This is a genomic window from Streptomyces sp. YKOK-I1 (assembly GCF_054660435.1).
The window spans coordinates 4755080-4809895 of the sequence record NZ_BAAGDR010000001.1; the positions used below are offsets into that span (position 1 = coordinate 4755080).

56 protein-coding genes and 1 pseudogene (2 of these 57 only partly in view) are annotated in these 54816 nt (G+C 71.6%); 30 read left to right on the top strand and 27 right to left on the bottom strand.

The window, feature by feature from the left end; translation table 11 throughout:
• On the top strand, positions 1 to 4 hold the 3' portion of the coding sequence (gene serC / locus ACYQ8Q_RS20790; RefSeq protein ID WP_460066943.1) for a phosphoserine transaminase. Its footprint begins 1115 nt before the window's first position; 4 of the gene's 1119 nt are visible here — the last part of the coding sequence; its start codon lies off the left edge, out of view; the stop codon is at positions 2 to 4.
• Positions 5 to 76: 72 nt separating this feature from the next.
• Here serC and gcvH read toward each other — a convergent pair whose 3' ends face one another.
• The gene (gcvH, locus tag ACYQ8Q_RS20795) at positions 77 to 460 is read right to left on the bottom strand and encodes a glycine cleavage system protein GcvH (RefSeq protein WP_460066944.1); all 384 of its coding nucleotides are present in this window, start codon (positions 458 to 460) and stop codon (positions 77 to 79) included.
• Between the two features lie 107 nt (positions 461 to 567).
• Positions 568 to 2169, bottom strand: a complete 1602-nt coding sequence (locus tag ACYQ8Q_RS20800; protein ID WP_460066945.1) for an alpha/beta hydrolase — start codon at positions 2167 to 2169, stop codon at positions 568 to 570.
• 488 nt (positions 2170 to 2657) lie between these two features.
• On the opposite strand from ACYQ8Q_RS20800, the gene ACYQ8Q_RS20805 reads away from it, so the two are divergent.
• Positions 2658 to 3788: an FAD-dependent oxidoreductase gene (locus tag ACYQ8Q_RS20805; RefSeq protein ID WP_460066947.1), complete on the top strand. Its 1131-nt coding sequence runs from the start codon at positions 2658 to 2660 to the stop codon at positions 3786 to 3788.
• Between the two features lie 161 nt (positions 3789 to 3949).
• On the opposite strand, the gene ACYQ8Q_RS20810 is transcribed toward ACYQ8Q_RS20805, so the two are convergent.
• The 3 genes from ACYQ8Q_RS20810 to ACYQ8Q_RS20820 form a co-directional block, all read right to left on the bottom strand.
• Complete coding sequence (locus tag ACYQ8Q_RS20810) at positions 3950 to 5476, bottom strand: cellulase family glycosylhydrolase (protein ID WP_460066949.1); 1527 nt, start codon at positions 5474 to 5476, stop codon at positions 3950 to 3952.
• A 144-nt stretch (positions 5477 to 5620) separates the two neighbouring features.
• Positions 5621 to 6178 (bottom strand): hypothetical protein, encoded by a 558-nt coding sequence (locus tag ACYQ8Q_RS20815; RefSeq protein WP_460066950.1) that lies wholly within the window; start codon positions 6176 to 6178, stop codon positions 5621 to 5623.
• Positions 6179 to 6318: 140 nt separating this feature from the next.
• Positions 6319 to 7320 (bottom strand): TolB-like translocation protein, encoded by a 1002-nt coding sequence (locus tag ACYQ8Q_RS20820; RefSeq protein ID WP_460066951.1) that lies wholly within the window; start codon positions 7318 to 7320, stop codon positions 6319 to 6321.
• Positions 7321 to 7409: 89 nt separating this feature from the next.
• On the opposite strand from ACYQ8Q_RS20820, the gene ACYQ8Q_RS20825 reads away from it, so the two are divergent.
• From ACYQ8Q_RS20825 to ACYQ8Q_RS20835, 3 genes are all read left to right on the top strand, one after another.
• Positions 7410 to 8084 carry a GDSL-type esterase/lipase family protein gene (locus ACYQ8Q_RS20825; RefSeq protein ID WP_460066952.1) on the top strand — a complete coding sequence of 225 codons (675 nt, stop codon included), beginning with the start codon at positions 7410 to 7412 and terminating at the stop codon, positions 8082 to 8084.
• Between the two features lie 98 nt (positions 8085 to 8182).
• Positions 8183 to 8770, top strand: coding sequence for a Uma2 family endonuclease (locus tag ACYQ8Q_RS20830; protein ID WP_460066953.1), 588 nt, complete (start codon positions 8183 to 8185; stop codon positions 8768 to 8770).
• 49 nt (positions 8771 to 8819) lie between these two features.
• Positions 8820 to 9809, top strand: a complete 990-nt coding sequence (locus ACYQ8Q_RS20835; RefSeq protein ID WP_460073426.1) for an aldo/keto reductase — start codon at positions 8820 to 8822, stop codon at positions 9807 to 9809.
• A 186-nt stretch (positions 9810 to 9995) separates the two neighbouring features.
• On the opposite strand, the gene thpR is transcribed toward ACYQ8Q_RS20835, so the two are convergent.
• Positions 9996 to 10568, bottom strand: a complete 573-nt coding sequence (gene thpR / locus ACYQ8Q_RS20840; protein WP_460066955.1) for an RNA 2',3'-cyclic phosphodiesterase — start codon at positions 10566 to 10568, stop codon at positions 9996 to 9998.
• A 26-nt stretch (positions 10569 to 10594) separates the two neighbouring features.
• Between thpR and ACYQ8Q_RS20845 the strand changes: the two genes are divergently transcribed.
• The gene (locus ACYQ8Q_RS20845) at positions 10595 to 11113 is read left to right on the top strand and encodes a GNAT family N-acetyltransferase (RefSeq protein WP_460066956.1); all 519 of its coding nucleotides are present in this window, start codon (positions 10595 to 10597) and stop codon (positions 11111 to 11113) included.
• A gap of 21 nt (positions 11114 to 11134) precedes the next feature.
• On the opposite strand, the gene ACYQ8Q_RS20850 is transcribed toward ACYQ8Q_RS20845, so the two are convergent.
• Positions 11135 to 12496, bottom strand: coding sequence for an MFS transporter (locus ACYQ8Q_RS20850; RefSeq protein ID WP_460066957.1), 1362 nt, complete (start codon positions 12494 to 12496; stop codon positions 11135 to 11137).
• Positions 12497 to 12523: 27 nt separating this feature from the next.
• Positions 12524 to 12961: a MarR family winged helix-turn-helix transcriptional regulator gene (locus ACYQ8Q_RS20855; RefSeq protein ID WP_133912015.1), complete on the bottom strand. Its 438-nt coding sequence runs from the start codon at positions 12959 to 12961 to the stop codon at positions 12524 to 12526.
• Positions 12962 to 13112: 151 nt separating this feature from the next.
• Here ACYQ8Q_RS20855 and ACYQ8Q_RS20860 point away from each other — a divergent pair, with 151 nt between their 5' ends.
• Positions 13113 to 13295, top strand: a complete 183-nt coding sequence (locus tag ACYQ8Q_RS20860) for a ribbon-helix-helix protein, CopG family (protein WP_133912014.1) — start codon at positions 13113 to 13115, stop codon at positions 13293 to 13295.
• A 23-nt stretch (positions 13296 to 13318) separates the two neighbouring features.
• Here ACYQ8Q_RS20860 and ACYQ8Q_RS20865 read toward each other — a convergent pair whose 3' ends face one another.
• Positions 13319 to 14770, bottom strand: a complete 1452-nt coding sequence (locus tag ACYQ8Q_RS20865; RefSeq protein WP_460066959.1) for an NCS2 family permease — start codon at positions 14768 to 14770, stop codon at positions 13319 to 13321.
• A gap of 117 nt (positions 14771 to 14887) precedes the next feature.
• Here ACYQ8Q_RS20865 and ACYQ8Q_RS20870 point away from each other — a divergent pair, with 117 nt between their 5' ends.
• On the top strand, positions 14888 to 15196 hold the full coding sequence (locus ACYQ8Q_RS20870; protein ID WP_460066962.1) for a DUF2530 domain-containing protein: 309 nt from the start codon (positions 14888 to 14890) through the stop codon (positions 15194 to 15196).
• 94 nt (positions 15197 to 15290) lie between these two features.
• Complete coding sequence (locus ACYQ8Q_RS20875; RefSeq protein ID WP_460066965.1) at positions 15291 to 17657, top strand: cation-translocating P-type ATPase; 2367 nt, start codon at positions 15291 to 15293, stop codon at positions 17655 to 17657.
• A gap of 69 nt (positions 17658 to 17726) precedes the next feature.
• On the opposite strand, the gene ACYQ8Q_RS20880 is transcribed toward ACYQ8Q_RS20875, so the two are convergent.
• From ACYQ8Q_RS20880 to ACYQ8Q_RS20900, 5 genes are all read right to left on the bottom strand, one after another.
• The gene (locus ACYQ8Q_RS20880) at positions 17727 to 18524 is read right to left on the bottom strand and encodes a hypothetical protein (RefSeq protein ID WP_460066967.1); all 798 of its coding nucleotides are present in this window, start codon (positions 18522 to 18524) and stop codon (positions 17727 to 17729) included.
• Positions 18525 to 18666: 142 nt separating this feature from the next.
• Positions 18667 to 19479 carry a hypothetical protein gene (locus ACYQ8Q_RS20885; RefSeq protein ID WP_460066968.1) on the bottom strand — a complete coding sequence of 271 codons (813 nt, stop codon included), beginning with the start codon at positions 19477 to 19479 and terminating at the stop codon, positions 18667 to 18669.
• 44 nt (positions 19480 to 19523) lie between these two features.
• On the bottom strand, positions 19524 to 20462 hold the full coding sequence (locus tag ACYQ8Q_RS20890; protein WP_460066970.1) for a hypothetical protein: 939 nt from the start codon (positions 20460 to 20462) through the stop codon (positions 19524 to 19526).
• Between the two features lie 212 nt (positions 20463 to 20674).
• Positions 20675 to 23800 carry a sacsin N-terminal ATP-binding-like domain-containing protein gene (locus tag ACYQ8Q_RS20895; RefSeq protein ID WP_460066972.1) on the bottom strand — a complete coding sequence of 1042 codons (3126 nt, stop codon included), beginning with the start codon at positions 23798 to 23800 and terminating at the stop codon, positions 20675 to 20677.
• A 337-nt stretch (positions 23801 to 24137) separates the two neighbouring features.
• On the bottom strand, positions 24138 to 25067 hold the full coding sequence (locus ACYQ8Q_RS20900; RefSeq protein WP_460066974.1) for a DUF3027 domain-containing protein: 930 nt from the start codon (positions 25065 to 25067) through the stop codon (positions 24138 to 24140).
• Positions 25068 to 25381: 314 nt separating this feature from the next.
• On the opposite strand from ACYQ8Q_RS20900, the gene ACYQ8Q_RS20905 reads away from it, so the two are divergent.
• The 4 genes from ACYQ8Q_RS20905 to ACYQ8Q_RS20920 all read left to right on the top strand — a co-directional run bounded on the left by ACYQ8Q_RS20905 (position 25382) and on the right by ACYQ8Q_RS20920 (position 28935).
• Complete coding sequence (locus ACYQ8Q_RS20905) at positions 25382 to 26824, top strand: MFS transporter (RefSeq protein ID WP_460066976.1); 1443 nt, start codon at positions 25382 to 25384, stop codon at positions 26822 to 26824.
• A 62-nt stretch (positions 26825 to 26886) separates the two neighbouring features.
• Entirely contained in the window at positions 26887 to 27372 is a 486-nt protein-coding gene (locus ACYQ8Q_RS20910; RefSeq protein WP_460066978.1) for a DUF2771 domain-containing protein, read from the top strand.
• Positions 27342 to 28094: a futalosine hydrolase gene (locus tag ACYQ8Q_RS20915; RefSeq protein WP_460066980.1), complete on the top strand. Its 753-nt coding sequence runs from the start codon at positions 27342 to 27344 to the stop codon at positions 28092 to 28094. Before ACYQ8Q_RS20910 ends, ACYQ8Q_RS20915 begins: the two co-directional genes overlap by 31 nt.
• Complete coding sequence (locus ACYQ8Q_RS20920) at positions 28081 to 28935, top strand: 1,4-dihydroxy-6-naphthoate synthase (protein WP_460066982.1); 855 nt, start codon at positions 28081 to 28083, stop codon at positions 28933 to 28935. Before ACYQ8Q_RS20915 ends, ACYQ8Q_RS20920 begins: the two co-directional genes overlap by 14 nt.
• A 4-nt stretch (positions 28936 to 28939) precedes the next feature.
• On the opposite strand, the gene ACYQ8Q_RS20925 is transcribed toward ACYQ8Q_RS20920, so the two are convergent.
• Positions 28940 to 29323, bottom strand: a complete 384-nt coding sequence (locus ACYQ8Q_RS20925) for a cold-shock protein (protein ID WP_340378024.1) — start codon at positions 29321 to 29323, stop codon at positions 28940 to 28942.
• A gap of 179 nt (positions 29324 to 29502) precedes the next feature.
• Here ACYQ8Q_RS20925 and ACYQ8Q_RS20930 point away from each other — a divergent pair, with 179 nt between their 5' ends.
• Complete coding sequence (locus ACYQ8Q_RS20930) at positions 29503 to 29760, top strand: hypothetical protein (RefSeq protein WP_460066983.1); 258 nt, start codon at positions 29503 to 29505, stop codon at positions 29758 to 29760.
• Positions 29761 to 29773: 13 nt separating this feature from the next.
• On the opposite strand, the gene ACYQ8Q_RS20935 is transcribed toward ACYQ8Q_RS20930, so the two are convergent.
• A complete protein-coding gene (locus ACYQ8Q_RS20935; RefSeq protein ID WP_460066986.1) occupies positions 29774 to 30397 on the bottom strand; it encodes an HAD family hydrolase in 624 nt (207 codons plus the stop codon).
• Between the two features lie 39 nt (positions 30398 to 30436).
• Entirely contained in the window at positions 30437 to 31348 is a 912-nt protein-coding gene (locus tag ACYQ8Q_RS20940) for a hypothetical protein (protein WP_460066988.1), read from the bottom strand.
• 85 nt (positions 31349 to 31433) lie between these two features.
• On the opposite strand from ACYQ8Q_RS20940, the gene ACYQ8Q_RS20945 reads away from it, so the two are divergent.
• The 4 genes from ACYQ8Q_RS20945 to ACYQ8Q_RS20960 all read left to right on the top strand — a co-directional run bounded on the left by ACYQ8Q_RS20945 (position 31434) and on the right by ACYQ8Q_RS20960 (position 37035).
• Positions 31434 to 33989 carry a helicase-associated domain-containing protein gene (locus tag ACYQ8Q_RS20945; protein ID WP_460066990.1) on the top strand — a complete coding sequence of 852 codons (2556 nt, stop codon included), beginning with the start codon at positions 31434 to 31436 and terminating at the stop codon, positions 33987 to 33989.
• Between the two features lie 194 nt (positions 33990 to 34183).
• Positions 34184 to 35377, top strand: coding sequence for an NAD(P)/FAD-dependent oxidoreductase (locus tag ACYQ8Q_RS20950; protein WP_460066992.1), 1194 nt, complete (start codon positions 34184 to 34186; stop codon positions 35375 to 35377).
• Positions 35374 to 36291 (top strand): RNA polymerase sigma-70 factor, encoded by a 918-nt coding sequence (locus ACYQ8Q_RS20955; RefSeq protein ID WP_460066993.1) that lies wholly within the window; start codon positions 35374 to 35376, stop codon positions 36289 to 36291. Before ACYQ8Q_RS20950 ends, ACYQ8Q_RS20955 begins: the two co-directional genes overlap by 4 nt.
• A 162-nt stretch (positions 36292 to 36453) precedes the next feature.
• The gene (locus ACYQ8Q_RS20960; protein WP_460073428.1) at positions 36454 to 37035 is read left to right on the top strand and encodes a helix-turn-helix domain-containing protein; all 582 of its coding nucleotides are present in this window, start codon (positions 36454 to 36456) and stop codon (positions 37033 to 37035) included.
• A gap of 98 nt (positions 37036 to 37133) precedes the next feature.
• On the opposite strand, the gene ACYQ8Q_RS20965 is transcribed toward ACYQ8Q_RS20960, so the two are convergent.
• On the bottom strand, positions 37134 to 37673 hold the full coding sequence (locus tag ACYQ8Q_RS20965; protein WP_460066995.1) for a hypothetical protein: 540 nt from the start codon (positions 37671 to 37673) through the stop codon (positions 37134 to 37136).
• 252 nt (positions 37674 to 37925) lie between these two features.
• On the opposite strand from ACYQ8Q_RS20965, the gene ACYQ8Q_RS20970 reads away from it, so the two are divergent.
• From ACYQ8Q_RS20970 to ACYQ8Q_RS20980, 3 genes and pseudogenes are all read left to right on the top strand, one after another.
• Positions 37926 to 38996, top strand: coding sequence for a DNA polymerase III subunit beta family protein (locus ACYQ8Q_RS20970; protein WP_460073429.1), 1071 nt, complete (start codon positions 37926 to 37928; stop codon positions 38994 to 38996).
• Positions 38997 to 39018: 22 nt separating this feature from the next.
• Positions 39019 to 39528 carry a hypothetical protein gene (locus ACYQ8Q_RS20975; RefSeq protein WP_460066996.1) on the top strand — a complete coding sequence of 170 codons (510 nt, stop codon included), beginning with the start codon at positions 39019 to 39021 and terminating at the stop codon, positions 39526 to 39528.
• Positions 39525 to 39857, top strand: a pseudogene (locus ACYQ8Q_RS20980) (helix-turn-helix domain-containing protein); the annotation flags it as partial. The gene ACYQ8Q_RS20975 and the pseudogene ACYQ8Q_RS20980, both read left to right, overlap by 4 nt.
• A gap of 88 nt (positions 39858 to 39945) precedes the next feature.
• Here the strand turns inward: ACYQ8Q_RS20980 and ACYQ8Q_RS20985 are convergent.
• The 4 genes from ACYQ8Q_RS20985 to ACYQ8Q_RS21000 all read right to left on the bottom strand — a co-directional run bounded on the left by ACYQ8Q_RS20985 (position 39946) and on the right by ACYQ8Q_RS21000 (position 42192).
• Positions 39946 to 40515, bottom strand: a complete 570-nt coding sequence (locus tag ACYQ8Q_RS20985) for a DinB family protein (RefSeq protein WP_460066998.1) — start codon at positions 40513 to 40515, stop codon at positions 39946 to 39948.
• A 183-nt stretch (positions 40516 to 40698) separates the two neighbouring features.
• Positions 40699 to 41427 carry a recombinase zinc ribbon domain-containing protein gene (locus ACYQ8Q_RS20990; protein WP_460073430.1) on the bottom strand — a complete coding sequence of 243 codons (729 nt, stop codon included), beginning with the start codon at positions 41425 to 41427 and terminating at the stop codon, positions 40699 to 40701.
• Complete coding sequence (locus ACYQ8Q_RS20995; RefSeq protein WP_460066999.1) at positions 41402 to 41986, bottom strand: recombinase family protein; 585 nt, start codon at positions 41984 to 41986, stop codon at positions 41402 to 41404. The genes ACYQ8Q_RS20990 and ACYQ8Q_RS20995 overlap by 26 nt, the downstream gene beginning before the upstream one ends.
• 20 nt (positions 41987 to 42006) lie before the next feature.
• Positions 42007 to 42192 carry a recombinase family protein gene (locus tag ACYQ8Q_RS21000; protein WP_460067000.1) on the bottom strand — a complete coding sequence of 62 codons (186 nt, stop codon included), beginning with the start codon at positions 42190 to 42192 and terminating at the stop codon, positions 42007 to 42009.
• A gap of 108 nt (positions 42193 to 42300) precedes the next feature.
• Here ACYQ8Q_RS21000 and ACYQ8Q_RS21005 point away from each other — a divergent pair, with 108 nt between their 5' ends.
• On the top strand, positions 42301 to 43941 hold the full coding sequence (locus ACYQ8Q_RS21005) for a DNA repair helicase XPB (protein ID WP_460067002.1): 1641 nt from the start codon (positions 42301 to 42303) through the stop codon (positions 43939 to 43941).
• Positions 43942 to 43945: 4 nt separating this feature from the next.
• Here the strand turns inward: ACYQ8Q_RS21005 and ACYQ8Q_RS21010 are convergent, their stop codons facing one another.
• Positions 43946 to 44128, bottom strand: a complete 183-nt coding sequence (locus ACYQ8Q_RS21010; RefSeq protein WP_460067003.1) for a hypothetical protein — start codon at positions 44126 to 44128, stop codon at positions 43946 to 43948.
• A gap of 394 nt (positions 44129 to 44522) precedes the next feature.
• On the opposite strand from ACYQ8Q_RS21010, the gene ACYQ8Q_RS21015 reads away from it, so the two are divergent.
• A complete protein-coding gene (locus tag ACYQ8Q_RS21015; RefSeq protein WP_460073432.1) occupies positions 44523 to 46487 on the top strand; it encodes a HelD family protein in 1965 nt (654 codons plus the stop codon).
• 88 nt (positions 46488 to 46575) lie between these two features.
• Here ACYQ8Q_RS21015 and ACYQ8Q_RS21020 read toward each other — a convergent pair whose 3' ends face one another.
• Positions 46576 to 47256: a copper homeostasis protein CutC gene (locus ACYQ8Q_RS21020; protein WP_460067004.1), complete on the bottom strand. Its 681-nt coding sequence runs from the start codon at positions 47254 to 47256 to the stop codon at positions 46576 to 46578.
• Positions 47257 to 47359: 103 nt separating this feature from the next.
• Here ACYQ8Q_RS21020 and ACYQ8Q_RS21025 point away from each other — a divergent pair, with 103 nt between their 5' ends.
• The 3 genes from ACYQ8Q_RS21025 (at position 47360) to ACYQ8Q_RS21035 (ending at position 49383) form a co-directional block, all read left to right on the top strand.
• Positions 47360 to 48007, top strand: a complete 648-nt coding sequence (locus ACYQ8Q_RS21025) for an HD domain-containing protein (protein WP_460067006.1) — start codon at positions 47360 to 47362, stop codon at positions 48005 to 48007.
• Positions 48004 to 48492 (top strand): GNAT family N-acetyltransferase, encoded by a 489-nt coding sequence (locus ACYQ8Q_RS21030; protein WP_460067007.1) that lies wholly within the window; start codon positions 48004 to 48006, stop codon positions 48490 to 48492. Before ACYQ8Q_RS21025 ends, ACYQ8Q_RS21030 begins: the two co-directional genes overlap by 4 nt.
• 141 nt (positions 48493 to 48633) lie before the next feature.
• Positions 48634 to 49383 carry a hypothetical protein gene (locus ACYQ8Q_RS21035; RefSeq protein ID WP_460067008.1) on the top strand — a complete coding sequence of 250 codons (750 nt, stop codon included), beginning with the start codon at positions 48634 to 48636 and terminating at the stop codon, positions 49381 to 49383.
• Here the strand turns inward: ACYQ8Q_RS21035 and ACYQ8Q_RS21040 are convergent.
• A complete protein-coding gene (locus ACYQ8Q_RS21040; RefSeq protein ID WP_358985401.1) occupies positions 49373 to 49642 on the bottom strand; it encodes a DUF4031 domain-containing protein in 270 nt (89 codons plus the stop codon). The two genes, ACYQ8Q_RS21035 and ACYQ8Q_RS21040, sit on opposite strands and share 11 nt — an antisense overlap.
• Before the next feature lie 7 nt (positions 49643 to 49649).
• On the bottom strand, positions 49650 to 50024 hold the full coding sequence (locus tag ACYQ8Q_RS21045; RefSeq protein WP_460067011.1) for a hypothetical protein: 375 nt from the start codon (positions 50022 to 50024) through the stop codon (positions 49650 to 49652).
• Between the two features lie 54 nt (positions 50025 to 50078).
• Between ACYQ8Q_RS21045 and ACYQ8Q_RS21050 the strand changes: the two genes are divergently transcribed.
• The 4 genes from ACYQ8Q_RS21050 (at position 50079) to ACYQ8Q_RS21065 (ending at position 54296) form a co-directional block, all read left to right on the top strand.
• The gene (locus tag ACYQ8Q_RS21050; protein WP_460067012.1) at positions 50079 to 51017 is read left to right on the top strand and encodes a MurR/RpiR family transcriptional regulator; all 939 of its coding nucleotides are present in this window, start codon (positions 50079 to 50081) and stop codon (positions 51015 to 51017) included.
• 61 nt (positions 51018 to 51078) lie between these two features.
• A complete protein-coding gene (gene murQ, locus ACYQ8Q_RS21055) occupies positions 51079 to 52059 on the top strand; it encodes an N-acetylmuramic acid 6-phosphate etherase (protein ID WP_460067014.1) in 981 nt (326 codons plus the stop codon).
• A 16-nt stretch (positions 52060 to 52075) separates the two neighbouring features.
• A complete protein-coding gene (locus tag ACYQ8Q_RS21060) occupies positions 52076 to 53563 on the top strand; it encodes a PTS transporter subunit EIIC (RefSeq protein ID WP_460067016.1) in 1488 nt (495 codons plus the stop codon).
• A 163-nt stretch (positions 53564 to 53726) separates the two neighbouring features.
• Positions 53727 to 54296 (top strand): hypothetical protein, encoded by a 570-nt coding sequence (locus ACYQ8Q_RS21065; protein WP_460067019.1) that lies wholly within the window; start codon positions 53727 to 53729, stop codon positions 54294 to 54296.
• 192 nt (positions 54297 to 54488) lie between these two features.
• Here the strand turns inward: ACYQ8Q_RS21065 and ACYQ8Q_RS21070 are convergent, their stop codons facing one another.
• A protein-coding gene (locus tag ACYQ8Q_RS21070) for an MFS transporter (RefSeq protein WP_460067021.1) crosses the window boundary here: on the bottom strand, positions 54489 to 54816 show its end. 1148 nt of this gene lie beyond the right edge of the window; the window shows 328 of its 1476 coding nt (coding positions 1149-1476); the start codon falls outside the window, past its right edge; it ends in the stop codon at positions 54489 to 54491.

A 54816-nucleotide genomic window follows, 5' to 3' on the forward strand; every position in this document is an offset into this window, starting at 1 on the left:
CTGATCACCGCTCTGATCACTGCGCCTGTACGACACTGAGGGGCGCCCGGTGGATCACCGGGCGCCCCTCGGCGTTTCATTCGGCGATGAGCTTCGCATAGGCCTTGGCGTCGAGCAGCCCGTTGGACGAGTCCTTCGAGGCGGCCTTGATCTTGTAGAGCCACACCCCGTACGGGTCGCTGTTCACGTCCTCGGGGGAGTCCATGGCATCCGGGTTGACCTCGACGATCTCACCCTTGGCCGGGCTGAACAGCTCGGACACCGACTTGACCGACTCCACCGAGCCGACGGGTTCGCCCACCTCGAACGTCCTGCCCACCTCCGGCAGCTCGAAGAAGACGATGTCACCGAGCGACTTCTGGGCGTGGTCGGTGATGCCGACGGTGATGACGCCGTCGGACCCGGTGCTCACCCACTCGTGTTCGTCGGTGTAGCGGAGGTCGGCGGGCACGTTGGTCATGTCTGCTCCTTCGGTGGTCGCGGGGCGATCGGGAACAGCCTCACCCCGCGACCACACAGAACCCGACATTTCCGGCACCCTGGTCCTCCATGCAGGTGACGGAAGCGTCAGCCGCGGACGCCGACCAGCGTGTGCAGGGTGTCGGCGGACGTCGTGCCGGCCGACCGGTCCGCGCTCAGGGCGGACTGCGTCGCGCTCGCCGGCTCGGGGTCGGCGGTCTTCTTGCAGACCGCGTCGGCCGTGCCGCTGCCGCGCGGGACCGTGCCGTCGGTGAGGTACTTGACGAGGTACTTGTCCAGGCAGGTGTTGCCGCTCAGGGTGATGCCGTGGTTGCCGCCGCCCTGCTCGACCACCAGGCTGGAGTGCTTGAGCAGACGGTGGACGGCGACGCCGCCCTGGTACGGGGTGGCCGCGTCGTTCGTCGCCTGGAACAGCAGGACCGGCGGGAGCTTGCTGTTGGCGACGCTCACCGGCTTCAGGGTCTTCGTGGGCCAGTACGCGCACGGCGCGTTGTACCAGGCGTTGTTCCAGGCCATGAACGGGGCCTTGGAGTACACGGCCCAGTTGTCCTTGCGCCACTGCTTCCAGTCGCGCGGCCAGGAGACGTCACGGCACTGCACGGCGGTGTAGACGCTGTAGCCGTTGTCGCCGGAGGCGTCGATGGCCGCGAAGTTCTCGTACGCCTTGACCAGCGGGGTGGCGTCCTTGTCGTTCACATAGGCGGCGAAGGCCTCGGCGAGGGCGGGCCAGTAGCCGTTGTAGTAGCCGCCGGGGATGAAGGTGTCCTCCAGCTCGGAGGCGCCCACCTCGCCGCCGGCCGGCTTCGCGGCGAGTTCGGCCCGCATCGCGTACCACTTGGCCTCGATCGCGGCCGGGTCGGTGCCGAGCTTGTACGTGCCGTTGTACTTGGCGATCCACGTCATCAGCGCCTTGTGGCGGGCGTCGAAGGCGTAGTCCTGGGAGATGTTGGCGTCGTACCAGACCCCGCCGGGGTCGACGATCGAGTCCAGGACCAGCCGGCGCACCCGGGTCGGGAAGAGCTTGGCGTACACCTGGCCCAGGTAGGTGCCGTACGAGTAGCCGAAGTAGTTGATCTTCTTGGCGCCGAGCGCCTTGCGGATCTGGTCCATGTCCTTCACGGCGCTGACCGTGTCGATGTACGGCAGGACGTCCGCGTACTTGGTGCCGCAGGCCTTGGCGAACGCCTTGGCGCGGGAGAGGTTGGCCTTCTCGATCGCGGCGGTGCTGGGCACGGAGTCCGGGCGGACCGGGTTGAAGTAGCCCGGCTTGCAGTCCAGCGCGGGCTTGCTCTTGCCGACGCCGCGCGGGTCGAAGCCGATGACGTCGTACTGCGAGGCGACCGCCTTGGGCAGCGAGGACGCCACGAACCCGGCGAGGGTCAGTCCGCTGCCGCCGGGGCCGCCGGGGTTGACCAGCAGCGGGCCCTGGTACTTGCGCGCGGTGTGCGGGACGCGGGACAAGGCCAGGGTTATCTTCCGGCCGTTCGGCTTGGCGTAGTTCAGCGGGACCTTCACCGACGCGCACTGGAGCGTCGGGTAGTCGTCCGTCGCGCACTTCTTCCAGGTGACCTTCGCCGCCTGGGCTGCTGGCTGCGCGGACTGCGACGAGGCGGCCTCGGCCGGGACGGCCGTGAGAGATCCGGCCAGGACGACGGTCGCGCCACACAGCACGGCTGTGCTTCTTCTCATGAAGTTCCTTCAGAGCATGGGGGGTTCGGCAGGACCGGAAAGTTCACGATCCTCGCGGGATCCTTCCGAAGAAGCACGCCCGCAAGAAGCTTTTCGCCCAAAAATTTGCAACTCATTTGGCCCAGGGGCGCGTCGGCGAGTCTGACAGGCACCGGAAAGCTGCCGCAACGTCAAGGCAAAGGCTTCCACGATCCGTTGAGCAGGCACATACCCGGCACCGTGCTGGTCGCGGTACGGCACATCCTCAGTGCCAAGGTGAGCAGACGGTCGAGGTCGTCTGCGGGGTCTGCGAGACCTCGTTGCGCGGTCCTCTTCGCGGCCGCCCTCGCCCACGCGATCCACGAGGCCTGAGACGGGCGATCGGGCGACCGACGGAGGACTGTCGGTCGGTTGTAGGCCGTCTGCAGGCCGTCTGTCGGCGGGGTCCGGCACCTTTCGGGGACGGCCGGCCGGAGTCCACCGGACGGCCCCATCCCGAGGAGCCTTTCATGCACACCCCCGTCACGATCATCGGCGCCGGACTCGGCGGCCTCACGCTCGCCCGTGTCCTGCACGTCCACGGAATCCCGGTCACGGTCCACGAGGCCGAGCCCTCCGCGGCGGCGCGCACCCAGGGCGGGATGCTCGACATCCACGACCACAACGGGCAGCTCGCGCTCCAGGCGGCCGGTCTGACGGACGAGTTCCGGGCCATCGTCGTGGAGGGCCGCCAGACGATGCGGGTCCTCGACCCGGCCGGGACCGTCCTGATGGACCGGGCCGACGACGGCGCCGGCGGACGCCCCGAGGTGCAGCGCGCCGAGCTGCGGCGGATCCTGCTCGACTCGCTGCCGGCCGGCACCGTCCGCTGGGGCCACCGGGCCGACGCCGTCCGCGCCCTCGGCGAGGGCCGCCACGAGGTGACCTTCGCCGACGGCGGCACCGTCGTCACCGGCCTGCTGGTCGGCGCCGACGGCGCCTGGTCACGGGTCCGCCCGCTGCTCTCGGCCGCCGTCCCCGAGTACACCGGAACGTCGTTCGTCGAGACCTTCCTGTACGACGCCGACACCCGGCACCCCGCCGCCGCGCGGGCCGTGGGCGGCGGGTCGATGATCGCGCCCGAGCCGGGCAGGGAGATCTTCGCCCACCGCGAGAGCGGCACCACCCTGCACACCTATGTGGCACTCACCAGGCCACTGGACTGGTTCGCCGCCGTCGACTTCACCGATCCCGCCGCGGCGGCCGCGCGGATCGCGGCGGAGTTCGCCGGCTGGGCCCCGCAGCTCACCGCGCTCATCACCGACGGCGACACCGCGCCGGTCCTGCGCCCCCACTACGCCCTGCCGGCCGGGCACCGGTGGGACAGGGTGCCGGGGGTGACCCTGCTCGGCGACGCCGCCCATCTCGCGGCCCCGAACGGCGAGGGCGCCAACCTCGCCCTGCTGGACGGCGCCCAACTCGGCGAGGCCCTCGCCGCCCACCCGGACGACGTCGAGGCCGCGCTCACCGCGTACGAGCGGGCCATGTTCGTCCGCGCCGCCGAGGCCGTCACCTTCGAGGGCGCCGAGATGCAGGGCGTCGACTCCGACGGCAACACGGCCCAGGGCCTGATCGACATGATCAGCGGGAACGACCGATGAGCCCACCGCCCCGGACCGCTGTCACTCGCTAGACCACACACCGTCGGCCTCTCACGGCGAGGAGACCCGAGACCAACGGTGTCATGACGTACCGTCAGCCAAACTGCCCTGAGGAGCCTGCGCCCGGTCGCGCGCCCCGCGCACGACCGGGCGCCGCGCGCTCAGGTCGCCGTGCAGCTCACGCTCGGTGCCGCCCCGCCGCCCGGTGCGCCTCCGAAGCCGAAGGTCGTCGAGGCGCCGGTCGCGATCGTGCCGTTGTGGGAGGCGTTCGCCGCGGTCACGGTCGTTCCGGTCTGGGTGTACGAGGCGTTCCACATGGACGTGATCTGCTGGGCGCCGGTCCAGGTCCAGGTGACCTTCCAGGAGGCGGTCGGGGTCGTCCCGGTGTTGGTCACCTTCACCTCGGCGTTGAAGCCGCCGCCCCAGTCGCTGGTCACCGTGTACGCGGCGGAGCAGGCGGCCGTGCTTCCGCCGCCTCCCCCGCCCCCGCCGCCGGTGCCGGGGAAGCCCGGTGCCTTGACGCTCGCCAGGTAGCCGTCCTTCACGGTGTCCACGGTCTGCCAGTCGTCCTTGAGGATCCCGCCCGTGTCACCGGAGTTGGGGTTCCAGGACCAGAACGTCCAGTGGAAGGAGTCGGCGCCGTACGTCGACGTCGGCCGCAGATAGCTCACCAGCGCCGCCAGCCACTTCTGGTCCACCGTCGAGGCCAGTGTCGTGCCGAACTCCCCCACCCACACGGGCGCGATGTTCTGCTTGAAGATGTACCCCCAGTACCTGTCCCAGATCCCCGGCATGTTGGCGGGGAACGTCGGATCGCTGAACCAGCTCTGCTGGGCCACGCTGGTGGCGTAGTCGTGGGCCGAGTAGACGACCCGGTTGGCCACGTTCAGCTGCACCGGGTACTGCGCGACCCCCATCAGGTTGCCGCCCCACCAGCCGGAGACGCCGTTGAAGGACTGCACGCCCTCGACGAAGATCAGCAGGTCGGGGTTGACGGACAGGACGGCGTTCCCGGCGCGCTGGGCGGCCAGCCGCCAGTCGGTCGCGGTGTCGCCGCAGCCCCAGCAGGCGGGGTCGTGGGGCTCGTTGTGCAGGTCGATGCCGACGACCGTGGACTGGCCCGCGTAACGGGCCGCCAGCGACTTGAGGTTGGCGATCCACGTCGACTCGGGGACGGCCGAGGTGTACCAGAGGGCCGACTGGCCGCCGGCGTCCGGGCGGTGCCGGTCGAGGATCACCTTGAGGCCGTCCTGACCGGCGTACGAGACGATCTTGTCCAGCACACCGAGCGGGCCGAGCCCTTGCAGGTCCGCGTTCTTGCCGCTGCTGAAGTCGATGCTGTTGGGCACGGTCGCGCTCTTGAGGATGTCGTCGCTGTACGGGATGCGGATCGTGTTGTAGCCCAGCGACTTCATCTGGTCGATCATGCTCTTGTAATCACGGGACCACAGGCCGTGGACGACGTAGTTGCCGGTCTCGAAGCCGAACCAGTTGATCCCGGCGATCCGGACCGGCTGCCCTGCCGCGTCGAGGATCTGCCGGCCGCTGGTGTGCCAGTACCCTGCACCGGCGTCGGCCGCCACGGCGGGGACCGCCGGGGCCGCTTGGGCGGACTGCGCGCCCGCCGCCAGGGGGAGCAGCAGGGCCGCGGCGGCGGCGCACAGCGCTCTGCGGAGGTTGCGGAACATGGCGTTGCTTCCTCTCGGGGCGGCGCGGGCCCGGAACTTATGGGAGCGCTCCCATAGACCGCGTACCCCCAGGAAACTAACCCTGCATGAGCGCGTCAAGGAGGGCGGCGGCACCTGAGTGCGGTGCCGCCGCCGGACCACGGGTCAGCGGGTGTCGGGACCCTCGATCTGGTTGAGCAGCGCGACGATGTCGTTGATCTCCCCGGCAGAGGTGACGACCACGCCGACCTTCAGGAAGCTGATCGGGTGCGGGGGGACGATCGGGTTGGGCGGCACGAACGGGTCGATCTGGAGGAAGGCCGGGGAGGCGATCAGCGGGGTGATGGGATCCGGCGGGTAAGTCACCAGGTCGCTGTCCGCACCCACGAACAGATACCGCCCGCCGGTCGTCTGCCCCACGCCGGTCGTGGGGCCCAGGGCGCTGATGATCCGGGCCGTGCCGCCGCCGCCCGGGGCCGTCCGGGTGACGACGGTGACGGAGAGGCTCCCCGTGACGGCGATGTTCTCGTCGGCGCCCGTGATCAGGCCGCTCAGCGGCAGGGTGGCGGTGCGGACGTGGACGGCCGGGAAGGCGACGGCGGCCGCCCCGGCCGGCGGCGCGGCGGCGAGGCCCACCGGGACCGTCAGGGCCAGGGCGGCGACGAACAGACAGAGTCGGCGAGCGACGCGTTTTCTCGCGGCGCGCACGGCATGACCGCGCATGCGGGTCTCCCAAAATGGTGCGGGCGGGACCGCGTTCCGAGTCCGCCCCCGTCCCGCGGGACACCTCAGCCTGACCGGACGGCCAAACCTCTGTCGCGCGGTGCGGCGCGGACGGGTGACGCCGCCGCACCACGGGAGGCTCAGTTACGGCGCAGCAGCCGCCGGAAGCCGAAGAAGGCGGCGACGACGGCGGCCACGGCGAGGGCGCCGAACTTGACGTTCCCGGTGACCGCCGAGGAGCCGGAGGAGTCGGAGGCGGAGTCCGAACCGTCCTTGCCCGAAGGGGACTTGGCGGCCGAGCCGCCGTCGGGGGCGTCCTCCGCGACCACCGAGCTCCCGGTGCCCTCGGTGCCGTACATCAGCTTGGTGCCGTCGGCCGAGTAGGTGACGGACTCCCCTTGCCGCTGCAGGGGCACGTCGAGCCGGCCCTTGCGCTTGATGTCGCCGCCGTTCCAGTCGTAGGAGATGCCGCCGAAGTAGCCGCGTACGGCGAGCTGGGTGCCGTCCGGGGAGAAGGCGGCGTCGGTGGCCCACAGGTCGACGGTGGCGACGGGCTTGAAGACGTTCGTACCGGAGGCGGACAGCTTGGCGGGCCCTTCGTAGAGATGCCCGCCGTCCTCGTGCTTGTCGATGATGTAGACGCGCCCGGTCCTGGGGTGGACGATCATCGACTCGGCGTCACGGGACCCGTCCGTGTACTTCACGACGTACTGCGTGGCGCGGATGGTCTGGTCGGTGAGCTTCTTGGGCTCGGGCAGCCGGTAGATCCATACGTAGGGCCAGGTCACGCCGTCGTTGTCGCCGATGTCGCCGACGTAGATCTGGTTGTCGGGCCCGATGGCGATGGCCTCGACGTCCCGCTGCAGGCCCACCCCGCTCAGGGTGATCCGCGCGACGGTCTCGCCGGTGCCGCTGTCGACCGCGTAGAGGTAGCTGCCGCTGTCCTGGTCGTTGTGGGTCCAGTAGATGCCGGGGTGCTGGCGGGAGGCGGCGAGCCCGCTGGACTCGGTGATGCGCGGATCCTTGAGGGTGAAGCCGTCGTCGCCCTCGGCGGCGGAGGCGGGCACGGCGAAGGCGCCCACGAGGAGGGCGGCGGCGAGGAGGGCCCCGGCTCGGGCGGGCACGGCGAAGGGTCGGCGCATGTCGTCAAGCCTGCCATCCCGCCCGGGCGTTCCGTCGTCGTGGCCCGTCTCACACGCCATGGGCCGCCTTGATCCCCCATCATGAGCGGATGCTCAGGTTCATGCCCGTAGGCGACTCGATGACGATCGGAAGCGCGGGCGAACACACCTGGCGCTACCGCATGTGGCAGCACCTGTGCGCGACGTACGGCGGCCCGTTCACGCTGGTCGGCCCGCGCGAGACGCTCTACGACAAGGCGGCGGACGCCCCGACCTCGTACGCGTACGCCGACCCCGGCTTCCCGCGCGCCCATCTGGCCGGCTGGGGCGAGGGCTGGCTGCACATGGCGCCCCTGATCGCCGACGCCGTCCGGGCCGCCCGGGCGGACGTCCTCCTCGTCTCCCTCGGTCTGATCGACCTCGGCTTCTACACGAACGCGGAGCAGACCGCGCAGAACGCCCGCGCGTTCGTGGCCGAGGCCCGCTCGGCCAACCCGCGGATCCGGATGGTCTGGCTGCCGGTGATCCCCAACATCCGCGCCGCCGACGACCCGGACTTCGGCGGCCAGGTCGCCCTCTTCAACGAACTGCTGGCGAAGACCGCGGCGGACCTGGACGAGCCGGCCTCGCCCCTCCTGCTGGCGTCGGTCCCTGAGGACTGGGACATCCACAGCGACACCTACGACGGCACCCACCCCAACGCCCGCGGCGAACACCAGCTGGCGGCGGCCTTCGCGGAGGCGATGTGGCAGGGGTGGGGGCTGGGCGGGGAGTACGGGGACTGAGCTTGGGGCGCGTGTCCCGGCGTGTCCTGGTGACCGTGCGTATCGTTGTACTGCGCGGCGGGTCTCGTCCATGGGGGCCGCCGGGGAGGAGCGCCAAGATGACCGTCCTTGAAGACAGGATCACGATGGCCGACGCGAACACTCAGCGACTGGACGAGTGGTTCGAGCGACTGGAGCACATGCCCGTCCCCGAAGGATTCAGGGTTGAGATCGTCGGGGGCAGCGTCTTCATGACACCGCAGCGGAACACGCATTGGCAGATCATTCGCCGGTTCCTCTGGGCCGTCGAAGACAGGTTCGGGAGGAAGGCCAAGATCTTCTCCGACGTTCGCGTCGACTTCCCGGGCCACCAGAACGGCTTCTGCCCGGACATCGCCCTGCTCAAGGACTCGGCGAAACCGGACGACAAGGGCCGCTGGCGCCATCAGGACGTCGAGTTCGTCGCCGAGGTCATCTCGGAGGGCACGGCGGCCAACGACTACGGTCCGAAGAAGATCGCCTACGCCGTCGCCGAGGTTCCGGTCTACGTCGTTGCCGACCCCTATCAGGGGCGGTGCTACGTCTACACCGATCCCAAGGACGGCGACTACGAACAGCGGACGCCGGTGGACTTCGGCACCGACCTCGACCTCACCGGAACCGTCGTCGACCTCACCCTCAAAACCGACGACTTCCCCCGCGACTGACCGATCGGCCCTTGCCTGGAGCGCACTCCAGGACGTTGGCTTGAGTTCCATGAAGTACACGCAGCTCGGACGCACCGGACTCAAGGTCAGCCGACTCGTCCTCGGCACCATGAACTTCGGCCCGCAGACCGACGAGGCCGACTCCCACGCGATCATGGACTCGGCCCTCGACGCGGGCATCAACTTCTTCGACACCGCGAACGTGTACGGCTGGGGTGAGAACAAGGGCCGTACCGAGACGATCATCGGGAACTGGTTCACGAAGGGCGGCGAGCGGCGCGACAAGGTCGTCCTCGCCACCAAGGTGTACGGCAACATGGCCGCCGACGGCGACGCCTGGCCCAACCACGACAAGCTCTCCGCCGTGAACATCCGGCGCGCGGTCGACGCGTCGCTGAAGCGGCTCCAGACCGACCACATCGACCTCTACCAGTTCCACCACATCGACCGCAGCACTCCCTTCGAGGAGATCTGGCAGGCGATCGACGTGCTCGTGCAGCAGGGGAAGATCCTCTACGCCGGGTCCAGCAACTTCCCCGGGTACAAGATCGCCCAGGCCAACGAGACCGCCGCCCGGCGGGGCTCCTTCGGCCTGGTCAGCGAGCAGTGCCTGTACAACCTCGCTGAGCGCCGCGCCGAGATGGAGGTCATCCCGGCCGCCCAGGACTACGGCCTCGGCGTCATCCCCTGGTCGCCCCTGCACGGCGGGCTGCTGGGCGGTGTGATCAAGAAGGAGGCCGAGGGCGGGCGCCGGGCGAGCGGCCGGGCCGCCGACACCCTCGCCAGCCCCACGGCACGTGCGCAGATCCAGGCCTACGAGGACCTGCTGGAGAAGCACGGTCTGGAGCCGGGTGAGGCGGCCCTGGCCTGGCTCCTCACGCGCCCCGGGGTGACGGGCCCGATCGTCGGCCCGCGTACGGCGGAACAGCTCGACTCGGCGATCCGGGCGGTCGAGCTGGAGCTGAGCGAGGAGCTGCTGGCGGGCCTCGACGAGATCTTCCCGGGCCCGGGCCCGTCGCCGGAGGCCTTCGCCTGGTAGAGGCTTTTTGCTTTTAGGGGCGCGGGGAACTGCGCGATCGGCCACAACGGGCCCGCACCCGAGGAACGACGTGCAGCCCCCTCGCCCCTACCTACCTACGGCCGCAGCCAACGCGACAACAACGAACATCAGCACAAGCGCACCGGCCATGATCCGGTTCCTGGTCTTCGGGTCCACGTATCGAGCCTAACCGGCCCCGCCGAGAGCCCAGCGCCCGCCCGGCTCATAGCGGGGCTGCTCCCCCGGCACCCCGGACCGCGGCAGCCGGCTGCGGACCAGGACCAGTTCCCGCACGGTCCAGGTCCGCCCCCGGAACCCGTGCAGCGCCTCGACGTACGGCCCCGCGTCCACCGCGTCCCGGCTGCGGGCCAGCGTGAGGTGGGCCTTGTAGCGGCGGTGCTCCCCCAGGTCCAGGCCCGCCTTGCGCGCCGCCGCCTCCGCGCGGTCGGCCAGCAGACGCAGGGCCGGCAGGTCCCCCGCCGCACCCGCCCACAGCGCCCGCCCGTGCCCGAACTGTCCGCCGCCCCGCACGGCCAGCTCGAAGGGCGCGCTCCGGTGCGCGGCCCGCTCCAGCCGTGCCGACAGCTCCGGTACGACGTCGTCGTCGACCTCGCCGTAGAACGCGAGCGTGAAGTGCCAGCCGGGGCGGCCGGTCCAGCGCAGCGCCTCCGCACCGGGCAGTGCGCGCAACTCGGCCACCTCCGTGGCGAGTTCGTCGGCGACGTCTTCGGGGGGCAGCACGGCGGCGAAGAGTCTCATACCGACCACCCTGCCACCATGGAGGTATGGAGATCACCATCAGGGACGGCGGTCCCGACGACGTCCCCGCGATGCTCGGCATGCTCGACAGCAGTGTGGAGTGGCTCGTCTCCCAGGGGCGCACCGGCCAGTGGGGGACCAAGCCGCTCTCGCAGAGCCCCCGGACGGTGGAGTCGGTCGTCCGGTACATGGAGGAGGGCGCGGCGTTCGTCGCCGAGGTCGACGGGGTGCCGGCGGGCACCCTCACGCTGACCGACGCGCCCGGCGCGTACCTCGCGCACCTTCCGCCGCCGGGCGAGCCCGAGCGGTACATCCACTGGCTCGCCTCGGACCGCCGTTTCAAGGGCCTCGGCGTGGGCGGCGCGCTGCTGGCGCACGCGGCCGAGGAGACCCGGCGGGCGGGTGTCGCCCTGCTGCGGGTGGACTGCTACGCCGGTGACGACCGCAAGCTGGTCGCCTACTACGAGGCCAACGGCTTCACCCCGACGCACGCGTTCACCGTGCAGGACGCGTGGCCGGGGCAGCTGCTGGAGCGGCGGGTGTGAGCCCGGAGGGCGGAGGGCAGGTCACCCCACGGTGGCCAGCTCCCCGCTCTCCCTCGGGACGAAGCGCACCCGGGGGTGGCCGTGGTGCCAGCCGACCGACAGGCGCAGATTGCCGACGCGGGCCAGGACCAGGCCGATGGTGACCGCGGCCGCCGTGGCGATCACGCCGCCCACCGCGAGGCCGGCGCGGACGCCGTACGCGTCGGTGATCCAGCCCGCTATGGGTGCGCCGACGGGCGAGCCGCCGAGGAACACCATCATGTAGAGGGCCATGACCCGGCCGCGCATGGCGGGGTCGGTGCCCATCTGGATGCTGGTGTTGGCGGTGACGTTGATCGTCATGCCGAACATCCCGATCGGCGCCATGAGCAGGGCGAACAGCCACAGCGAGGGGGCCGTCGCGGCGAGGATCTCCATCGCGCCGAAGAGCACCGCCGCCCCGATCATCACCCGCATCCGGGCCGTGCCGCGCCGGGCGGCGAGCAGGGCGCCGGCCAGCGAGCCGACCGCCATCAGGGTGTTGAAGAGGCTGTAGGAGCCGGCGCCGGCGTGGAAGACGTCGTCGGCGAAGGCCGAGAGGTAGACGGGGAAGTTGAAGCCGAAGGTGCCGACGAACCCGACCAGGACGATCGTCCAGATCAGGTCCGGGCGCCCGGCCACATAGTGGAGCCCTTCCCTGAGCTGGCCCTTGCCGCGCGGGGCGCGCTCGACGACGTACAGCTCGCGGGCGCGCATCAGGAGCAGGCCCGCGATGGGCGCGACGAAGGACAGGCCGTTGAAGAGGAAGGCCCAGCCGGTGCCGACGCCGGTGATCATCAGGCCGGCGACGGCGGGGCCGACCAGCCGGGCGGACTGGAAGTTCGCCGAGTTCAGGCTGACCGCGTTCTGGAGCTGGTCGGGGCCGACCATCTCGGAGACGAAGGACTGGCGGGCCGGGTTGTCGACGACCGTGGCGAGGCCGACGGCGAAGGCGGCGAGGTAGACGTGCCAGACCTGGACGTGGCCGGAGAGGGTGAGGGCGGCGAGCGCGATGCCGGTGACGGCCATCGCGGACTGGGTGACCAGCAGCGCGCGGCGCTTGGGCAGGCGGTCGACGAGGACCCCGCCGTAGAGGCCGAAGAGCAGCATCGGCAGGAACTGCAGGGCCGTGGTGACGCCGACGGCGGTGGCGGAGCCGGTGAGGCTCAGGACCAGCCAGTCCTGTGCGATCCGCTGCATCCAGGTGCCGATGTTGGAGACGACCTGGCCGGCGAAGAACAGGCGGTAGTTCCTGACCTTCAGCGAGCTGAACATCGAGGTCCTGCGGCGACGGGTGTCGGGGGTGGGCGGGGTGTCGGGGGTGGTCGGTGCGGGGGCGGAGTCTGCTCCGGGTCCCGTACTCAACAGGGTTCGCCTCCTCAGCTACTGCGGCTACAGGTGTGCGAGCTTCTCCAGCACGGGGGCGGCGGCGCGCAGTTTCGCCCACTCGTCCTCGTCGAGGCCGTCGACCAGGGTGGCCAGGAAGGCGTTCCGCTTGCGGCGGCTCTCCTCGAGCATGGCCTCGGCCTGCTCGGTCTTGGTGACGACCTTCTGGCGCCGGTCCTCGGGGTGCGGCTCCAGCCGGACCAGTCCCTTGGCCTCCAGCAGCGCCACGATGCGGGTCATCGAGGGCGGCTGGACGTGCTCCTTGCGGGCGAGTTCGCCCGGGGTGGCACTGCCGCAGAGGGAGAGGGTGCCGAGCACCGACATCTCGGTGGGGCTCAGCGACTCGTCGACCCGCTGGTGTTTGAGCCGGCGGGAGAGCCGCATCACTGCGGACCGGAGCGAGTTCACGGCGGCCGCGTCGTCGCCATGGGTGAGGTCAGGCATCTCTTTAGCGTAACTCATTACTCTGGCTAAACAAGCTGGGGCGCGCCAGGATTCCCGTGACCCTGGCCACGGAAACCGCTTCGTCACTCGAACGAGTGAGACGCGCGCGGAAAGTCACTGACGTACGGCAGCATCCGGCGACCCTCGACTCATGGGGACCACTGTGCTCAGCCTGCGGATAGACGGGGAGCTGCTCGAACGGCTCCGGCAGCATGCCGCCAAACGCGGAATGAGCGTCCAGGACTATGTCGTCCAGACGCTCATTCGCGATGACTTCGACCAGCGCTTCCAGTCGGCCGTCGAGGAGACCGAGAAGTTCTACGGGCTCACCTGAGACCCCTGGAGCTGGACCGCCGGTCAGGTCAGACCGAGGGCCGGCATCAGGTAGTAGAACGTGAAGACCGCCGAGACCACGTACATCGGGACCGGGATCTCCCGGGCCCGGCCCGCCACCATGCGCAGCAGCACGAAGGTGATGAAGCCCATGCCGATGCCGTTGGTGATGGAGTAGGTGAACGGCATCATCACCATCGTGATGAAGGCCGGGATGGCGATCGTGTAGTCGGCCCAGTCGATCTCCTTGACCGAGTTCGCCAGGATCATGAAGCCCACCGCGAGCAGCGCGGGCGTGGCGGCCTGGGACGGGACCATGGTGGCGACCGGCGTGAGGAACAGCGCGACGGTGAAGAGGCCGCCCGTGACGAGGTTCGCGAAGCCCGTGCGGGCGCCCTCGCCGACCCCGGCCGTGGACTCCACGAACGCGGTGGTGGCGGAGGAGGAGCTGGCGCCGCCGGCGGCCACGGCGAGACCGTCGACGAAGAGGACCTTGTTGATGCCGGGCATCTCGCCCTTGGCGTCGGTCAGCTTCGCCTCGTCGGAGACGCCCATGATCGTGCCCATCGCGTCGAAGAAGCACGACAGCAGGACCGTGAAGACGAACAGCACGCCGGTCAGCACGCCGACCTCGGAGAAGCCGCCGAACAGGCTGACGTCGCCGATCAGCCCGAAGTCGGGCGTGGCGACCGGGTTGCCGGGCCACTCCGGGGTGGTCAGGCCCCAGGACGGGACGTCCGCGACCGCGTCGACGATCAGCGCGAGGACCGTCATGGCGACGATCGAGATCAGGATCGCGCCCGGGACCTTGCGGACGATCAGGGCGAGGGTGAGCAGCACGCCCAGGATGAACACCAGAACCGGCCAGCCGACCAGATGGCCGTCGGTGCCGAGCTGGAGCGGGACGGTGGTGTGGGCGGCGTCCGGGATACGGGTGACGAAACCGGAGTCCACCAGACCGATCAGCATGATGAACAGGCCGATACCGATCGAGATCGCCTTGCGCAGCCCGAACGGCACCGCGTTCATGACGCGCTCCCGCAGACCGGTGGCCACCAGCAGCATGACGACGAGACCGGCCAGCACGACCATGCCCATGGCGTCCGGCCAGGACATCCGGGGGGCGAGCTGGAGCGCGACCACCGAGTTCACGCCGAGCCCCGCCGCGAGCGCGATCGGCACGTTGCCGATGACGCCCATGAGGAGCGTGGTGAAGGCCGCGGTCACACAGGTGGCGGTGACGAGCTGGCCGTTGTCGAGCTGATGCCCGTACATGTCCTTCGCGCTGCCGAGGATGATCGGGTTCAGCACGATGATGTACGCCATCGCGAAGAAGGTGGCGAAACCGCCCCGGATCTCGCGGGGCAGGGAGCTGCCGCGCTCGGAGATCTTGAAGTAGCGGTCGAGTGCGCCGTAGGCGGGCCTGGCTCCCGGCTGTTCAGGGGCGGGGACCTTGGTGGGGGCCGAGGTGGGCATGTAGTTGGCGTTTCCTACGAAGAGAAGTGGTCAATGGCAAACCGTTTCAGTATGAACATATGACGATCCGATCTGCCATCTTCGCGCGTAGATGTGACCACCTCGTAAGCTGTCCCCATGGCGAAGTGGACACCCAAGCATGAGGCGCCGGAGCCCCTGGAGGGGCCCGTGGTCCCGGTCATCACCGGCGGCACGATCATCTGGTTCGTCCTCTTCCTCGTACAGCTCCCCTTCTACGGCTGGTTCGACGACCACGGCCATCTGTGGTGGCTGTGGACCTGCCTGGCCGGGGGCGCGCTGGGCCTCCTCGGCATCCGGATCACCCGCAGCCGGGACGCGGCGATCAAGCGGGCCCAGGCGGCGGAGACCGGGCGGGCGGACGAGACCGAGTCGGCGGACGAGACCGAACAGGCTCCCGCCGAGTAGCCGTACACCCCTCGCAGGACCCGCCTCCTCCCCAGGTCGGATCTTCCGCCCCTTCGGGGGGTGAACCCCCAAATCCGCACGTACCGTCGATCCCATGACCGACATCGACGCGACCGCCACCGTGCCGGCCGCGACCGGGCTCACCGCCGCCGAGGTGGCGGAGCGCGTCGCACGCGGTCAGGTGAACGACGTCCCCGTCCGCAGCAGCCGGTCCGTCGGCGAGATCGTCCGGGCGAACGTGTTCACCCGGTTCAACGCGATCATCGGCGTCCTGTGGCTGATCGTGCTCGTCGTCGCCCCCTTCCAGGACGGCCTGTTCGGGTTCGTCATCCTCGCCAACACCGGGATCGGGATCATCCAGGAGTGGCGCGCCAAACAGACCCTGGACTCCCTCGCCGTCATCGGGGAGGTCCGGCCCACCGTGCGCCGGGACGGGACGGCCGTCGAGCTGGCCACCTCCGACCTCGTCCTGGACGACCTCGTCGAGATCGGCCCCGGGGACAAGGTCGTCGTCGACGGGGTGTGCGCCGAGGCGGACGGGCTGGAGATCGACGAGTCCCTGCTCACCGGTGAGGCCGACCCGGTGGTCAAACGCCCCGGCGACCCGGTCATGTCCGGCAGCTTCGTGGTGGCCGGCGGCGGCGCCTTCCGGGCGACCAGGGTGGGACGCCAGGCGTACGCCGCCCAGCTCGCCGAGGAGGCCTCCCGGTTCACCCTCGTCCACTCCGAGCTGCGCTCCGGCATCTCCACGATCCTCAAGTACGTGACCTGGATGATGATCCCGGCCGCGATCGGCCTGATCGTCACCCAGCTCTTCGTGAAGAACCACGACCTCAAGGAATCCATCGCCCGGACCGTCGGCGGGATCGTCCCGATGGTCCCCGAGGGGCTGGTCCTGCTCACCTCCGTCGCCTTCGCCATCGGTGTGATCCGGCTCGGCCGCCAACAGTGCCTGGTGCAGGAGCTGCCCGCCATCGAGGGCCTCGCCCGCGTCGACACCGTCTGCCTGGACAAGACCGGCACCCTCACCGAGGGCGGCATGGACGTCACCGGGCTGCGCGCCCTCGACGGCGCCGACGAGACGTACATACGCCAGGTGCTCGGCGCGCTCGGCGAGTCCGACCCCCGGCCGAACGCGTCCCTGCGGGCCATCCTGGACGCCTACCCGGACGCCGAGGAGTGGCGCTGCACCGAGGCCCTCCCCTTTTCCTCCGCCCGCAAGTACAGCGGCGCCACCTTCAGTGAGGGCAACGGCGAGACCAGCACCTGGCTGCTGGGCGCGCCGGACGTGCTGCTCGACACCGGCGACCCCGCCCTCGACGAGACCGGGCGGCTCAACGAGCAGGGCCTGCGGGTGCTGCTGCTCGCCCGGGCCGTACGGGCCCTGGACGATCCCGGCGTCGCCGAGGGAGCGGGCCCGGTCGCCCTCGTCGTACTGGAACAGCGGCTGCGGCCCGACGCGGCGGACACCCTGCGCTACTTCGCCGAGCAGGACGTCCGGGCCAAGGTGATCTCCGGGGACAACGCGGTGTCGGTCGGGGCGGTGGCCGCCAAGCTGGGGCTGCGGGGCCGTACGGTCGACGCGCGGCGGCTGCCCGCGGAGCGCGAGCCGATGGCCGCGGCGCTCGACGAGGGCACGGTGTTCGGGCGGGTCACCCCTCAGCAGAAGCGGGACATGGTCGGGGCGCTGCAGTCCCGGGGGCACACGGTCGCGATGACCGGCGACGGCGTCAACGACGTGCTCGCGCTCAAGGACGCGGACATCGGTGTCGCGATGGGGTCGGGCTCGGAGGCGACCCGGGCCGTCGCGCAGATCGTGCTGCTGAACAACAGCTTCGCCACCCTGCCGTCGGTGGTGGCGGAGGGGCGGCGGGTGATCGGCAACATCACCCGGGTCGCGACGCTGTTCCTGGTCAAGACGGTCTACTCGGTGCTGCTGGCACTGCTGGTGGTGTGCTGGCAGGTGGAGTACCCCTTCCTGCCCCGGCACGTCACCCTGCTGTCCACCCTCACCATCGGCGTCCCGGCCTTCTTCCTCGCCCTCGCCCCCAACAAGGAACGGGCCAGGCCGCACTTCGTCCGGCGGGTCATGCGGTACTCGATCCCGGGCGGGGTGGTGGCGGGGGTCGCCACCTTCGTGTCCTACCTGGTCGCCCGGCACTACTACAGCGGGGCGGGGGCGCTGGAGGCGGAGACCAGTGTCGCCACCCTCACGCTCTTCCTGATCTCCATGTGGGTGCTGGCGATCGTGGCGCGGCCGTACACGTGGTGGCGGGTGCTGCTGGTCGCCTCCATGGGGGCGGGCTTTCTGGTGGTGCTGGTGGTGCCCGGGCTTCAGGACTTCTTCGCGCTGAAGCTGGTGGGGATGACCATGCCGTGGATCGGGGTGGGGATCGCGGGGGCCGCGGCGGTCGGGTTGGAGCTGGTGTGGAGGTGGGTCGACCGCCGCGGGTCCGTCTAGGGTGCGTTTTCGGGTGCGGGTGTGTGGGGGTTGATCGCGCAGTTCCCCGCGCCCCTAAAGGCGGTTGGGTTACTGGACGTCGATGTAGTCCGCGGCCGAGTTCACGGGGGCCGTCGTGCTCGTTCCTGCGAAGACGTAGCGGTAGTAGCCGTCCGCCGAGGCCGTGGTCGTGGTCTTCAGGGTGCCGGTGGAGCTGGTCTTGATGGTCTTGAGCGTCGTGTAGGCGGTCGCGCCCTTCTTCTTGAACTGGAGCTTCACCGACTGGGTGCTGTAGCCCGCGTACTTGTTGGTGTCCCAGTTGGCGCGGGAGAGCTTGCCGGTGACCGTGAGGGTCCTGCCCTTCTTCACCGGCTCCGGGGTGGCGTCGGTGGTGAGGGTGGCGCCGCGCAGGAGCTTGGTGGTGCCGAGGTCGCCCTGGTAGGTGACGCCGTCGGCCGCGTTGACCGCGAAGGCGCCCAGCTTCCAGCTGCCGGCGTCGGCGTTGGTCAGATCGATGTCCGCGTCGGAGGACTTCGGGCGGAACTGGATCTTCGCCGTGCACTTCAGCACGGTCGAGGAGGACGTGGTGCAGGTGGCGACGTCGTCGCCGGCGAGCCCCTCGGAGTCTTCGCCGAGGGTGGCGCCGCGGTAGAGCACCGGCATGCTCGCGATGGTGTTCGGGTCCAGGCTCGCGGGCTTGGTCACCGTGTAGGTGGCCGTGACGGTGACCGTGGTCGTGGGACCGACCACGATGTTCTTCCCGCTGTTGACCTTCAGCGCGGAGAAGGTGACGGCGGGGCCGGCCGGGGCGGCCTGCGCGGCGGGTACGGCGAGGGCGGTCAGGGCCACGGCGCCGGAGGCGGCGAGGACGAGGGCGCGTATGCGCATGTGCGTTCCCCATGAGGAGAGAAGTGATCTCGGGAGTCTGTTGACTCACCTGGTAGATCCGTGGCCCCTGGGGCGAGTTGTACCGAAAAGGGTAAGGAGAGGGGAAGAAACCTTCCCCTCTCCTTCTCCTTGCCCTCGCGTGTTACTTCACGTCGACGAAGTCGGCGGCGGAGGTGACCGGAGCGGTCGTGGTGGTGCCGACGAAGACATAGCGGAAGTAGCCGTCCGCCGTCGCCTTGACCGTGGTCTTCAGGACGCCGGTGGAGCCGGACTTGATGGTCTTCACCGTCGTGTAGGCGGTGGCGCCCTTCTTCTTGAACTGGAGCTTCACCGACTGGGACGCATAACCGGCGTACTTGTTGGTGTCCCAGTTGGCCCGCGCCAGCTTGCCGGTGACCGTGATGGTCTTGCCCTTCTTCACCGGCTCCGGGGTGGCGTCGGTGGTGAGGGTGGCCTTGCGGAGGACCTTGGCGGTGCCGAGGTCGCTCTTGATGACCGGGGCATCGTCGCTGAACGAGGCGGCGACGGCGCCGATCTTCCAGTTGCCGGCCTGGGCGTTGGCCAGGTCGGCGTACTCCTCGCCGCTGGACTTCGGGCGGAGCTGGATCTTCGCCGTGCACTTGAGGACCTTGGCGGACACCGACGTGCAGGTGCCGGGCTCGTCGCCGACCAGGACGTCCTTGTCGGGCGTGTTCTCGCTGAGCGTGGTCCCGCGGTAGAGGACCGGGATGGTGATGGTGGTGTCCGGGTCCAGGTCGGCCGAGCCGGTGACCGTGTACGAGGCGCCGACCGTGACCTTGGACGTGGAGCCGACCACGATGGGTTTGGCGCTGTTGACCTTCACACTGGAGAAGGTGTACGTGGTCGCGGTCGGCGCGGCCTGGGCGGCCGGCACGGCGAGGGCGGAGAGGGCGACGGCGCCGGTGGCGGCGACGACGAAAGCGCGAACGCGCATGCTGTTGTTCCTCGTGTGCAGAGAAGTACGGATGTCTGGGGTGCTCACTTGACGTCGACGAAGTCACCCGCGGTGGTGACCGCCGGGGTCGTCGAGGTGCCCGCGAAGCTGTAGCGGAAGTAGCCGTCCGCCGACGCCTTGACCGTGGTCTTGAGGGTGCCGGTGGAGCTGGTCTTGATGGTCTTCAGGGTGGTGTAGGTGGAGCTGCCCTTCTTGCGGAACTGCAGCTTCACCGGCTGACCCGTGTAGCCGTGGTACTTGTTGTCGTCCCAGTTGGCGCGGGACAGCTTGCCCGTGACGGTGATGGTCTTCCCCTTCTTCACCGGCTCGGGGGAGGCGTTGACGGTCAGCTTGGAGAAGCGCTGGAGCTTGGTGGTGGCGAGCTTGTCCTGCTCGGCGTAACCGACCTTGGACCAGTCGATGTCGTCGATGTCGAGGCCCAGCTGGTCGTTGAAGTCGATGATGTAGCCGCCGGCGTTCCAGGTGGTGGCGTCGACGTTGTTCAGCTCCTGGCCGGGATAGACGTCGATGGTCCCCTTGCAGCTGGCGACGGTGGAGGAGCTCGCCGTGCAGGTCGGCCAGTCGTCGCCCCAGAGCAGGTTGGCCGGCGAGTCGTAGGCGGTGCCGCGGTAGATCTCGACGTCCAGGAAGACGTCGGGAGCGGAGACGTCGAAGCCCTCGTCGTGCGTGACCTTGTACGTCACCGGCACGCTCACGTGGCCGCTGACGCCCGCGACGATCGGCTTGCCGTTGTTGACCTTCACGGCCGAGAAGGTGATGTTCAGCGGGTACGGAACACCGTCGGCGGCCGGGGTCGCCCCGGTGAAGACGGTCTTGCCCGAGGCGGCCTGCGCCGCGGCGGCCGCCTTCTGGACGTCGTCCTTGCCGTACGAGGACCCGCCCGCGGCCTGGGCGGCCGGGACGGCGAGGGCGGAGAGAGCCAGGGCGCCGCTGACGGCGGCCACGGTGGCACGGATGTGCATGCAATCCCCCGGTGAAGAAAGGACCCTGGCTGCGGTCGATCCCTACGGCTCGTCTCGGACAGGGCCCACGTGTTGGTGAAGCCTGTTGGCTCATGAGGTGAGATCAACGGGGGATGTGAATAGTTGTACGAAGTGGAGAAGATTTCTGACGGGTTTTCCGCTGGGGCCCGTCCGACGAGGTCGGACGGGCCCCTGCCGTGTCGGCCCCGGCGTCAGTCGAACCAGCGGTCCCGGGCCAGTTCCCCCGTGCGGGACGGGTCCTCCAGGAGGGCCGCGACCTCGAAGCGGCGGGGCCACTGGCCTGCGGCCCAGGCGAGGCCGGCGGCCACGCCCTCCAGGGTGGCGGCGTGCAGGACGCCGTCGTCGGTGAGGCGCCAGTCCAGTTCCACGCCGTCGACGACGAGTTCCTCGTGTTCGACGTAGACGGACGGGGTGCGCGGGCCGAGGAGGACGTGGACCGCTTCCGGTACGTCGTGTTCCGCGCCCTCCGAGTCGATCCGTCCCGTCACGGACTCGCTCAGCCGCCGTACCTGGAACAGCTCGGCCAGTTCGGCGGCGCGGGACGGGCGGACCGGGAGGAGCGGGACGCCCTCCGTGAAGGGCAGCAGGTCGGGGGAGTCGACGACCACCGCGTCGGCGGCGTCCACGACCTCCACCCGGCCGTCCACGACCGCCCGCAGCTCGTCGGGGAGGGTGACCTGCTCGGGGTCCAGGTCGGCCAGCGCGCCGTAGAGACCGTGCAGCTGGGCGGGGGTGACCGGGCGGTCGGGGTCGGCGAGGCGGTCGAGGAGCTCGGCGGCACCGCCCGGCTCGTCGAGCAGCGCCGCCACCGAGGTCCGTACGCCCAGCGCCCGCAGGACCTGCTCGTCGTCGAAACCGGTCGCGTCGGCCTCGTCGTACAGGCTGTGCAGGAGCGGGTCGCCGCCCGCCGCCAGCAGACCGGCGGGCCGGCGGCCGTCGAGGACCGGGTGGCCGCGCAGCCACCATGCCGTGTAGGGGCGTACGACCTCATGGGTGCCGTCGGGCAGCAGGATCCGCACGGGCTGGGTGAGGGCGTCGCGCAGGGGCGGCTGGGCCAGCAGGGCGAGGGCCTGGGGCCAGCGGTCGTCGTCGACCAGGTCGAGGTCGCGGACGGCGACGAGTTCGGTGGCCACCGGCGGGACCGGTGAGTCGGGGAAGCGGTCGAGGATGTCCTCGCACCAGACGTCCACCGCGTCCAGCAGGCCCGCGTCGTCCGGCTCGGCGAAGTCGCCCTCTCGGGGCTCCAGTTCGTCGGGATCGAGGACGACGTCGGTGGCGCGGACAAGGGCGAAGGTGGCCAGGACGCCGACCGCGGCGAGCGGGGCCTCGCCCCAGCGCTCAACCAACTCGGCGTCGGCGAAGGCGAGTTCGTCCTCGCGGATGACGGAGGCGAACGGGCTTCCCGGCAGGACGAGTTCGCCCGCGGGGACGAGTTCGCCGTCCTCGTCGGGCAGCGCGAGGGCGCCCAGCCAGGGCTCGTCGCCCGGTTCGAGGGCCGCGTCGCGGACGAGGGTGAGGACGGTCTCGGCGAGTTCCTCGGCGTCGGGGGTGTCCCGGTCGTCCCAGGCGCCGCCGTCGTCGTCGAGGGAGGCGGCGACCGCGGCCCGCACCTGCGGGGTGGTGAGCACCGCGCGCGGCGTGGCGGGCAGGGCGCCGAGCTTCTCCAGCAGGGGGTGCGCGGCGTCCGCGTGGGCGACCTTCAGACCGAGGCGGGCGAGGACCTCCGGGTCGGCCCCGGCCTCGTCCGCGACGGGCAGCAGGACCTGACGCGGGCCGATGGTCGTACGTCCGTCGGCGAGCGGCACAGGCAGTCCGGACAGCCGGTCCGGGTCGACGCCTGCGAGGCTGTCGTAGAGCCGGTACCACCACTCCGGGTCCTTCTCCAGCCCGGCGAGGCGGTCGACGGCGTCGGCGAGCGGGATGCGGGCGACCCCGAGCGTGCGCAGCTCGACGCGGCGCTCCAGACCGGCGGGGAGGAGGGTCGGGAGGACCTCGGCGAGGACCCGTACGGTGTCCGCGCCCGCGCCCTCGACCACCTCGGCGTCCCGCGGGCGCAGCGCCTCGGGCAGGTCGTCCTCGTCCTTGACGGGCTCGACGGCGGGCGGCAGGAAGGCGGTGCGCGGCAGCCGCTCCAGGATCGCCCGGCGCAGCGCCCCGTCCAGCTCGCCCTTGCCGAGCGGGCCGGGCACGAGGTCGATGATGCCGGGGGTCACCGGGCGCCAGTCGGCGAGGAGTTCGGCGTAGGCGTCGGCCGCGCGCTCGACCAGGTGGTCGGTGAGCGGGCCGGGGGCCGCGTGCCGGCGGGTGGTGTCCAGCGGGAAGGACGCGATGAGCAGGGCGGGCACGCCGAGCGGTTCGTCGCTGGGCGTGGGGGCGTGCACGACGGGGCTGGTGCGGGGCCGGGCGGGGGCGTCCTGCTCGTCCACGGGGACGGCCCAGGTGACCGACCAGTGCGCCCGCTGCCGCTCCTCGACCGGGCGGTCGGCGAGCAGCTCGGGCGTGAGCGGCCCGTGCGCGGCGGCCGTGCGCCAGCGGGTGGTGCCCTCGCGGGAGTCCGTTACGACGGTGAGGGCGCCGTCGGTGGAGCGGTGCAGGGTGCGGGGCGCGTCGGCGCCGGTCTCGATCACGACCTCCGTCAGGCCCGGCAGGGCGAGGAGGAGGGCGTCGTCGACGGCGGCGAGGAGGCGTTCGGCGAGGTCGGCGGCGGCCGCGTCGCGCAGCGGGAGGATGACGGCGGTGTCGTACGGGTCCGGGGCGGTGCCCTGGGCGGCGAAGGGGAGGCGCAGGAGGGGGACGTGTCCGTCGCGGCGGCGCAGCTCGTCGCCGAGGCCGGGGCTGTGGCGGGCGGTGTCGGCGGCCAGCTCGCGGGCCTCGGCGAGGTCCCAGCGGACGCCGCCGTGCCGGCCGACGACGGCGGGCTCGTCGGTGACGGAGAGGACGGCGGCGAAGCCGACGCCGAAGCGGCCCACGGACACCTGCTGGGTGTCGCGCTTGGCGGAGGCGCGCAGGGTGGCGAGGGATTCCACGCCGGCCGCGTCCAGGGCGGCGCCGGTGTTGGCGGCGACGAGGACGCCGTCGCGGAGGGTGAGCCGCAGCCGGCCGGGCACGCCGGCGCGGGCGGCCGCGTCGGCGGCGTTCTGGGCGAGCTCCACGACGAGACGGTCACGGTAGCCGCCGAGGACGAGGTCCTCCTCGGCGTTGGCGTCCTCACGGAAGCGGGCGGGACTGGTGGCCCAGGCGTCCAGGACGCCGCGGCGCAGGCGGGCCGTGCCGAAGGGATCAGCGCCCTCGGGTGCCGGCCGCACGAACTTGCTCACGTTCACTCTCCTCGTCGGCGTGAGGAGAAGGTATCGCGCACCGCGGCCCCCCACGGCCGCCGCCCGGACGGAGCAGCGGGGGCCGGCTGAAGACGGACGAGCGGTCTCCGGACACCCTTGAGTACGTGATCAGCGAGAACTGCTGACCGGCGCCCCGGAACCACGATGCCCCGGCCGCCCGGAACCACGGTGCCCGGCCGCCCGGATCCGTGGCCACCCGGTTCACCGGCCGCCCGGACCCACGGTTCCCCGGTACTCCGGCCGCCCGGACCCACGGTTCCTCAGCTCCCCGGCCCCCTGGCTCCCGGCTCCCAAGCCCCCCTGGTGGGCCGGAGGCCTACGCGTGGCCCAGTTCCTCCGTCGCCTCGTCGGGGGCGGCGGGGACCGAGCCCGAGTCCGGGGCCGGGCGGAGCGGGAAGGGGTCCACCCTGGTCTCGTCGATCACCGGCGCGGGCGGCTGCGGGGGCTTCGGCATGACCGCGGCCTCGGAGTGGCCGCCGCAGCCGTACGCCAGGGAGACGACCCGGCCGTCCGCCGGGGAGAACTCGTTGGCGCAGACGCCGAAGGCCTGGCCGAGGGAGCCGCCGATGGGGGTGAGGAAGCCGCAGCTGACACAGGTCGCGGGGGCGGCCTGGGCCATGGGCGTCTTGGCGCCGAAGGACTCGTCCCAGCGGTCGGCGGCGGTGTGCAGGCCGTAGCGGGACAGGACCCGGGCGCGGCGCAGGCCCAGCTCCTCGGCGATCGAGGAGATCGAGCCGCGGGCCGGGACCGTGGGCAGGGCGGCCGGCGGGGCCGCGGCGGTCACCTCGGCGTCCTCGGCCTCGACCAGGTCGGCCATCTCGTGCGAGACGGGGGCGTTCGGCGCCGGCTCGTCCTCGCCGGAGTACCCGGGCTCCAGCCGCAGGTCCTCGGCGTCGGTGGGCAGCAGATCGCCGGGGCCCATGTCGCCGGGGCGCAGCCGCTCGCTCCAGGGGACCCACTCGGGGGCGAGGACGGCGTCCGGTCCGGGCAGCAGGACGACCTCGTCGAGGGTGACGATCTTGGCGCGGGAGGCACGGGCCACGGTGGCCGCCCAGCGCCAGCCCCGGTAGCCGAGCTCCTTGCACTCGAAGTAGTGCGTGACCACCCGGTCACCCTCGGAGAGCAGGCCTACGTGCTCGCCGATCACGCCGGGCGCGGCGGCCTCCTCGGCGGCGGCACGGGCGAGGTCGACGGCCTCGGCGCACAGGCGGTCGGGGGTGCGGCTTCGCGTGGTCGCTGCGCTCACAGGTATCGCTTCTCTCCTACGCCGTCTCTCTGGTGCGCCGGCCTGAAGGCGGCGGGTGCGGACGGAGCGGACCGAAGGGCCGCGTCTTACGTCCGCGCCCGATCGCGCTCGGGCGCACCTGCTGTCATCCATTCTGCTGGATGCCGGGGAGGCGCGCGGCCGAGAACGATCGCCACGGCGCGCTACGCACGCTACCTTCTCCGCGACGTTCGGCCTACACCGACGGGACGTTTCCCCGCACCGGACCGTACCGGACCCCCTCCATCCGCGCGGTAACCGCACTACGCGGGCCTTTCTCGGGGCACTATGACGGAGTGGCAGCCGCGAAAGCATCCCAAGGTGCCACCGGGACCGGTGGGACGAGGGGATCGAAAGGACCGAAGCGAACGGGCCGGATCGGCGGGTCGGGCCGGATCGGCGGGTCCGTCCGTGCCGTCGGCCGTGCCCTGCATCTTCCGTTCACCGGCACGGCCCGCGGCATCAGGAAGGCCACGCACGCGCACGGCGCCGGGGAGTCCGGCCTCGGCAAGCTGATCGAGCTGCACGCGGTGAACGGCGCGGGGGACGTGATGATCACCGTCGCGCTCGCCTCCACCGTCTTCTTCTCGGTACCGACGGACGAGGCCCGGGGCCGGGTGGCGCTGTACCTCGCCATCACCATGGCGCCCTTCACGGTCCTCGCCCCCGTGATCGGCCCGCTCCTGGACAAGCTGCCGCACGGCCGCCGGGCGGCGATGGCCGGCGCGATGTTCGCCCGGGCCCTGCTGGCGCTGATCATCGCCGGGGCGGTCGCGACCGGCAGTCTGGAGCTGTATCCGGCGGCGCTGGGCGTGCTGGTCGCGTCGAAGGCGTACGGCGTGGTCCGCAGCGCCGTGGTGCCCCGTCTCCTGCCGCCCCGTTTCTCGCTGGTAAAGGCGAACTCGCGGGTCACCCTGGGCGGGCTCCTCGCCACCGGTGTGGCCGCCCCCGTGGCGGCGGGGCTGCACGCGATCGGGGAACGCTGGCCGCTCTACGGCGCCTTCGTGATCTTCATGGCGGGTACGTTCCTGTCGTTCTCCCTGCCGCCGAAGGTGGACTCGGCGAAGGGCGAGGACATCGCGCTGCTCGCGGCGGACGAGGAGCATCTGCACGGCCCGCACCGGCAGCCGGTCAAGCGCCCCGGTCTGCGGACCGTCGGCATCGCGGTCACCCACGCCCTCGGTGCGAACGCGGCGCTGCGCTGGCTGTCCGGCTTCCTGACCTTCTTCCTCGCCTTCCTGCTGCGCGAGCACCCGCTGACCGGGTCCAGCGCGGCCGTGTCGCTGGGCATGGTGGCGGTCGCGGCGGGCGTGGGCAACGCGCTCGGTACGGCGGTGGGGGCGTGGCTGCGGGCCCGGGCGCCGGAGATCATCATCGTGACGGTCCTCGCGGTGGTCCTGGGCGCGGCGATCACGGCGGCGATCTTCTTCGGCGCCTTCCTGGTGGCGTGTCTGACGGCGACGACCGGGTTCTGTCTGGCGCTGGCGAAGCTGTCGCTGGACGCGCTGATCCAGCGGGACGTGCCGGAGCTGGTGCGCACCTCGGCGTTCGCCCGTTCGGAGACCATGCTGCAGATGGCGTGGGTGCTGGGCGGCGCGATCGGCATCGTGATGCCGCTCAACGGCACGCTGGGCCTGTGCGTGGCCGCCGGTGTCCTCGCGCTCGGCTGGCTGACGACGGTGCGTGGTCTGATCGGCTCGGCCCGTCACGGAGGAGCGCCGAAGTCCCGCGTGGCGTAACACACAGCGGCATGGCCCCCCGCATAAGGAGACCGCCGCACCCGCCCGATAGCCTTCGCCCCATGACCACGCTGCACTCCGTAACGCGACGCCGCGCCGTCGCCACCGCCGGCGCCGTTTCCGCCGGACTGCTCGTCCTGTCGGCCTGCGACAAGCCGACGCCGCTGTCCACGATCACCGTCGGCCGCACCTCGGTCAGCTCCGAGGCGACCTGCGGCGGCGAGGGCAAGGCGCTGAACTCCGCCGCCCTGACGAAGTGCCTGGCCGACAAGGACATCAAGTCCATCGACGTCGACCCGGACGAGACGGTCCGCTTCGGTGTCGACCCCGACATCGCGGACAAGCGCTGGACCATCCTGATGAACGGTCAGCCGCTCACCGAGGACAGCGACAAGACGTACCGCACCATCCCGGGCAGCGTGTTCTTCAACGCCCAGTACGGCGCCCAGGGCGACTCGACGCTCGTCACCATCAAGGCCGGCGACGGCAAGAAGGACAGCCAGACCGCGACCGGTCTGTGGTCGTTCAAGCTGAAGAAGGACGACTAGTCACGTCCTCCGCCCGCATCCTCGTGGCCACCGCGGTCCCTGCAGAACGGGACGCGGTGGCACGGGCGTTTCCGGAGCCCGGCCGTCCGGTGTCCCTGCCCGGGGGGGAGCTCCACCGCACCGGCGGGTCGTACGACCTCCTCGCCGCCGGGGTCGGCCCGGCGCTCGCCGCCGCGTCCGTCTCCGCCGCGCTGACCGCCGCGACGCTGGCCGGTGAGCCGTACGGCCTGGTCGTCTCGGCCGGTATCGCCGGCGGCTTCCTGCCGGACGCGCCCGTCGGCTCGCTGGTGGTCGCGGACCGGATCACCGTCGCCGACCTGGGCGCGGAGAGCGCGGAGGGCTTCCTGCCGGTCACCGAGCTGGGCTTCGGCACCGTCACCCATCGTCCGCCGGACTCACTCGTACGGGCGGCCGGGGACGCCACCGGGGCCCGTACCGGCGAGATCCTGACCGTCTCCACGGTCACCGGCACCGCCGCCCGCGCCGCGGCCCTGCGCGCACGCCACCCCGACGCCCTGGCCGAGGCCATGGAGGGGTTCGGGGTCGCCGAGGCGGCCGGCGCGCACGGCACCCCCGTCCTGGAGATCCGCGCGGTCTCCAACCCCGTGGGCCCCCGCGACCGCGCGGCCTGGCGCATCGGCGAGGCGCTGGCCGCGCTGACGACGGCGTTCGGGAAGCTCGCGCCCGTCCTGGAGAGTGGGAACAGACATGACGACCGGTGAGCAGCCCCTGCGGATCGCGTACTCCCCCTGCCCGAACGACACGTTCGTCTTCGACGCCCTCGCCCACGGCCGGGTGCCGGGCGCGCCAGCGCTGGACGTGACGTTCGCGGACATCGACGTCACCAACGGCATGGCCGAGCGGGGCGAGTTCGATGCGCTGAAGGTGTCGTACGCCGTGCTGCCGTACGTCCTCGACGCGTACGCGCTGCTGCCGTGCGGGGGTGCGCTGGGCCGGGGCTGCGGTCCGCTGGTCCTGACCCGGGAGGCGGGGCTCGACCTGACCGGCCGCACGGTCGCGGTGCCCTCCGAGAAGTCGACGGCGTACCTGCTGTTCCGCCTGTGGGCGGCGGACACGCTCCCCGCCGGAGTCGGCGAGATCGTGGTCCTGCCCTTCCACGAGATCATGCCCGCCGTACGGGACGGCAAGGTCGACGCGGGGCTCGTCATCCACGAGGCGCGCTTCACGTACCAGAACTACGGTCTGCACAAGCTCGCCGACATGGGCGAGCACTGGGAGTCCACCACGGGCCTGCCGATCCCGCTGGGCGCGATCATCGCCAGGCGCTCCCTGGGCCCGGACACCCTGACCGCCCTGGCCTGCGCGATCCGCACCTCCGTACACACCGCCTGGGACGCCCCCGAGATCTCCCGCCCGTACGTCATGGCCCACGCCCAGGAGATGGACCCCGCGGTCGCCGACCAGCACATCGGCCTGTACGTCAACGAGTTCACGGCAGACCTGGGCGAGGCCGGCTACGCCGCGGTCAGAGGCCTGCTCACCCGCGCGGCGGCCGAGGGACTGGTGCCGCCCCTCGGCCCGGATGCACTGGAGTTTCCCTGAAGGGTCAGACGTCCAGCTGGTCGGCGACCGCGCGCAGCAGGCCGGCGATCTTCTTGCCGGAGGCCTTGTCGGGGTAGCGGCCCTTCTCCAGCATCGGCGTGATGTTCTCGAGGAGGGTCGTCAGGTCCTGCACGATGGAGGCCAGTTCGTCCGGCTTCTTGCGCTGGGCCGCCGCGACGGAGGGCGTCGGGTCGAGGAGGACGACGGAGAGCGCCTGGTCGCCGCGCTGTCCGGCGACGACACCGAACTCCACTCGCTGGCCCGGCTTCAGGGCCTCGACTCCGGCGGGGAGGACCGAGGAATGGACGAAGACGTCACCGCCGTCGTCACGGGAGAGAAAGCCGAAGCCCTTCTCGCTGTTGAACCACTTGACCTTGCCGGTAGGCACGTCTGTCCTCGTCCTCGTACTCGTCGGAAACTTGCTTCTGGAAAAAACAGCTGTGGAACGGCTCTTGAGAGCAGTCGGGCGGGTCGACCATGACCCGCCGGTACCAAGGCTAATGGTCTTCGGGCGGGTGACAAGACGTCGCCCGGTTGTTCCTTCGCGGTGGGAACTACCCTGGTCCGGTGCGTGACAAAACCCAAACGAATTCCGCCGCTCCCGGTGACCGACTGATCCGTGCCGGAGCCATCGTCTTCTTCGCCGGCGCCGTGGCCACCCTCGTCACGATCGCCCCGCTGCTCCTCGGTACGACGCCTTTTCCGACGTATATGTTCGGACTGAGCATGCTCATGGGCGTCGGATTCCTCGTCGCGGGCGCCGGAGTGCTCCAGTCGATCGCGGCGGGCCGGCGTCGGGCGCGGGCGGGAAATCAGCCCTCGTAGTCAGCCCAAGTGGTCAGCCCTCGTAGTCCGCGAACCACTCCCCGAACCGGGTCAGATCGTCGAGGACGACGTCCGCCCCGGCCTCGGTCAGCTCCGCGGCACTGCACGGCCCCGTGGCCACGCCCACCGAGTACGCCTCGGCGAGCCGGGCCCCGCGCACGTCCCCCACATGGTCGCCCACGTACACGGACGCGCCGTGCTCGCGCAGCGCGTCCGCCTTCTGCGCCGCCCACAGATCGCCGATCACCGCGTCGGGCCGCATGCCCAGGTGCTCCATGTGCAGCCTGGCGTTGGGTTCCCACTTCGCGGTGACGACGATCGCCTTCCCGCCGGCCCGCCGCACCGCCTCCAGCGCCTCGTGGGCGCCGGGCATCGCGAGCGTGCCGGTGACGGCGTACGCCGGGTAGATCTCGCGGTAGAGGCCGGCCATGGCCGCTATGTCCTCGGCCGGGAACCAGTGCGCCATCTCCTCCGCCAGCGGCGGCCCCAGCCGGGTGACCACCAGATCGGCGTCGATGTACGTCCCGGTCCGCGCGGACAGCTCCGTCCAGCAGGCGTGGATACCGGGCCGGGAGTCGACGAGGGTCATGTCGAGGTCGAAGCCGACGGTGCGGGCGCGGGGGGAGGCGACGGTCATGCGGGTCATTGTGCCCGGTCGGCGCCCTCCGCCTGCGGCCTATTTCCGCCGCTGCGAACGCCAGACCAGGAACAGCGCCGACGCCACCGCCGCGCCCCGCACCACCCACGGCCAGGTCTCGCCGATCGCGTCGTTCATGTGCCCCTCGGCGATGGGCGCACCCCAGCGGCCCTCGCTGCGGCCCCACAGCCACACCAGCCCGGCGGCGACGGACAGCCCCGGCAGCCACATGACCGCCAGCTTGGTCTCCCGGTCGGTCAGCCGGCGCGAGACATAGGCGACGGCCCAGCCCGCGACCAGCAGCAACAGGTTCCCGAGCACCGCGCCGACGACGAGGGCGAGGGCGGCGAGCAGCAGCAGGGGGTTGCTCCAGCCGCCGCTCGGCAGGGCGGGCAGGAACCGCCGCCGCCCCTTGACCGCCGCGGCCTCCTCCTTCGGCGTCTCCTTCGGCGTCTCCTCGGGCTCCGTCTGCTCCTTCTCGGGCCGCGGCGGCCGGAGCATCTCCGCGATCTCGACCCCGCCGACGAATCCGGGCACCTCGTCGCCCACGGCGAACGGATCGCCCTCCCGCTCCCACCAGTCGGGCACCCGCACCTCGTCGGCGAGCGCCCCCGACCGGGGCCCGGGCACCTTCGCCGGCCCCGGGGGAGCCGGCGGCGGCCGGTCCTCGTCGTCCCGCTGTACGGGCACGGAGGGCGTCGGCGCCTGCGGGGCACCCGCGCCGCTGTCGGCCGCGGCGGCGACGACGTCGTCCGGGGTGCCGAGGCGGTCGATGATCCGGCGGACGGCGGCGGGCGAGTCGACGGTCGCCCTGGACCGGCGCCGGTCGATCTCGTTGCGCAACTCGGACACGAGCCGCATCCGGGTGGCCGACGACAACTGCTGCTGCTGTGCGACGTCGCCGACGCGGCTCAGATACTCGTAGACGACCTGGTCGCTCTCGATCCCCACGGGGAGGACGCTATCGCGCGAGCCCGCCGAAGCGGGGGTCCCGCGGCGCAGCCCCCGGGAACGGCGACCCGCTAACGTGGGCAAGATGAGCACCGAGGACCACCCGGCCCCCCGGTCCCTCGCGGAAGCGCTCCGCGGCAGGGACGACGCCTCCCTGGCCGCCCTCCTGCGCAGCCGCCCCGACCTCGTCACCCCGGTCCCCGGCGACCTCACCCAGCTCGCCACCCGGGCCGGCACCCGTGCCTCCGTGGTACGCGCGCTGGAGCGGCTCGACCGGTTCGCCCTGCAGACCGCGGAGGCGCTGGCGGTGGCCGCTGACCCGTCGTCGTACGACGAACTGCTCGGCCTGATGGCCGGGGACGCCCGCGACCCGGAGGTGTCGGCCGCGCTGCCCGCCGCCCTCGCGGCGCTGCGCGAGCAGGCGCTGGTGTGGGGCGCCGACGACCGTCTGCGTCTGGTGCGCACCGCCCGTGAGCTGCTGGCCCCGTCGCCGCAGCATCCGTCCCCCACCGGCCTCGGCCCGAGTGTGCGGGAGGCGACGGCGGGGATGTCACCGGGCCGGATCCAGGAGATCGTGGCGACGGCCGGGCTGCCGTCCACGCACGACTCGGTGTCCGCCGTGGAGGCGCTGACCTCTCTCTTCACCCACCGCAGGAAGATGAAGGCCCTGCTGGCCAAGGCTCCGGCGGAGTCCCTGGAGGTGCTGGAGCGGCTGGTGTGGGGCCCGCCGTACGGCCAGGTCACCCATGATCCCGCGCCGCGGCTGCGCTGGCTGCTGGACCGTGCCCTGCTGCTGCCGACGGCACCCGGCACGGTCGTCCTCCCCCGCGAGGTCGCCCTGCATCTGCGGGCCGGACGGGCGCACCGGGCGCCGGAGCCGCTGCCGCCCGCCGTGGAGCCGGCCGCCGCCCACCGTCCACAGGTGGTGGACGGTACGGCGGCCGGGCAGGCGTACACCGCGCTGGCGACGGTGGAGGAGCTGCTGAAGGACTGGGACGAGGGCGGCCCCGCGGTGCTGCGGGCCGGCGGGCTGAGTGTGCGGGACCTGAAGCGGACCGCCGTCGCCCTCGACGTACCGGAGCCGGTCGCGGCCTTCTGGGTGGAGCTGGCGTACGCCGCCGGGCTGATCGCCTCCGACGGCGAGGCCGACGAGCGGTACGCGGCGACCCCGGCGTACGACGAGTGGCTGGAGCGGCCCGCCGCCGAGCGCTGGGCACAGCTCGCCCAGGCGTGGCTGGCGGCGACCCGGACGTCCGGTGTGGTCGGCGGGCGGGACGCCAAGGAGCGGGCGCTGTCGGCGCTCGGCCCCGGCCTCGACCGCTCCGCCGCGCCCGAGGTGCGCCACCGGGTGCTGTCGCTGCTGGCCGCCCTGCCGGAGGGCGCCGCACCGGACCCCGGGGCGGTCCTGGCCCGGCTCCGCTGGGAACGCCCCCTGCGCGGCCCGCAGACCGCCTCTCCCGCTCCCCAGGGCGAGGACGACCTCCGCTCCCGTTTGGCCCGCTGGACGCTCACCGAGGCCGAGCTGCTCGGTGTGACCGGACGCGGCGCGCTGTCGGCACAGGGCCGGGCCCTGATCGGCGGGTCACCGGCCGCCCCCGGCCGGCACCCGGAACCGGAGGGTCCGGGCGACAAGCTCCCGGTCCACCACCACCGCACGGCCGCCCCCCTCGCCCCGCTGTCCCCGCCCGAGCAGGCCATGGCCGTCGCGGCCGCGGCCCGTCTCCTGGCCCCGCTGCTGCCCGAGCCCCTGGACCACGTCCTGCTCCAGGCGGACCTCACGGCCGTGGCCCCCGGCCCCCTGCGCCGCCCGCTCGCCGAGGTGCTGGGCGTGCTCGCCGACGTGGAGTCCAAGGGCGGCGCGACCGTCTACCGCTTCACGCCCGGCTCCGTACGCCGCGCCCTGGACGCCGGCCGCAGCGCCTCCGACCTGCACGCCTTCCTCGCCCAGCACTCGCGTACGCCGGTGCCGCAGCCGCTCGCCTATCTGATCGACGACGTGGCGCGCCGGCACGGGCAGCTGCGGGTGGGCGCGGCCTCGGCGTACGTCCGCTGCGACGACGACACCGTGCTGAACGAGATCCTCGCCGACAAGCGGGCGGGCGCGCTGCGGCTGCGCCGCCTCGCCCCGACGGTGCTCGCGGCCCAGGCCGATCCCGCGACCCTCCTCGAAGGGCTGCGGGCGATGGGGTACGCCCCCGCCGCCGAGTCCGCCGAGGGCGATGTCCTGATCACCCGCGCCCACGCCCACCGCACCCCGCCCCGCACGGCCCCCGAGCCGGTCCCCGACGGTCCCCCGGTCCCCGACGCGACCCTCCTCACGGCGGCGGTCCGGGCGATCCGGGCGGGCGACCTGGCCTCGACGGCCCCCCGCAAACCCACGGGCACGGCGACCGCGCTCGCCCCCGGCGAACTCCCCCGCACCAGCCCCGCCGAGACCCTGGCCACCATGCAGGCCGCCGTCCTGACCGGCGAGGCCCTCTGGATCGGCTACGTCAACGCGGAGGGCTCCGCCAGCCAGCGCGTCATCGCCCCCGTACGGGTGGAGGGCGGCTTCGTCACGGCGTACGACCACACGGCGGACGAGGTGAGGACGTACCCGCTGCACCGGATCACGGGGGTGGCGGAGCTGGCGGACGACTAAGTGGTCGGCTCCAGAAGTGATGGCGATCGGTGATGTGGGGGCGGTTCGTTTCGAGCGAAGTGCTGATGCCTCACACTCCCTGCTCTCGATGTGATGCAGGTCACATCGACCCCATGTCACGAACGGAAGGGCAGCTTGCGTCTGGTGGTCGTCCGCACAGCGGGTACGACCGACGCGAAAGAGACAGCAGAGCGATGAACGCGACAGCAGCGCAGCAGCACGAGGTTCTGGTCCTGGGCGCCGGCTACGCCGGGCTCTCCGCCGCGATCCAGCTTGCGGCCCGCACCAGGAAACGCGGGAACCTGCGAGTGACACTGGTCAACCCCTACGACACCTTCACCGAGCGGCTCCGACTGCACATGACCGCCACTGGTCAGGAGACGGCCGAGATGAACATCCCGGGGCTGCTGGACGGCACCGGCGCCGCCTTCGTCCGTGGCTGGGTCACCGCCGTGGACGCCGAGGCGAAGACCGTCCGGATCGACGACGACCGGGTCCTGCGCTACGACACCCTGGTCTACGGCCTGGGCAGCATCGCGGACACCGTCGCCGTCCCCGGCGTGGACGACCACGCCTACACCCTCAACAGTCCGGAGGACGCAGCCCTCCTCGCCGACCGGCTGACCCGGCTCGACGGCGGCACCGTCGTGGTCGGCGGCAGCGGCCTCACCGGCGTCGAGGCCGCCGCGGAGATCGCCGAGCGGCACCCGGAACTCCGGGTGGTGCTGCTGGGCCGGCAGGAGCCGGGCGCGAGCATGCACCCGAAGGCCAAGGCCTACCTGGACGCGGCGCTCGCCCGGCTCGGCGTGCAGGTGCGCAGCGGCGTCGAGGTGGCCAAGGTGCTGCCGAACAACGTCGAGCTTGCGGACGGCTCCAGCATCCGGGCGGACGCGGTGCTGTGGGCCAGCGGCACCCGTGTCCCGCCGCTGGCGGCCGCCGCGGGCCTGACCGTCGACGAGCACGGCCGTGTGGTCACCGACAGCGCGCTGCGCTCGGTATCCCACCCGGACGTCTATGCCGTGGGCGACGCGGCGGCGATCCGTCAGGGCTACGGCGTGATGCACGGGACCTGTCAGAGCGGTATGCCCACCGGCGTACACGCGGCCCTCTCGATCCTGCGGGTGCTGGTCGGCAAGCAGCCCAAACCCTTCCGTTTCGGCTACTACCACACACCTGTCAGCCTGGGCCGGAGCGACGCCGTCGTGCAGTTCACCCACCCCGACGACAGCCCGCGCCGGCTCGTGCTGACCGGCAAGCGAGCCGCAAAGTACAAGGAGACGGTCACCGCCGCGCCATGGCCGACCTTCGCCCGCATGAAGAAGATGCCCGCCTCGGGCGCCCTCTGGCCGCACGGCGGCCGCTACACCCGGATTCGGAGCGCCAAGTGACCCAGCCGCAGCAGGCCGGCCCCGACCAGGTTGCCTTCCAGCAGTACCGCACCCTGCTCTTCTCCGTCGCCTACCGCATCCTCGGCACCGCCGCCGACGCCGAGGACGTGGTCCAGGACGCCTGGCTCAAGTGGTCGGCGGCCGACCGTTCCCAGGTCGCCGATCCCAAGGCCTACCTGACCCGGATCGTCTCCAACCTGGCGATGGAGCGGCTTCGTTCGACTCGCCACCAGCGCGAGACCTACGTCGGGCCATGGCTCCCCGAGCCGATCCTCACCGGCCCGGACACAGCTGACGGCGTCGCCACGACGGACTCGGTCTCCATGGCCCTGCTGGTTGTGCTGGAGACGCTGAGTCCCCTGGAGCGCGCGGTCTTCGTGCTGAAGGAGGTCTTCGCCTTCAGCCATGCGGAGATCGCGGAGGCGGTGGAACGCTCGGAGGCGGCGGTCCGGCAGGCCGCGCACCGCGCCCGCGAGCACGTCCAGGCCCGCCGGCCCCGTTTCACCGCGGACCGCGCCCGCCAACGCGATGTCACCGAGCGGTTCTTCGCAGCGACGGCGGGCGGCGACATCAACACCCTCATGGAGCTGCTCTCCCCGGACGTGACGCTGTGGACCGATGGCGGCGGCAAGGTCCGCCAGGCCCTCAAACCGGTCGTCGGCCTGGAGACCGTGGCCCGTTGGTTCGCCGCGCTCGGCACCGCGACCTACCAGGGCATCGAGCCCGGGCAGATGCGGACAGAGCTCACCTGGATCAACGGCGGCCCGGGCGTGGTCTTCCGCGGCCCGGACCGCGTGGTCGCCACGCTGACCTTCGACTTCGATCCAGAAGGCCGCATCTCGACCATCCACAACGTGGCCAACCCCGACAAGCTCCACGCAGTCGCCGACGGAACTCGGCACGAACTCTCCTGAGCCGCCTGATCGTTGTCGGCGCCCTCCGGAATCCACTGTGAGCGCCTCGGCCCGCTGCCCCACTTCTTCTGATCGGCTTGCCTGCCCTGCCTGTTGCTGCCGCGCGCCCGATAGTCCTGACTGCCGCCGAGCGGCACCGGTTGAAGAAGGCGGCCTGGGGCCATAAGACCGAGTACCGGGCCAGGCTGCGGGCGCAGATCGTGCTCTGGGCGGCGAGGCCGGTTCGCCGACCTGGGCCTGCCAGGCCTGGCCGACCGCAAGCACCCTGGGCGGCCTGCCGCTTTCACCGCGTTGCAAGCTGCGCAGGTCAAGGCGCCGGCCTGCCGGCTTCCGGCCGAGGCCGGCGCGCCGCTGTCGCCCTGGTCGTGCCCGGAGCCGGCCCGCGAGGCCGTTGAGTGTGGCATCGCGCCCTTCCTGTCGGCGTCCACCGTGCGCCGCTGGCTCGACCAGAACGCGCTCAAGCCCTGGCAGCACCGCTCGTGGATCTTCATCACCGACCCGGGCTTCCGGCCCAAGGCGGAGCGCGTGCCGGACCTGTATGCCCACACCTGGGACGGCATCCCGCTCGGCGCGGACGAGTACGTGATCAGCGCGGGCGAGAAGACCTCCGTCCAGGCCCGCTGCCGCTGCCATCCCACCCCGGCACCAGGCCAGGCGAGAGCAATGCGGGTGAATCACACCTACGGGCGCGGCGGCGCGCATGCCCACCTGGCCGCCGACAACGTCCACCAGGCCACAGTGTGATCGACCCTCGAAGGACTTCTGGAGCCGACCACCAAGCCGCGCCCCTCAGGGGCGCGGGGAACTGCGCGATCAGCCACAACGATGCCGCGGCCGAACGACTAACAGTCCCCCACCTCAGCATCGGCACCCAGCCCGAAATGCGCCCGCGCCGCACTCTCCAACCCCGCCGAGCTCACGTCCCCGTCCAACCGCGACTCGGCGAAAACGGAGAAGTGGTCCTTCTCCCACTCCGCGTACCCGGCCCCGTCCGGGGGCTCCTCCTGGGCGACGACGCGATACCCCTCGCCCTCCCGCGCCAGCCGCATCACCTGGGGATAGTGCGACCCGGCGCACTCCTGGAGCGCCCCGTCCCGCACCCCGTACTCCACACACAGGGTGTCGACACCGGCCCGCACCCGGTTCCCTTCCTCCCGCAGATCCAGCGCCTGCGCCGCGCAGAACCAGCGCGCCTTCAGCGCGGGCTCGCTCTCACCGACTCCGTCCCCCTGGGACCGCGCGACGAGCCGCTCCTCGATCGCGGGGCGCACGGAGGCCCACAGACCGGCGTCCACGGCACTCGACCCCCGCGCCCACGCCCCGGTCGCCACCAGCACCACCACAGCGCCGACGCCGGGTCCCCAGATGCGTACCGAAGTCACCGCGAGCTCCTCACCGAGCCGCGCGCGCTGCGCGGCTTCCCCTGGACAAGACCGCCGAGAGGCGCTCGGGGTTGCACGCGGGATGGGGCACACTGGACGTTTGGCCGCCTCGGACGGATGTGCGTACCACGTGAACGGACCGCTGATCGTCGAGCTGTGGAGTGGCTACCTCTAGATGTTGCCGGCCATGAGGTTGGTGTCGCTGCTCGTCGGTGTTGACCTTCGAGTTGGTTGAAGCTTGATGATGGCGCGGTGCCAAATGATGAGCTGATGCCGATCGGGGCCTTCGCCCAACGCAGTGGTCTGACCTCCAGCGCGTTGCGGTTCTATGCCGACTCCGGGCTACTGCCCCCTGCCGAAGTCGACCCGGTCTCGGGCTACCGCTACTACAGCAGTGACCAGGTGGCTCGGGCGACGGCGCTGCGTCAGCTTCGCGAGCTCGCTATGCCCTTGGCCGCTGTCGAGGCTGTACTTGGTTCCGGGGCCGACGAGGCTTCCCGGCTACTCGATGAGCATGTCGCAAAGGTCGTTGGGAATGCAGCGGCTGTGCAGCAGAAGGCTGCTGTCATCAAATCTGCGCTCGGCGATGCGCCGGGTCTTCCCCTTGCGGTGGTGAAGGGTCCCGTGCTGGCGGATGCGGTCGAGCAGGTGCTGACCGCGGCCGCGCATGAGCCCGGGATGCGAGCACTCGCCGGTCTGCGCATCGAGGCAGGTCCTGAGGCGGTCACCCTGACCGCGACGGACCGGTACCGGCTCTCCACTCGAACCCTGGTGCCGGCTGAACCGCCGAGCCAGACGTGGGCCGGCACGGTCAATGGCGAGGAGCTGCGTACTACGGTCGCCCAGATTCGCCGCAGCCCCCTGGTGCGACTGGAAGCGGTCTCGAACGGGATCTGGTTCCGCGTGGCCGACCGAGAGGACCGGCACTGTCGGTTGCTGCCCGAGGAGTTTCCCGACTATCGGCTGATGCTCGCGTCACTGGGCGATATCACGACTCGCGCGACGGTCTCGAAGGATCTGCTCCTGCGAGCCTTGGAAGAACACCCCGGCGAGCGCATCGGGCTGCACGTCGCTGACCACGAAGTGAGCGTCATGTCAGCGGACGACGGATACCCCGACATCCCACTCCCGGCCACCGCGGCGGGCCAGGCCCTCCAGATCTGGTTCGAGCTGACCACGCTCCATCCCGCCGTGAGCACGGCGATCGGCCCCGACGTACTGCTCGACCTACGGGGACACGACCGGCCCGTCGCGATCCGCTCCGCCGACCGCGGCGATCTCACCACCCTGGCCATGCCCATCAAGTCCGACCACTCCGCCTGAGAAAGACGACGAGGAACAACCCATGACCACCGCACCCGCCGGCCCCGACCCGACCATGGAAGCAATAGGCCACGCCGTCGCCGAGGGCCGAGCCGGTAACAGCGCCTCCGCCCGCCGCAAACTGCTGGGCCTGTGGTCTGCGATCGGTGTCACCGGTGACCCGCTGCACCGCTGCTCGCTCGCCCACTACCTGGCGGATCTCTACGAAGATCCCGCCCAGGCCCTCGCCTGGGACGTCCGGGCCCTGGACGCTGCCGACGCCGTGACCGAGCAGCGCGTCGAGGAGCACCACGCCGGCCTCCACATCGCTGGTTTCTATCCTTCCCTGCACCTCAACCTCGCCGACAACTACCGCCGACTCGGCTCCTTCGAAGCCGCCACCGAGCACATCAACGCGGCCAAGACGCACGCCCCCGGCCTTCCTCAGGACCCCTACGGTGACCTTCTTCGCGGCGCCATCCAAGAGGTCGCTGAAGCCATCACCGGGCGGGACCGGTCACGGCGAGCCTCTGCGCCTGGTTCCGCTGCGTGACGCACAGGAACGCACCCCTCACCGTGGAGGGACGGCGTCGCTTCGTCGAGCGATGCCGTACGCGGCCCATCGCCCACGTTGCAGCCGAGACGGGGATCTCCCGGGCATGTGCATCGAAGTGGGTCAACCGATATCGGCGACACGGCGAACTCGGGCTTGAGGACCATCCCTCTACACCTCACCACCAGCCCACCGCGACACCGTCCGAGATCCTCGACCTCACGGAAGAACTGCGCCGCACCCACAAGTGGTCCGCGGCCAGGATCGCCTTCGAGCTACCCCAGGCCGGCACGCCAATCGGCCGAAGAACCGTGAGCAGGCACCTGGCCGAGACCGGCGGCCACATGATCCACGTCGATGTGAAGAGCGTCACGGAGTCCACGTGGCTCCCGAAGCTCGATCGCCGGTTACCGAAGGTCATATTCGGCGCGGTACGGCTCCGTCCTGCCAGCGGTAGAGGTCCCGCAGCAGGGAAATCTCAGCGCCGTGATGGATCAGCTCCCTATTGACGTGCAGGACCCTGTTCTCCATGGGAAACCGCTCGGGTCCCACCGGGGGTGGATTCTCCAGGTCAGCGTCCGAGAGCGAGCGGACCCCCTCGTTCCATCTCCCGTACATCTCATCGAGCTGTTTCAGCGCCTCGTCAGCGGTCCCCGCGTAGGCGAATGTCTCGGAGTCGACGTCCTGGCCGCCGAAGTACCATCCGACCCGATAGCCCAGGCACGAGACAATGATGTGCGCCAGCCGCCAGGCAATCGTGGTCACCGGCGCCGGCACCGGCGCCGGGCCAGGGGTCGCAAAGTCCATCGTCCACTCCCCCGAACCCTCCGACATCGGTGCGGCCGACATGCCACGCGGGCGGACGCTCCAGCAGCCGCGCACCGGCTCCCAGAAGTACTCCTCATCGGTAAGACCCGCCAGCCGTGGCCGCAGGTTGGTGCGCCAGTGCCAGTCCAACTGCTCCGCGAGCCGCTCGCTTCTTGTCATTTCCGCACACTACATACAACAGAGACCTGGCTGCGGGTGACAGCCTCGACCGAGGACATGACGGATGGCCAAGATCGCCGACTCCCGCCCGAGATCAGCATGAGTATCCCGAGCGAGCCCCATGCCAGAGCCTCCGACCTGCATGTTCGAAGATGGCGAAGACTCCCTCCGGTGACGTCGGCGTCAGCTCTGGCTGCCAGCCGCCCCGGTCTCTCGTTCGCTCTCCTTCGCCGCTGCCGCCCGCCGCGTGTGCCCCTCCTCGCCGAAGTACACCGACAGACGCGACGTGTCCAGCTTCTTGCCGCCACGCCGCGCGGGTGCCACCTCCACGTAACCGCCCGCGTTCAACAGCAAATCGCGCGTACCGGCCACGTCCGAGCGCTTCCACTGCTCGGCGTGCGTCTCTCCCGTCGGCTCCGCCTTCACGCCGCCCGGCTTCGCCGTTCGCTGCCTCTCCTTCAGGGTCGCCAGGCGCTCTTCCAGCTTGGCGTACTGCTCCGCGTACCGGATCGCGCCGTCGTCGCCCCTGAACAGGCCCCGGTCATAGCGATCCTTTTGCAGGTCGGCCAACGCCTCCTCGGCCTGCCTGATCTGCGGGCGGAAGTCCTCGCCCACCTCCTGGACCATCCGCATCACGGAAAGGTGCCCGTACCTCGCGAGGAACTGCTCGGTGACGTGCTCCTCGGTGGTCACCCCCGCCACGGTCGGCCCGTAGCACTTCACGCCCTGCTTCTCCTCCCCCTTGGCCGCCCGCCGGCGGTACTTCAGCGGACCGATGCACCGGTACCGAAGCTGACCGTTGCGCCCGCTGAAGGTGTACATGCGTTCGCCGCAGACTCCGCAGTGCATGATGCCGCGCAGCAGCGACGTACCCTCCCGGCGCTTCTCACCGGGGTTGGCCCGGCGCTCCAACTCGTCCTGGAGCGCCTGCCAGGTGTCCGTGTCGAGGATCGGCGGCCGGTTGACCAGCGGCAGGCCGTCCGTCCGCAGGATCGGCTTTCCGTCCTCGATGACCTGGCCGAGCAACTGAGGGCTGCCCAGCATGCTGCGCAGCGTCGTCGTGCACCACTGCTTGGAGGTCGTTGATGATCTGCATGAGCGAGTCCTTGGCCAGGACCCGCTCCACGATCCGCTTGATCGTCTTGGCCTCGTCCTCGTTGACCGCGAGGACCTTGCCCGCTCCGTTGGGGTTGGGGACGACCATGTACCCGTACGGGACCCGTCCGCCGGTGTAGCGGCCCTCGCGGCGCAGGTGCTCGTGCGCGCTGGACACCCGCATACCGATGGTGTCGGACTCCAGCTCGGCGAAGACCGCGATCACCTTCGCCATGGCCCGGCCCATGGACGACGTGAGGTCGAGCGGCTCCGTCGCCGACGCGAGCGCGACGCTCTGGTGCTCGGCGAGTCGCATGATCTCCGCGAAGTCGACCGTCGAGCGCGCAAGCCGGTCGATCTTGAAGAACACGATCACGTCCAGCTCGGCGAGCCTGGTCAGGATGCGTTGCAGTCCCGGCCGGTCGAGCCCGCGCAGAAGCCCGAGACGTCGATGTCCTCCTCGGCGGCCACGACCTCCCAGCCGCGTGCCTCGCACAACGCTTCACCGGCCGCGCGCTGGCGTTCCGGCGAAGTCGTCTCGTCGGTTTCGCGCGATAGGCGAACATAGATAGCGGCGCGCATCCCCGGCGCGCTGGCCGGGACGCCCTTCCGGCGTCGGGCACGGGGCATAGCCCGTGCTGTGACAGGCGTTGTTTCTGTCATGAGACGACCTTATCTCCGGAGGTATGTGTGTCCTGCCTGATCGTCCAGTCGGACAAAACCCTGCTCCTGGAGGTCGACCACGAGCAGGCCGACGACTGCCGTCGCGCCATCGCGCCGTTCGCCGAGCTGGAGCGGGCGCCCGAGCACATCCACACCTACCGGGTGACCCCGCTGGGCCTGTGGAACGCGCGGGCGGCCGGGCACGACGCCGAGCAGGTGGTGGACGCGCTGGTGCAGTACAGCCGCTACCCGGTGCCGCACGCGCTGCTCGTGGACATCGCCGAGACGATGGACCGCTACGGCCGGCTGACCCTGTCCAAGCACCCGGCGCACGGGCTGGTGCTGACCACGACCGACCGGCCGGTGCTGGAGGAGATCCTGCGCTCCAAGCGGATCGCCCCGCTGGTCGGCGCCCGGCTCGACCCGGACACGGTCGTGGTGCACCCCTCGGAGCGCGGCCAGATCAAGCAGACCCTGCTGAAGCTGGGCTGGCCGGCCGAGGACCTCGCCGGGTACGTGGACGGCGAGGCGCACCCGATCGAGCTGGCGGAGGACGGCTGGGCGCTCAGGCCGTACCAGAAGCAGGCGGTGGAGAACTTCTGGCACGGCGGGAGCGGGGTCGTGGTCCTGCCCTGCGGGGCCGGCAAGACGCTGGTCGGCGCGGGGTCGATGGCCCAGGCGAAGTCGACCACGCTGATCCTCGTCACGAACACGGTCTCGGCCCGGCAGTGGAAGCACGAGCTGGTGAAGCGCACCTCGCTGACCGAGGACGAGATCGGCGAGTACAGCGGGACGCGCAAGGAGATCCGCCCGGTCACCATCGCCACCTACCAGGTGCTGACGACCCGGCGGAAGGGCGTCTATCCGCACCTGGAGCTGTTCGACTCCCGGGACTGGGGACTCATCGTCTACGACGAGGTGCACCTGCTGCCCGCGCCCGTCTTCAAGTTCACCGCCGACCTCCAGGCCCGCCGCCGTCTCGGTCTGACCGCGACCCTGGTCCGTGAGGACGGCCGCGAGTCGGACGTGTTCTCCCTCATCGGCCCCAAGCGGTTCGACGCGCCGTGGAAGGAGATCGAGGCGCAGGGCTACATCGCGCCGGCGGACTGTGTGGAGGTACGGGTCAATCTCACCGACTCCGAGCGGCTGGCGTACGCGACCGCCGAGGCGGAGGAGAAGTACCGCTTCTGTGCGACGACCGCGACCAAGCGGAAGGTGACGGAGGCGATCGTGCGGCGCTTCGCGGGCCAGCAGATCCTCGTCATCGGCCAGTACATCGACCAGCTCGACGAGCTGGGCGAGCACCTCGGGGCGCCGGTCATCAAGGGCGAGACGTCCAACGCGCAGCGCGAGAAGCTCTTCGACGCCTTCCGGGAGGGCGAGATCAGCGTGCTGGTGGTGTCGAAGGTGGCGAACTTCTCGATCGACCTGCCCGAGGCGACGGTCGCCATCCAGGTGTCCGGCACCTTCGGCTCCCGCCAGGAGGAGGCGCAGCGGCTGGGCCGGGTGCTGCGCCCGAAGGCGGACGGTCACCAGGCGCACTTCTACTCGGTCGTCGCCCGCGACACCATCGACCAGGACTTCGCGGCCCACCGGCAGCGGTTCCTGGCGGAACAGGGGTACGCCTACCGGATCATGGACGCGGACGAGCTGCTGGCCGAGGGCTGAGCGGTCACCGCCTGCGGCGGACTCCGGCCTCCTCGCCGTACTCACCGAGGATGACGACATCGAAGGCGGCGCCCACGAACACCCTGATCGCGTGCAGGGCGTCGCCGACGGGGTGACGGTGGGCGTCGGAAAGGGGAGTCGCGCCGGACGGGCGACCAGGGGCCGGGGTGAGGGTCGCTGTACTCATGTCTCCATGGTGCCGGGAGAGGCATAAAGAGGGCATCGGCCCCAGGTCCCCACTTGGCGTACTACCTGAGTACACCGGGGTGGTACGGCCTCCCCTAGGGGGCGGACACGGGCGCGGGAATCGGGCCGGGAATCGGGCCGGGAATCGGGCGCGGGAATCGGGCCGGGAATCGGGCGCGGGAAATCATTCGCTTTCCCCTTCGCCGCTCCCCTAAAATCTCCGCTCTTGCCCGCCTCCCTCCACGGAGTGCCGCCGCCCGGACGGAAACCGGACGGCATCGCCGTAGCCCACCCCCAGCAGGCCCGGAGGCACCTCCTTGTCCACGTCCGTCCACGACGACCCCCTCGGCCGCGAGCGCGCCCACCTCACCTCCTCCCGGGCCGCCCTGCGGGCCATGCGGGAGGACGTCGAGGCCCTCGACATCCGCGACGTCACCGCGAACTGGGTGAACGCCGAGGTCCTCTCCCGCCAGATCGACGAACGCATCAAGGCGCTCGCCGACCTGAGCGACACCCCGCTGTTCTTCGGCCGCCTCGACTATCTGCACGCCCCGGGCGCCGATCAGGCGGAGGGCGCCGAGGGCGAGCGCTTCTACATCGGGCGGCGCCATGTGCACGACGGCGACGGCGACCCCATGGTCATCGACTGGCGCGCCCCGGTCTCGCAGCCGTTCTACCGGGCCTCGAAGAAGGATCCGATGGACGTCGGGCTGCGGCGCCGCTTCGGCTACACCGGCGGCGACCTCACCGCGTACGAGGACGAGCACCTCTCCGACCCGCAGGAGGCGGCCCGCACCAGCAGGCTGCTCCAGCAGGAGATCGAGCGGCCGCGTGTCGGTCCGATGCGGGACATCGTCGCCACCATCCAGCCCGAGCAGGACGAGATCGTCCGGTCCGGGCTGGGCGGGACCGTGTGCGTCCAGGGCGGTCCGGGCACCGGGAAGACCGCCGTGGGACTGCACCGGGTCGCCTATCTCCTCTACGCCCACCGGGAGCGGCTGGCCCGCACCGGCACCCTCGTCATCGGGCCGAACAAGTCCTTCCTCCACTACATCGAGCAGGTGCTGCCCGCGCTGGGCGAGCTGACGGTCCGGCAGGCCACCGTGGACGACCTGGTGGCGCATGTCGAGGTGCGCGGCACGGACGAGGCGCCCGCCGCGGTCGTCAAGGGCGACGCGAGGCTGGCGGAGGTCCTGAGGCGGGCCGTGTACTCCCATGTACGGATGCCGACCGAGCCGGTCGTCGTGGTGCGCGGCTCGCGCCGCTGGCGTATCCCGGCGTACGAACTGGAGGACATCGTCCGGGAGTTGCTCGACCGGAAGATCCGCTACGGCGCCGCCCGCGAGGCTCTTCCGCAGCGCATCGCGCATGCCGTGCTGGTGCAGATGGAGCGGTCCGGGGAGGCTCCGGACGACCGGGTGCAGGACGCGGTGGCCCGGGGCAGCGCGGTCAAGGCGGTGGTGAGGGAGGTCTGGCCGCCCGTCGACCCGGCGAAACTGGTGCTGCGCCTGCTCACCGACGCGGAGTTCCTCGCCGTCCACGCGGACGGGATCCTCGACGAGGACGAGCAGAAGACCATCCTGTGGGCGAAGCCGGTGCGGAGCGTGAAGTCCGCGAAGTGGTCGGCCGCGGACGCCGTGCTGATCGACGAGGCGGCCGACATCGTGGAGCGCACGCACTCGCTGGGCCATGTGGTGCTGGACGAGGCGCAGGATCTGTCGCCGATGCAGTACCGGGCGGTGGGGCGGCGCTGCACCACCGGCTCGGCGACCGTCCTCGGCGATCTGGCGCAGGGCACCACGCCCTGGGCGACGCGGAGTTGGGGCGAGGCCCTGGCCCACCTCGGCAAGGCGGACGGCGTGATCGAGGAGCTGACGGCCGGTTTCCGCGTGCCCACCGATGTCATCGCCTATGCCTCCCGGCTGCTCCCGCACATCGCTCCCGGGCTCGCTCCGGTCGCCTCCGTGCGGGAGAACCCCGGGTTCTTCGATCTCCGGCCGGTGGCGGGGGCCGCCGATGTGGTGGCCGCCTGCGCGGAGTTGCTGTGCAACGAGGGGTCGGTCGGGCTGATCGCCGCGGACGAGCGGGTCGCCGAGCTGGCGTCGGCGCTGGCGTCGGCGGGGCTTTCCCATCTGGACCCCGGTGAGGAGACGACCGCCGAGACCCGGCTGACGCTGGTGCCCGCGTCGCTCGCGAAGGGTCTGGAGTACGACTATGTCGTGCTGGACGAGCCTTCGGCGGTCGTGGAGGGGGAGCCGGACGAGCGGACGGGGTTGCGGCGGTTGTACGTGGCGCTGACCCGGGCCGTCTCCGGGCTGATCGTCACCCATGCGGTATCCCTGCCGGGCCAGCTGGTGTAGACGCCGGGTGCGGGTGCGTGGGGGGCTGGTCGCGCCCACGCGGCGGAGCCGCATATCGATACAGCCCCGCGCCCCTGGGTAAGTGCGGTCAGCGTTCGTCGAGTACTTCACGCCATTTCTGTACCGCCCCCACCGCCACCGGCCCCGACCAACCCCCCGGCCGCGCCGCCCCGCCGACGTGAAAAGCGGTCACCCCCGCCTTTCTCAGGGTCGGGACATGGTCCAGGCGCAGCCCCCCGCCCACCAGGAGCTGCTGGTCGCCTCCCCGGGCCGCCTCCGCCAGGAGCGTCGGCAGGCCCTCGTCGACTCCCCTCGGGGAGCCTGCCGTGAGGTAGGTGTCCAGGCCGGGGAGGTCGGCGAGTTGTTTGCGCAGGGCGTCGCGGTCCGTCGCGTGGTCGATCGCGCGGTGGAAGGTCCAGCGGCAGCCGGCCAGTTCCGCCACGAGCCGTTCCACCGTGTCCAGGTCGGCCTGGCCGTCGGGGTCGAGGAAGCCGAGGACGAACTCCTCGGCCCCGGCGGACCGCAGTTCGCGGGCGGTGCGGACGAGCCGGTCGACGTCCCCCGCCGCGAAGCCGTCCGCGAGGCGCAGCATCACACGCAGCGGGATGTCCACGGCGGACCTGATGGCGGTGAAGGTCGCCACGGGTGGGGTCAGGCCGTCCGCGGCCATGTCGGTGACCAGTTCGAGGCGGTCCGCGCCTCCGGCCCGGGCCGCGATCGCGTCCTCGGCGTCGAGGGCGATCACCTCCAGCACTGCACGCTCACTCATGGGACCCCATTCACCGAGCATCGTCACGACCCTCACAACAGGTCTAGTCCAGTTGTCTAGTCCAATTGCACCATACGTGGGGTCCCCACGCGAGAATGACCCCATGGCCGACCTCGACGCCCTGCGCACCCGCTTCGCCCACGCCCTGGAGGCAGCCAGGGCCCCGGCCGCCGACGGCCCCGACCCCGCGCCCTACGCCGACGCCCTCCTCACCCGCTGGCGGGAACCCCAGCGCCGGTACCACACCGTCGAGCACCTCTCGGCGGTCCTGGACCACATCGACGTACTGGAGGAGCACGCGGACGACCCGGCCGCCGTACGGCTCGCCGCCTGGTTCCACGACGCCGTGTATCTGCCCGACCGCTCCGAGAACGAGGAGCGCTCCGCCCGGCTGGCCGAGCGGGCGCTGCCCGAGGCGGGGGTGGGGGAGGCGCGGACCGCCGAGGTGGCGCGGCTGGTGCGGCTGACCGTCACCCACGATCCCGCCGACGAGGACCGCGACGGGCAGGTGCTGTGCGACGCCGACCTCGCGATCCTCGCCGCGCCGCCCTCCGCCTACGCCGCCTACACGGCCGCCGTCCGCGAGGAGTACCACTTCGTGCCGAACGACGCCTTCCGCGCCGGGCGCGCCGCGATCCTGCGCCAGCTCCTCGATCTGCCCCGGCTGTTCAGGACGCCGTACGGGACCCGGCAGTGGGAGGCGACCGCGCGCTACAACCTGCGGTCCGAGCTGGAGCTGCTCGCGTCGTGACCCGTATCCCCGGCCCCCGGCTGACCCTCGAAGGAGCCTCCCCCACCGCCCTCGCCGATCTCTGGTCCGGCGGCGACGGCGGCTACGACTGGCTCGGCGGCAGCCCCTACGACGGCACGCGCGACGCCGCCGGAATGGTGTTCCGGGCCCATGAGACCGGCGTCCTGCGGCCCGGCTTCGGGCTCTACGTCGTCGTACGCCAGGAGGACCGCCGGGCGATCGGCAGCATGGGATTCCACGCCGCGCCCGACGAGGACGGGCGTACGGAGATCGGCTACGACCTCGTCCCCGGCGCCCGCGGCCACGGCTACGCCACCGAGGCGCTGCGCACGCTGGCCGGCTGGGCGCTCGCCCGGGACGACGTACGCCGCCTGTTCGCCACGGTCGAACAGGCCAACGCCCCCTCCCGCGCCGTACTCGAACGAACCGGTTTCGTCCGGGTCTGGGAGGGCGAGGGCACATACGCGTATGAGCTGCGCGGCTGACCTCGACCTGGCGTAGCCTGGGGCGATCTTCCGCCCTTCGGCTCCCCTCGCACCCCACGCGCTTCGGATAATTCCGGCACGGGCCGCGCACGGGCAGCGCCGCGCACGGGCCGTGTACGCCGGGGGAAGCGGGGGAGCGTCATGAGTCACAACGGCCCGGCCACGCCACCCGGACCGCCCGTGCCGGACCCCCATGCCGGGCGGGGCGTGCGCTGGACCATCATCGGCATCGTGATCAGCACGGTGATCGCCCTGGTGAGCCTCTACTTCCAGGCCCAGCAGTCCAAGGGCGACAGCGCGGACCCGCCGCCCAGCCCCGGGGTGAGCACCCCCGCCGAGCCGGTGCCCACGCCGGACGACCGGAGCCCGAGCAGCGACCCGCCCTCCCCGACGCCGGACGACCCCGGCCCGGACGACTCCAGCCCCTCCCCGTACTCCGACGACGGCCTCACCCTCGCCGAGCACGATCTGCGCGACTCGCTCAACACCGACCAGTGGTCGCGCGACAGCTGCTCGCACACCCTGTGGCAGGGCGCCTCGGCCGCCCTGTACTGCACGGTCACCACCGTCGACCAGTTCGGCGTCACCGGCACCGGCAAGGCCAGCGTCGTGATGTACGGGACGAAGACCGACCGGGACAGCGTCTTCCAGAGCTACGCGGGCAACATGCCCGAGGGGAACTGCGAGACCCAGGTCAACGTGCGCGGCAGCTGGTCCGAGAACAACACCGGCCAGGCGGCGGGCGACGTCGTCTGCTTCCTGTCGACCACCGGGCAGTACGTCTTCCTCTGCAGCTACTACGACCGTCCCGCCCTGGTCCAGATCACCGGCCCCGACCAGAGCAGCCTCACCGCCTGGTGGCACACCATGGAGCCGGTCTTCACCGACTGACCCCGCCCTTGCGCCGGCGCAGCCCCGCCGCGTGCAGCAGCCGCACCACCTCACGGCTGCCCACCTCGACCGCGCCCGCGGCGACCACCTCGGCATACCGGTGCGACGGGATGTCGTAGTGGTCCCGCTCGAAGGCGCGCCGGGGCACGCCCAGCCCGTCGGCGAACGCGTGCAGTTCGTCGTACGAGACATCGCTGACGAGGTGGGACCACATCCGGCCGTGGCCCGGCCAGTTCGGGGGGTCGATGTAGAGCGTCACGACGGCCTCATGAGGAACGCGCCCCGCCGGTCGCCGAACCCAGCGCCCCGACCGCCGCGACCTTCACCCCCGCCTGGTGGCACACCCAGTGCGGATCCGGGCCCAGTTCGGGCTCGACCTCGAGGGCGTGCGGATCGCCGGAGCCGCAGACCGGGCACAACGGCCAGCGGCCGTACCGTTCGAGGAGCGCGTCCTGCACGTCCTGGGCGACCAGCCCGGCCACGTACGCCATCCCGTCCGGCCACTGCTCCACCCACCAGCGGCGCTGGACGACGGACTCCTCGACCATCGACACCACGTCCGCCGCGGCCACGCCGCCCGCGGCGAGATCGGCGAGCACGAGGGCACGGGCAGTGTGCAGTGCCTGTTCGGAGGGTTCCATGGCTCCATTGTGCGCGTGCTTGACCCCCCACCGGTCCGAAAATACCTTTCAAGGGTGACCCAGGAAGCGAAGGAAACCTTCCGTCCGGCACCTTCCGGTCCGGCACCTTCCGGTCCGGCAGCCTTCGGTCCGGCCCCCGCCGCGCTCGCCAGCAAGATCCGTACCCTCGCGCCCTCCCTCACCCGCTCCATGCAGCGCGTCGCCGAGGCCGTCGTCGGCGACCCGGCGGGCTGCGCCGCCCTCACCGTCACCGGCCTCGCCGAACGCACCGGAACCAGCGAGGCCACCGTGGTCCGCACCGCCCGCGTCCTCGGCTACCCCGGCTACCGCGACCTGCGTCTCGCCCTCGCGGGGCTCGCCGCCCAGCAGCAGTCCGGCCGCGCGCCCGCCCTCACCACCGACATCGCCGTCGACGACTCCCTCGCGGACGTCGTCGCCAAACTCGCCCACGACGAGCGGCAGACCCTCGCCGACACCGCGGCCTGCCTCGACACCGCCCAGCTGGAGGCGGCGGCCGTCGCGACGGCGGACGCGCGGCGGGTCGATGTGTACGGCGTAGGCGCGAGCGGGCTGGTCGCCCAGGACCTCACCCAGAAGCTGCTGCGGATCGGGCGCGTGGCCCATGCGCACAGCGACCCGCACCTCGCGGTGACCAACGCGGTGCAGCTCGGCGCGGGGGACGTCGCCGTCGCGATCACGCACTCCGGGTCGACCGGGGACGTCATCGAACCACTGCGGGTGGCGTTCGAGCGGGGGGCGACCACGGTCGTCATCACCGGGCGCCCGGAGAGTCCCGTCACCCAGTACGCCGATCACGTCCTGACCACGTCGACGGCACGGGAGAGCGAGCTGCGGCCCGCGGCGATGTCCTCCCGGACCGGGCAGTTGCTGGTCGTGGACTGTCTGTTCGTGGGCGTGGCCCAGCGGACCTATGAGGTGGCGGGGCCCGCGCTGGCCGCGTCGTACGAGGCGTTGGCGCACCGGCACAGGTAGGGGTGTTGCACACGACCCGTAGGGGTGTTGCACCCGACCGCGTGAGAAAGAACCGTCTGCCATGACCTCCACCTCTTCCTCCGAGACCTCTTCCCCCGAGACCTCTTCCCCCGACGCCTCTTCCCCCGACGCCCTGCGCCGTCAGCTCTCCTCCCTCACCACCGAGGCCTTCCGGCCCGAGCTCGCCGACATCGACCGGCTCGCCACCCTCGATCTGGCCCGGCTGATGAACGGCGAGGACGCCGGGGTGCCGGCCGCCGTCGCCGCCGAGCTGCCCCGGATCGCCGCCGTGATCGACGCCGTCGCGGAGCGCATGGCGCGCGGTGGGCGGCTGGTCTACGCGGGCGCCGGGACCGCCGGGCGGCTCGGTGTGCTCGACGCCTCCGAGTGTCCGCCGACCTTCGACACCGCCCCCGGGCAGGTCGTCGGCGTCCTCGCCGGCGGGCCCTCGGCGATGACCACCTCCGTCGAAGGCGCCGAGGACTCCGCCGAGCTGGCCGTCGCCGACCTGAAGGCCCTCCGGCTGACCGCCGACGACTCGGTGATCGGCGTCTCCGCCTCCGGCCGCACCCCGTACGCCATCGGCGCGGTGGAGTACGCCCGGGCTCGGGGTGCGCTGACCGTGGGGCTGTCCTGCAACGCGGGCAGCGCGCTGGCGGCCGCCGCCGAGCACGGGATCGAGGTCGTGGTGGGGCCGGAGCTGCTCACCGGCTCGACCCGGCTGAAGGCGGGCACCGCGCAGAAGCTGGTGCTCAACATGGTGTCGACGATCACGATGATCCGGCTGGGCAAGACGTACGGGAACCTGATGGTCGACGTCCGGGCCTCGAACGACAAGCTGCGCGCCCGTTCGCGGCACATCGTCGCGCTGGCGACCGGGGCCGGGGACCGGGAGGTCGAGCCGGCGCTCGAGGCCACCGACGGCGAGGTCAAGCGCGCGATCCTGGTACTGCTGGCCGGGGTGGACGGGGCGGCGGCCGCCCGCCTTCTGGAGGAGTCCGGCGGTCATCTGCGTGCCGCGCTCGCCGCGGCGGCCGGCTGAGCCGCACGCTCGGTGGGTGAGCACCCCGAAGTTCAGCGCCCATGACCTCGCCGCCGCGATCCTCCCCCTGGTCGGCGGCCCCGCGAACGTCACCTCCGTCGCCCACTGCATGACCCGCCTGCGCCTCACCCTGGCCGACCCGTCCCGGACGGACGAGGACGCGCTACGGGCGTTGCCCGGTGTCCTCGGGATCGTCGTGGCCGACGGCGCCTGGCAGGTGGTCCTGGGACCGGGAGCGGTGACCAGGGTGACGGCCGCGTTCCAACGCCTGACGGAAACGGAACCCCGGTCGACCGAACCGTCCGCCGGGCCGACCGTCGCGGGGCCGCTCGCCGAGCGGGGAGCGGTGTTGCGGGAGGAGCGGGGGCGGCGCAACGCCACCCCCTTCAAGACCGTTCTGCGCCGGCTCGCCGCCGTGTTCGTGCCGCTGATTCCCGCGTTGATCGGCTGCGGCATCCTCGCCGGGCTGGGCGGTCTGCTCGTCAACGCCGGCCTGCTGCCCGGTCTGACGCCCGCCCTGGCCGCCGTCGCCTCCGCCTTCATGGCGCTGATCCCCGTGTTCGTCGGCCTCAACACGGCGAAGGAGTTCGGCGGCACCCCGGTGCTCGGCGGTGCGGTCGCGGCGATCGTCGTCCTCCCGAGCGTGGCGAAGGTGACGGCGTTCGGGGTGCCTCTCTCCCCCGGCCAGGGCGGGGTGCTCGGCGCGCTGGCCGCGGCCCTGCTGGCGACCTGGGTCGAACGGTGGTGCCGGGGCAGGGTCCCGGACGCCCTGGACGTCCTCCTCACCCCCGCTCTGACCGTCCTCGTCGCGGGCCTGGGCACGCTGTACGGGATCATGTACGCGGCCGGCGCGGTCTCCTCCGCGATCGGCACGGCCGCGAACTGGCTGCTGGCCACCACGGGCGCCGTCGCCGGCCTGGTCCTGGGCGGCCTGTTCCTCCCCCTGGTGATGCTCGGCCTCCACCAGGCCCTGATCCCGATCCACACCACCCTCATCGACCAGCAGGGCTACACCGTCCTGCTCCCGGTCCTGGCGATGGCGGGCGCGGGCCAGGTCGGCGCGGCCGTCGCGGTGTACGTCCGGCTGCGCCACGACACCTCCCTCGGCACCTCTCTCCGTACGACGATCAGATCGGCGCTCCCGGCGGGCCTGCTCGGCGTCGGCGAGCCCCTCATCTACGGCGTCTCCCTGCCCCTTGGCCGCCCCTTCCTGACCGCCTGCGCGGGCGGCGCGGCCGGCGGTGCCTTCATCGGCTTCTTCGCGATGCTCGGCGACCGGGTCGGCGCGAGTGCCATCGGCCCTTCGGGGTGGGCCCTGTTCCCCCTGCTCGCGGGGAACAGGGGGCTGGGCGTCACCGCCGCGATCTACGCGGGCGGCCTCCTCACGGGCTACACCGTCGGCTTCGCGGCGACCTACGCCTTCGGCGGCGTACGAGCGGCGGCGGCTGCCACGGCTACCGCCGGTGGCGCGCCGGGTGACCCGGCACCTTCCCGATCCAGGTGATGAAGTCACCCGGCGGACGGGGCGAAGACCAGGGAGGGGTCCGCGGCCGCCTTGCCATCACCGCCCGCCATGAATCGTCCTCAAAATTGTCCACACTCATGGGCTGGGTCGCGCACCTTGGCCGAGAGCCGCCGCCCGCCGCGTCCGCCCTACCCTGGGTGCCATGAACCACGCCCAGTCCACCGCCCTGGGCCGTGCCCTCCGACTGCTCGGGGAGCACGGCGAGGCCCTGTCCGCCGACACCCCCGACGCCCGGCTGCACGAGGTCAAGGCCGATCTGCGGCGCGCCCTGGAGCTGCTCGACGAGAGCGTCACCAGCGCAGTGCCCACCACCCGGTGCGCCGAGCATCCCCAGGGCCCCGTCGACGAGGCCGCCCCCGATCTCTGTCTGCTCTGCGAGACCCGGCGACGGGCGGCCCGGCGGGCCGAGTTCAACGGCCCCGCCCCGCAGGGCGCCCCCTCCTCCCCCGCCCCCTCCCGCTACGGCAGCCGCGGCGACCGCCCCCAGCCCCAGCAGCGCTGGCTGCCCGAGCTGTGGAACGGCCAGGAGTGGCAGCTGTGCGGCACGCCCCGGCGCGACCGGCACGAGGCGGAGCTGTATCTCGCCGCCCTGCGCCGCGGCTCCCGCCCCGCCATGGCCTACCGCCTGGTCCATGAGTTCACCGACTACGAGGTCCTGCGGATCTGGGGCACCCCGGTGAAGGTCGACATCGAGCCCCTGGGCAACCTCTAGCCACCCGGCTCCGGCCGCCCTGGCCCTCCGGCAGCGGCAGCGGCGGGAAGTCCCGGCCCTCCTCGGCTGTCGTCATCGATCACTCCTGTAGTCGCCGGCTGTTCGGAAAACGGGCGGTGCCCGGCGAAAGTGCCGAAGACGGCCGACACCCCTCGTGTGGGTGACGGCCGCCTCCGGCGGTCGGGTCGGGGCTCACGCCTTGACGGGCGTGGCCTCCCGGGGCTCCCCCGCCGCGACCGCGGGCTGCGCCGCGGCCCGGCGTCCGGGGATGAAGACGGCGAGGAGGAAGGCGACCAGGGCCGCGCCCGCGCCGATGGCCATGACGACCTTGAAGCCGTTCTCGGAGGGCAGCGCGTACCCGCCGAAGTCGGTGGTCATCTGGGCGAGGACGACACCGGCGATGGCGCTGGCGAAGGAGGTGCCCAGGGACCGCATCAGGGTGTTGAGGCTGTTCGCGGCGCCGGTCTGGGAGGGGTCGACCGCGGCCATGATCAGGGCGGGCATGGCGCCGTAGGTGAAG

Coding starts and splice junctions, on each gene's coding strand:
- ACYQ8Q_RS20920 (WP_460066982.1), top strand. CDS start 28,081: ATGACGACCGGTGAGCAGCCCCTGCGGATCGCGTACTCCCCCTGCCCG.
- ACYQ8Q_RS20800 (WP_460066945.1), bottom strand. CDS start 2,169: ATGAGAAGAAGCACAGCCGTGCTGTGTGGCGCGACCGTCGTCCTGGCC.
- ACYQ8Q_RS20845 (WP_460066956.1), top strand. CDS start 10,595: ATGGAGATCACCATCAGGGACGGCGGTCCCGACGACGTCCCCGCGATG.
- ACYQ8Q_RS21035 (WP_460067008.1), top strand. CDS start 48,634: ATGAGTCACAACGGCCCGGCCACGCCACCCGGACCGCCCGTGCCGGAC.
- ACYQ8Q_RS20805 (WP_460066947.1), top strand. CDS start 2,658: ATGCACACCCCCGTCACGATCATCGGCGCCGGACTCGGCGGCCTCACG.
- murQ (WP_460067014.1), top strand. CDS start 51,079: ATGACCTCCACCTCTTCCTCCGAGACCTCTTCCCCCGAGACCTCTTCC.
- ACYQ8Q_RS20985 (WP_460066998.1), bottom strand. CDS start 40,515: ATGACAAGAAGCGAGCGGCTCGCGGAGCAGTTGGACTGGCACTGGCGC.
- ACYQ8Q_RS21025 (WP_460067006.1), top strand. CDS start 47,360: ATGGCCGACCTCGACGCCCTGCGCACCCGCTTCGCCCACGCCCTGGAG.
- ACYQ8Q_RS20865 (WP_460066959.1), bottom strand. CDS start 14,770: ATGCCCACCTCGGCCCCCACCAAGGTCCCCGCCCCTGAACAGCCGGGA.
- ACYQ8Q_RS20815 (WP_460066950.1), bottom strand. CDS start 6,178: ATGCGCGGTCATGCCGTGCGCGCCGCGAGAAAACGCGTCGCTCGCCGA.
- ACYQ8Q_RS21010 (WP_460067003.1), bottom strand. CDS start 44,128: ATGAGTACAGCGACCCTCACCCCGGCCCCTGGTCGCCCGTCCGGCGCG.
- ACYQ8Q_RS21015 (WP_460073432.1), top strand. CDS start 44,523: ATGCGGGAGGACGTCGAGGCCCTCGACATCCGCGACGTCACCGCGAAC.
- ACYQ8Q_RS20835 (WP_460073426.1), top strand. CDS start 8,820: ATGAAGTACACGCAGCTCGGACGCACCGGACTCAAGGTCAGCCGACTC.
- ACYQ8Q_RS21045 (WP_460067011.1), bottom strand. CDS start 50,024: ATGGAACCCTCCGAACAGGCACTGCACACTGCCCGTGCCCTCGTGCTC.
- ACYQ8Q_RS20860 (WP_133912014.1), top strand. CDS start 13,113: ATGGGGACCACTGTGCTCAGCCTGCGGATAGACGGGGAGCTGCTCGAA.
- ACYQ8Q_RS20890 (WP_460066970.1), bottom strand. CDS start 20,462: ATGCACATCCGTGCCACCGTGGCCGCCGTCAGCGGCGCCCTGGCTCTC.
- ACYQ8Q_RS20870 (WP_460066962.1), top strand. CDS start 14,888: ATGGCGAAGTGGACACCCAAGCATGAGGCGCCGGAGCCCCTGGAGGGG.
- ACYQ8Q_RS20950 (WP_460066992.1), top strand. CDS start 34,184: ATGAACGCGACAGCAGCGCAGCAGCACGAGGTTCTGGTCCTGGGCGCC.
- ACYQ8Q_RS20810 (WP_460066949.1), bottom strand. CDS start 5,476: ATGTTCCGCAACCTCCGCAGAGCGCTGTGCGCCGCCGCCGCGGCCCTG.
- ACYQ8Q_RS20975 (WP_460066996.1), top strand. CDS start 39,019: ATGACCACCGCACCCGCCGGCCCCGACCCGACCATGGAAGCAATAGGC.
- ACYQ8Q_RS20825 (WP_460066952.1), top strand. CDS start 7,410: ATGCTCAGGTTCATGCCCGTAGGCGACTCGATGACGATCGGAAGCGCG.
- gcvH (WP_460066944.1), bottom strand. CDS start 460: ATGACCAACGTGCCCGCCGACCTCCGCTACACCGACGAACACGAGTGG.
- ACYQ8Q_RS20885 (WP_460066968.1), bottom strand. CDS start 19,479: ATGCGCGTTCGCGCTTTCGTCGTCGCCGCCACCGGCGCCGTCGCCCTC.
- ACYQ8Q_RS20875 (WP_460066965.1), top strand. CDS start 15,291: ATGACCGACATCGACGCGACCGCCACCGTGCCGGCCGCGACCGGGCTC.
- ACYQ8Q_RS20945 (WP_460066990.1), top strand. CDS start 31,434: ATGAGCACCGAGGACCACCCGGCCCCCCGGTCCCTCGCGGAAGCGCTC.
- ACYQ8Q_RS20910 (WP_460066978.1), top strand. CDS start 26,887: ATGACCACGCTGCACTCCGTAACGCGACGCCGCGCCGTCGCCACCGCC.
- ACYQ8Q_RS21020 (WP_460067004.1), bottom strand. CDS start 47,256: ATGAGTGAGCGTGCAGTGCTGGAGGTGATCGCCCTCGACGCCGAGGAC.
- ACYQ8Q_RS20935 (WP_460066986.1), bottom strand. CDS start 30,397: ATGACCGTCGCCTCCCCCCGCGCCCGCACCGTCGGCTTCGACCTCGAC.
- ACYQ8Q_RS20820 (WP_460066951.1), bottom strand. CDS start 7,320: ATGCGCCGACCCTTCGCCGTGCCCGCCCGAGCCGGGGCCCTCCTCGCC.
- ACYQ8Q_RS21000 (WP_460067000.1), bottom strand. CDS start 42,192: ATGCGCGCCGCTATCTATGTTCGCCTATCGCGCGAAACCGACGAGACG.
- ACYQ8Q_RS20855 (WP_133912015.1), bottom strand. CDS start 12,961: ATGCCTGACCTCACCCATGGCGACGACGCGGCCGCCGTGAACTCGCTC.
- ACYQ8Q_RS20880 (WP_460066967.1), bottom strand. CDS start 18,524: ATGCGCATACGCGCCCTCGTCCTCGCCGCCTCCGGCGCCGTGGCCCTG.
- ACYQ8Q_RS20830 (WP_460066953.1), top strand. CDS start 8,183: ATGACCGTCCTTGAAGACAGGATCACGATGGCCGACGCGAACACTCAG.
- thpR (WP_460066955.1), bottom strand. CDS start 10,568: ATGAGACTCTTCGCCGCCGTGCTGCCCCCCGAAGACGTCGCCGACGAA.
- ACYQ8Q_RS21065 (WP_460067019.1), top strand. CDS start 53,727: ATGAACCACGCCCAGTCCACCGCCCTGGGCCGTGCCCTCCGACTGCTC.